This window comes from Quyinboa mangrovi (genome assembly GCF_042219825.1).
Taxonomy (GTDB): Bacteria; Bacteroidota; Bacteroidia; order Bacteroidales; family UBA5342; genus JBHJHP01.
Window position 1 is genome coordinate 115,344 of record NZ_JBHJHQ010000008.1, and the last position, 57,671, is coordinate 173,014.

Annotated in this window: 38 protein-coding genes and 1 pseudogene (2 of these 39 cut by a window edge); 18 read left to right on the forward strand and 21 right to left on the reverse strand. The window is 39.0% G+C overall.

Annotated elements, in window-relative coordinates:
* The 9 genes from ACE1ET_RS16990 to ACE1ET_RS17030 form a co-directional block, all read right to left on the reverse strand.
* On the reverse strand, window positions 1-607 hold the start of the coding sequence (locus tag ACE1ET_RS16990) for a glutamate-5-semialdehyde dehydrogenase (RefSeq protein WP_375729622.1). Its footprint begins 644 nt before the window's first position; the window shows 607 of its 1,251 coding nt (coding positions 1-607); its start codon is at window positions 605-607; the stop codon falls past the left edge of the window.
* A gap of 45 nt (window positions 608-652) precedes the next feature.
* Window positions 653-1,003, reverse strand: coding sequence for a four helix bundle protein (locus ACE1ET_RS16995; protein WP_375729623.1), 351 nt, complete (start codon window positions 1,001-1,003; stop codon window positions 653-655).
* A 73-nt stretch (window positions 1,004-1,076) separates the two neighbouring features.
* Window positions 1,077-2,150 (reverse strand): glutamate 5-kinase, encoded by a 1,074-nt coding sequence (gene proB / locus ACE1ET_RS17000; RefSeq protein ID WP_375729624.1) that lies wholly within the window; start codon window positions 2,148-2,150, stop codon window positions 1,077-1,079.
* A 1-nt stretch (window position 2,151) separates the two neighbouring features.
* A complete protein-coding gene (proC, locus tag ACE1ET_RS17005) occupies window positions 2,152-2,955 on the reverse strand; it encodes a pyrroline-5-carboxylate reductase (RefSeq protein ID WP_375729625.1) in 804 nt (267 codons plus the stop codon).
* On the reverse strand, window positions 2,952-4,088 hold the full coding sequence (locus tag ACE1ET_RS17010) for an aspartate aminotransferase family protein (RefSeq protein WP_375729626.1): 1,137 nt from the start codon (window positions 4,086-4,088) through the stop codon (window positions 2,952-2,954). The genes proC and ACE1ET_RS17010 overlap by 4 nt, the downstream gene beginning before the upstream one ends.
* 189 nt (window positions 4,089-4,277) lie before the next feature.
* On the reverse strand, window positions 4,278-5,243 hold the full coding sequence (argC, locus tag ACE1ET_RS17015) for an N-acetyl-gamma-glutamyl-phosphate reductase (RefSeq protein ID WP_375729627.1): 966 nt from the start codon (window positions 5,241-5,243) through the stop codon (window positions 4,278-4,280).
* Window positions 5,244-5,246: 3 nt separating this feature from the next.
* Window positions 5,247-6,443: an argininosuccinate synthase gene (locus ACE1ET_RS17020; RefSeq protein WP_375729628.1), complete on the reverse strand. Its 1,197-nt coding sequence runs from the start codon at window positions 6,441-6,443 to the stop codon at window positions 5,247-5,249.
* Between the two features lie 13 nt (window positions 6,444-6,456).
* Window positions 6,457-7,104, reverse strand: a complete 648-nt coding sequence (locus tag ACE1ET_RS17025) for a GNAT family N-acetyltransferase (protein ID WP_375729629.1) — start codon at window positions 7,102-7,104, stop codon at window positions 6,457-6,459.
* A 34-nt stretch (window positions 7,105-7,138) separates the two neighbouring features.
* Complete coding sequence (locus tag ACE1ET_RS17030) at window positions 7,139-7,600, reverse strand: arginine repressor (RefSeq protein WP_375729630.1); 462 nt, start codon at window positions 7,598-7,600, stop codon at window positions 7,139-7,141.
* A 174-nt stretch (window positions 7,601-7,774) separates the two neighbouring features.
* Between ACE1ET_RS17030 and carB the strand changes: the two genes are divergently transcribed.
* Both carB and ACE1ET_RS17040 read left to right on the forward strand, forming a co-directional pair.
* Complete coding sequence (gene carB, locus ACE1ET_RS17035; RefSeq protein ID WP_375729631.1) at window positions 7,775-11,011, forward strand: carbamoyl-phosphate synthase (glutamine-hydrolyzing) large subunit; 3,237 nt, start codon at window positions 7,775-7,777, stop codon at window positions 11,009-11,011.
* 165 nt (window positions 11,012-11,176) lie between these two features.
* Entirely contained in the window at window positions 11,177-12,793 is a 1,617-nt protein-coding gene (locus tag ACE1ET_RS17040; protein WP_375729632.1) for a M20/M25/M40 family metallo-hydrolase, read from the forward strand.
* 2 nt (window positions 12,794-12,795) lie between these two features.
* Here the strand turns inward: ACE1ET_RS17040 and ACE1ET_RS17045 are convergent, their stop codons facing one another.
* Window positions 12,796-15,063 carry a sensor histidine kinase gene (locus ACE1ET_RS17045; protein ID WP_375729633.1) on the reverse strand — a complete coding sequence of 756 codons (2,268 nt, stop codon included), beginning with the start codon at window positions 15,061-15,063 and terminating at the stop codon, window positions 12,796-12,798.
* Between the two features lie 159 nt (window positions 15,064-15,222).
* On the opposite strand from ACE1ET_RS17045, the gene ACE1ET_RS17050 reads away from it, so the two are divergent.
* Window positions 15,223-15,507, forward strand: coding sequence for a Dabb family protein (locus tag ACE1ET_RS17050; protein ID WP_375729634.1), 285 nt, complete (start codon window positions 15,223-15,225; stop codon window positions 15,505-15,507).
* A gap of 78 nt (window positions 15,508-15,585) precedes the next feature.
* Here ACE1ET_RS17050 and ACE1ET_RS17055 read toward each other — a convergent pair whose 3' ends face one another.
* Both ACE1ET_RS17055 and asnS read right to left on the reverse strand, forming a co-directional pair.
* Window positions 15,586-16,788, reverse strand: a complete 1,203-nt coding sequence (locus tag ACE1ET_RS17055; protein WP_375729635.1) for a uracil-xanthine permease family protein — start codon at window positions 16,786-16,788, stop codon at window positions 15,586-15,588.
* Window positions 16,789-16,913: 125 nt separating this feature from the next.
* On the reverse strand, window positions 16,914-18,353 hold the full coding sequence (gene asnS, locus ACE1ET_RS17060) for an asparagine--tRNA ligase (RefSeq protein WP_375729636.1): 1,440 nt from the start codon (window positions 18,351-18,353) through the stop codon (window positions 16,914-16,916).
* A gap of 160 nt (window positions 18,354-18,513) precedes the next feature.
* Between asnS and ACE1ET_RS17065 the strand changes: the two genes are divergently transcribed.
* Window positions 18,514-19,167 (forward strand): DUF2461 domain-containing protein, encoded by a 654-nt coding sequence (locus tag ACE1ET_RS17065; protein WP_375729637.1) that lies wholly within the window; start codon window positions 18,514-18,516, stop codon window positions 19,165-19,167.
* A 1-nt stretch (window position 19,168) separates the two neighbouring features.
* Here the strand turns inward: ACE1ET_RS17065 and ppk1 are convergent, their stop codons facing one another.
* On the reverse strand, window positions 19,169-21,256 hold the full coding sequence (gene ppk1 / locus ACE1ET_RS17070; RefSeq protein WP_375729638.1) for a polyphosphate kinase 1: 2,088 nt from the start codon (window positions 21,254-21,256) through the stop codon (window positions 19,169-19,171).
* 201 nt (window positions 21,257-21,457) lie between these two features.
* Between ppk1 and pyrE the strand changes: the two genes are divergently transcribed.
* From pyrE to ald, 3 genes are all read left to right on the forward strand, one after another.
* The gene (pyrE, locus tag ACE1ET_RS17075; protein ID WP_375729639.1) at window positions 21,458-22,093 is read left to right on the forward strand and encodes an orotate phosphoribosyltransferase; all 636 of its coding nucleotides are present in this window, start codon (window positions 21,458-21,460) and stop codon (window positions 22,091-22,093) included.
* A gap of 5 nt (window positions 22,094-22,098) precedes the next feature.
* On the forward strand, window positions 22,099-22,515 hold the full coding sequence (locus ACE1ET_RS17080) for an SRPBCC family protein (RefSeq protein ID WP_375729640.1): 417 nt from the start codon (window positions 22,099-22,101) through the stop codon (window positions 22,513-22,515).
* Between the two features lie 160 nt (window positions 22,516-22,675).
* Complete coding sequence (gene ald, locus ACE1ET_RS17085) at window positions 22,676-23,791, forward strand: alanine dehydrogenase (protein ID WP_375729641.1); 1,116 nt, start codon at window positions 22,676-22,678, stop codon at window positions 23,789-23,791.
* A gap of 53 nt (window positions 23,792-23,844) precedes the next feature.
* Here the strand turns inward: ald and ACE1ET_RS17090 are convergent, their stop codons facing one another.
* From ACE1ET_RS17090 to ACE1ET_RS17115, 6 genes are all read right to left on the reverse strand, one after another.
* Window positions 23,845-24,447, reverse strand: a complete 603-nt coding sequence (locus tag ACE1ET_RS17090; protein WP_375729642.1) for a thiamine phosphate synthase — start codon at window positions 24,445-24,447, stop codon at window positions 23,845-23,847.
* Window positions 24,448-24,533: 86 nt separating this feature from the next.
* Window positions 24,534-26,072 carry a hypothetical protein gene (locus ACE1ET_RS17095; RefSeq protein WP_375729643.1) on the reverse strand — a complete coding sequence of 513 codons (1,539 nt, stop codon included), beginning with the start codon at window positions 26,070-26,072 and terminating at the stop codon, window positions 24,534-24,536.
* A 27-nt stretch (window positions 26,073-26,099) separates the two neighbouring features.
* Window positions 26,100-27,725 carry a hypothetical protein gene (locus ACE1ET_RS17100; protein ID WP_375729644.1) on the reverse strand — a complete coding sequence of 542 codons (1,626 nt, stop codon included), beginning with the start codon at window positions 27,723-27,725 and terminating at the stop codon, window positions 26,100-26,102.
* Window positions 27,726-27,943: 218 nt separating this feature from the next.
* Window positions 27,944-29,656 (reverse strand): tetratricopeptide repeat protein, encoded by a 1,713-nt coding sequence (locus ACE1ET_RS17105; RefSeq protein WP_375729645.1) that lies wholly within the window; start codon window positions 29,654-29,656, stop codon window positions 27,944-27,946.
* A gap of 114 nt (window positions 29,657-29,770) precedes the next feature.
* Entirely contained in the window at window positions 29,771-30,424 is a 654-nt protein-coding gene (locus ACE1ET_RS17110; protein WP_375729646.1) for a deoxynucleoside kinase, read from the reverse strand.
* The gene (locus ACE1ET_RS17115) at window positions 30,421-32,529 is read right to left on the reverse strand and encodes a prolyl oligopeptidase family serine peptidase (protein WP_375729647.1); all 2,109 of its coding nucleotides are present in this window, start codon (window positions 32,527-32,529) and stop codon (window positions 30,421-30,423) included. The genes ACE1ET_RS17110 and ACE1ET_RS17115 overlap by 4 nt, the downstream gene beginning before the upstream one ends.
* A gap of 71 nt (window positions 32,530-32,600) precedes the next feature.
* On the opposite strand from ACE1ET_RS17115, the gene ACE1ET_RS17120 reads away from it, so the two are divergent.
* The 11 genes and pseudogenes from ACE1ET_RS17120 to ACE1ET_RS17170 form a co-directional block, all read left to right on the forward strand.
* Window positions 32,601-33,470 (forward strand): lipoate--protein ligase family protein, encoded by an 870-nt coding sequence (locus ACE1ET_RS17120; protein ID WP_375729648.1) that lies wholly within the window; start codon window positions 32,601-32,603, stop codon window positions 33,468-33,470.
* 867 nt (window positions 33,471-34,337) lie between these two features.
* Window positions 34,338-38,345, forward strand: coding sequence for an ATP-binding protein (locus ACE1ET_RS17125; protein ID WP_375729649.1), 4,008 nt, complete (start codon window positions 34,338-34,340; stop codon window positions 38,343-38,345).
* 471 nt (window positions 38,346-38,816) lie between these two features.
* Window positions 38,817-40,589 carry a T9SS type A sorting domain-containing protein gene (locus tag ACE1ET_RS17130; protein ID WP_375729650.1) on the forward strand — a complete coding sequence of 591 codons (1,773 nt, stop codon included), beginning with the start codon at window positions 38,817-38,819 and terminating at the stop codon, window positions 40,587-40,589.
* Between the two features lie 76 nt (window positions 40,590-40,665).
* On the forward strand, window positions 40,666-43,578 hold the full coding sequence (locus ACE1ET_RS17135) for a T9SS type A sorting domain-containing protein (RefSeq protein ID WP_375729651.1): 2,913 nt from the start codon (window positions 40,666-40,668) through the stop codon (window positions 43,576-43,578).
* Between the two features lie 302 nt (window positions 43,579-43,880).
* Window positions 43,881-47,339: a Kelch repeat-containing protein gene (locus ACE1ET_RS17140; RefSeq protein WP_375729652.1), complete on the forward strand. Its 3,459-nt coding sequence runs from the start codon at window positions 43,881-43,883 to the stop codon at window positions 47,337-47,339.
* 230 nt (window positions 47,340-47,569) lie between these two features.
* On the forward strand, window positions 47,570-47,950 hold the full coding sequence (locus tag ACE1ET_RS17145; protein ID WP_375729653.1) for an endonuclease domain-containing protein: 381 nt from the start codon (window positions 47,570-47,572) through the stop codon (window positions 47,948-47,950).
* A 371-nt stretch (window positions 47,951-48,321) separates the two neighbouring features.
* Window positions 48,322-52,500: an ATP-binding protein gene (locus tag ACE1ET_RS17150; protein ID WP_375729654.1), complete on the forward strand. Its 4,179-nt coding sequence runs from the start codon at window positions 48,322-48,324 to the stop codon at window positions 52,498-52,500.
* 189 nt (window positions 52,501-52,689) lie between these two features.
* Window positions 52,690-53,166 (forward strand): T9SS type A sorting domain-containing protein, encoded by a 477-nt coding sequence (locus ACE1ET_RS17155; RefSeq protein ID WP_375729655.1) that lies wholly within the window; start codon window positions 52,690-52,692, stop codon window positions 53,164-53,166.
* 13 nt (window positions 53,167-53,179) lie between these two features.
* The gene (locus ACE1ET_RS17160; protein ID WP_375729656.1) at window positions 53,180-54,463 is read left to right on the forward strand and encodes a hypothetical protein; all 1,284 of its coding nucleotides are present in this window, start codon (window positions 53,180-53,182) and stop codon (window positions 54,461-54,463) included.
* A 61-nt stretch (window positions 54,464-54,524) separates the two neighbouring features.
* A complete protein-coding gene (locus tag ACE1ET_RS17165; protein ID WP_375729657.1) occupies window positions 54,525-55,205 on the forward strand; it encodes a hypothetical protein in 681 nt (226 codons plus the stop codon).
* Window positions 55,206-55,374: 169 nt separating this feature from the next.
* Window positions 55,375-55,503: pseudogene (locus ACE1ET_RS17170) on the forward strand (T9SS type A sorting domain-containing protein); the annotation flags it as partial.
* A gap of 65 nt (window positions 55,504-55,568) precedes the next feature.
* Here the strand turns inward: ACE1ET_RS17170 and ACE1ET_RS17175 are convergent.
* Window positions 55,569-56,699, reverse strand: coding sequence for an AAA family ATPase (locus tag ACE1ET_RS17175; RefSeq protein ID WP_375729658.1), 1,131 nt, complete (start codon window positions 56,697-56,699; stop codon window positions 55,569-55,571).
* 158 nt (window positions 56,700-56,857) lie between these two features.
* Window positions 56,858-57,671, reverse strand: partial view of a hypothetical protein gene (locus ACE1ET_RS17180; protein ID WP_375729659.1) — the end only. It continues 959 nt past the right edge of the window; 814 of the gene's 1,773 nt are visible here — the last part of the coding sequence; its start codon lies beyond the right edge, outside the window; the stop codon is at window positions 56,858-56,860.

Here is a 57,671-nt window from a genome sequence, read left to right on the forward strand (position 1 = left end):
TTAAACCCGCGCTACCTCTTGGAATCAGCAGATCCACATAACCGTGTGCATTTAGCAGTTCGGCAGTCGCTTCGCGGTCCGGCGGCAGCAGCTGAAGAATGTCTGAATTTACACCTTCTGTGGTCAAAACATCTTTAATTACTTTAACAATGGCCTTATTTGAATCTGCCGCATCACTTCCACCTTTCAACACACAGGCATTTCCTGATTTAAAGCAGAGGGAAAACACATCGAACGACACATTTGGCCTTGCTTCGTATATAATTCCAATTACGCCAAAAGGCACTGTCACCTTGGATATTTTCATTCCATTGGGACGCTCAATCTCCATCAACTGCTTCCCCAACGGTGACTTAAGCCTTGACACATTGCGTATATCAGCTGCAATGCCATCGATTCTTTCAGCAGTTAATAACAACCGATCATACTTCGGATCTTCCGGATCCATCCGTGACAAATCCTTTTTATTTTCTTCTAAGATGAAATCTTTATTCACCTCAGCAGCATCAGCAACTTTCAGGAGTACCTGGTTAATTTCCGCCTCACTCATTAAAGGCAATGATCTGCTGGCTTTTAATACAGCTTCGAATATTTTTTTGTTTGTCATAATATTAGTTTTTAGTAGTAAGTTGTAAGTAATAAAGTTAACTCTCTACACCACAAGAGACTTTATTAATCCACGAATGATTTTTGAAATTTCATCACCGTTATCCATCAACTCACTTTTTAATTCATCATCTATATATGCAAGTCTGTATGCAAGATATAGCATTGATTTAACTTCGCTGCAGGAACTGATTGATATATACAAGAAACGGATAAATTCCTGGTTTGACTGTCTGTCGAATCCTTCAGCAATATTATTCGAAATAGATACAGAAGCCCTGAAAATTTGGTCTTTAAAACCATAATCCTTCAACGAACCAAAGATTTCATAGATTTTCACAGCATAATCCTGAGCTTTCTGCCAAGCGATAATATCTTCAAACTTCTGAATCTTCACTTCTAATTTCTTAACTCCTTTACTTACTACTTATCACTTACTACTTATTACTTATTACTTACAACTATTTAGCTTACGTCAATATCAGATAGTCATAATGAATAATAGGCTTCTCACCTTTCACACCAATTACATTCTGAGCTTTATCAGAACCGTACATGGCACGTCCCAATCCGACTTTTTGCCCGGTTTCATCAACAATATCTATCAGGTCGCCTTTTTTAAAGTTCCCTTCAATACCGGTCATGCCAACCGGAAGTACACTGGTGGCGTGATTGGATTTCAGGGCCTCCCTGGCACCGGAGTTAATCAGAATTCTACCTTTGGTAAATTCTCCCGAATGCGCAATCCACTTTTTAATTGGGCTGGACTTTGAAACACCCTTAAAATGTGTATATACCACATCAGGCTTTTCATCAATAATATCCAGTATAATATTCTCTTTCAGGCCATTTGCAATAAAAACTTCCATGCCATGACTGGCCGCTTTCTGCGCAATATTATACTTGGTTTTCATGCCACCACGGCCAAAACTTGATTTCTGAACCGTTATAAATTCCGACAGATCGGCATCCGAAGACTCCACCTCACGAATAACAATCGATGTCGGATTTTTCGGGTCACCATTAAATATGCCATCAATGTTACTCAGAATAAAAAGTGCTTCCACATCTGTCATGGAACCAATCAAGCCCGATAATTCATCGTTATCGGTAAACATCAGTTCTGTCACAGAAATCGCATCGTTTTCGTTGATTATTGGTATAATGCCATGATCCAAAAGGCTTGTCAGACAATTCCTGAGATTCAGATAATGCAGCCTGTCGCGAAAGTCCTCCTTGGTAACCAGTATCTGTGCACATTTTAACTGGTAAATATCCAGAAGCGATGAATAGCTGTTAATCAGGTTCACCTGCCCGACTGAAGACCAGATCTGACGCTGTGAAACAATATCGCCATTCGAGAAGTTACCTATAACACCCTTGCCGGCAGCCACAGCGCCCGAAGAAACCAGAATGAGATCAATGCCCCTTTTTCTAAGGTGGGCCATCTGATAAACAAGCTGGGCCATCACCTCTTTGTTGAGCGTTCCGTTCCCGCCTGCCAGCACATTCGATCCAACTTTTATGGCAACCCGCTTAAACATCTTATTTATTCACTTCAATTTTATTGTACGATGCCAGAATTCCCCTGATAATGGAGGAACTGAATCCTGCATGTTCCATCTCATTTAAGCCGGTAATGGTTACACCTTTAGGCGTGGTTACCTTATCAATTTCACTTTCAGGATGTGAATTGTTTTCCAGAATCAGCTCTGCAGCTCCTTTCACAATCTGTGCAGCCATCAACTTGGCATCATCGGCACCAAAACCAATTTCCACACCGCCCTGAATGGCAGCCCTGATAAACCGCAACGCAAAGGCTATTCCACAGCCCGCAATAGCTGTTGCAGCAGGCATCTGTTCTTCTGGAATAAAAATTACCTGTCCCAGTGTGCTGAATAACTTATCGATGGAACTGATCTGATCATTACTGGCATTGAACGAGGAGATACAGGTCATAGATTCCTTTACGGCGATTCCTGTATTTGGCATCACCCTGAAAAAAGGCATTGTCTGGCCCAACAATTTATAAATATGCCCCGAGGTTACTCCTGTTACACAGGATGCAATCACCTGTTTTTCAGGATCAATCGCATCACGTATTTCATCAATCAGTTCGTCAATTTGCCAGGGCTTTACCACAAGTATGATCAGATCACACCCGTTAACAGCTTCAGATGAATTATCTGTTATGTTATATCCCATTGCTTCTATCGAAGCCTTTCTGTGGGCATTTTTTTCTGCTAACGACATAGAATCTTTGGTGAATAAACCTGCAGATTCCAGTCCCTGAGCTATGGAAAACCCAAGATTTCCCGATCCTAATATGGCTACTTTGTTAAATATCATGATCCTAAATTTTTAAGCTGTGTTTTGAATGCATCCAGAAAATAATCCGCATCTTCCTTTTTCAATGTCAGGGGAGGCAAAAGCCTGATGATGTGTTTTCCTGAAACTCCTGTAAAGATATGATTTTCGAATAAAAGTTTCTGTCTGATTGGTTTGATTTCCTCCTCAAATTCAATCCCGATCATCAATCCTTTACCGCGCACTTCCTTAATTCCCTCTATGGATTTCAGTTCATTGATCAGGTAATTTCCAACTTCAAAACTATTCTCCACCAGCATCTCATCTTTTATCACATCCAATACTGCAATAGACGCGGCACATGCCAGATGATTCCCGCCAAACGTCGTACCCAATATACCGTATTTGGCTTCAAACTCCGGGCCGATTAAAACACCTCCCACCGGGAAACCATTTCCCATGCCTTTTGCTATAGTGATAACATCAGGCAGAACCGGACTGTACTGGTGCGCAAAAAATTTCCCGCTTCGTCCGTAACCAGACTGGATCTCATCTAAAATCAAAACAGCTCCGTTTTTATGACAGGCATTCTGAAGGTTGACCAGAAATTCGGGATACGGTTCATTAATCCCGCCAATGCCCTGAATACCCTCAATAATTACAGCTGCCACATCACCTTTTTCCAGTTCAGCAACCACCGAATCAATATCGTTGAGCTCAAACAACACCCGTTCATGTGCATCATTGATTGGCGCAATAATGCCAGGATTATCTGTAACGGCAACAGCCGCAGAAGTACGTCCATGAAACCCTTTTTTAAAGGCAATTACCTTCTTTCGTCCGGTATGAAAAGAAGCCAGTTTTAGTGCATTCTCGTTGGCTTCGGCACCTGAGTTACATAAAAAAAGTTTATAATCCTCATATCCTGACAGTTCCCCTAATTTTTGAGCCAGCTCAGTCTGCAAACTGTTTTGCACCGAATTGGAATAAAATCCTAGGTTGTTTAGTTGCTTAGTGATCAAACCTATATAATGCGGGTGTGAATGACCAATGGAAATAACTGCATGACCGCCATATAAATCGAGATACTGCGTTCCTTTTTTATCGAACACATAGACATCTTTGGCTTTTACAGGCTCAATATCAAACAGAGGATATACATCAAAAAGATTCATTGCTATAAGTTTAAAAAAACAAGTTGCTTCATATACATGAAACAACCTGTTGAGTATTATAAAAAAGATTGAAGAAGACCGCGCAGACTTTTAAGCATTTTTTGGGTATATAAACAACTAAAAACCCAATTTACAAGAAACACACTAAACAAACACAAGTCAAATGAAAAACTAACAACTAAAGATATGCTAGAAAGCCGTTGCTTTTAACCATAAACCGGTGGTCTCCTCCAATCCATACATTAAATTCATATTCTGAACTGCCTGTCCTGAAGCACCTTTCACAAGGTTATCAATAATGCTCACAACATGCAGTTTATCTCCGTATTTCTGCAAATACAACAAACACTTGTTGGTATTTACAACCTGTTTCACATCAGGGTTTTTGTCGGTTACGATTACAAACGGATGATCTTTGTAATACGCCTTATACAAAGTTACAACATCTTCAAGATCTGACTTAACCGTTGTATAAGCAGATGCTAAAATTCCACGTGTAAAGTTCCCGCGAACCGGAACAAAATTCAGGTCCTTGTTAAAACTGCTCTGCAACTGAACCAGTGACTGGTTTATTTCGCCCAAATGTTGGTGTTCAAATGCCTTATAAACAGAAATATTTCCGTTCCGCCAACTAAAATGGGAGGTTGCAGTTGGTTTCTGTCCTGCACCTGTCGATCCGGTTACAGCATGAACATGTACATCTGTGGTCAGCATTAAATTTGCTGCCAATGGCAACAAAGCCAGTTGAATAGCAGTAGCAAAACACCCCGGATTTGCAATGTGTTTTGCATTTACTATTTCCTCCTTTTGTAATTCCGGCAATCCATATACGAAGTCGTGATCGCCGTTAAGCCTGTAATCATGGCTTAAATCAATAATCTTTACATGCTCCGGAATCTCATGAGATTCCACAAATGTCTTTGACGCTCCATGCCCCATGCAAAGAAAAATTACATCGACTGAATCAAAGTTCAGCTCGTCTGTAAATGTTTGTTCCGTTTCCCCAAGAAGGTCTGTGTGAACATTAGTTACAGGATTTCCCGCATTACTGTTGCTATGAATAAATACGATTTCAGCATCAGGATGATGCATTAATATTCGTATTAATTCTCCGGCAGTATATCCGGCTCCACCTATAATTCCCGTTCTGATCATCAATTAACTGTTTTTCTTTACAACGCTCTGATAAATCTTCATCTGATTACCCAGAATCTTTGTAAATCCTTTAACATCATCAGCACTCCATGCCTTATTTACCTCGCCATACTCTCCAAACTCTGATTTCATCAGATCGAAATCGGACTTAACTCCAACCAACACATAATTGTAAGGACGTAATTTAATTGTTACATCACCGCTCACATGTTTTTGAGTGCTTTCGAGGAATGCTTCCATGTCGCGCATGGATGGTTCCAGGTACTGCGATTCGTGTAAAAACATACCATACCAGGTCCCAATCTGGTCCTTCCAGTATTGTTGCCACTTGGAAAGCGTATGTTTTTCAAGCATCTGATGTGCTTTTATAATTAATATCGGAGCGGCAGCTTCAAAACCTACCCTTCCTTTTATTCCAATAATTGTATCGCCAATGTGCATATCGCGGCCAACGCCCCAAGGCCCTGCCAGTTCCTCTATCTTACGGATTGCATCTACCGGGTTTTCAAATTTGGTTCCGTTTACACCTGTTACTTCACCTTTTTCAAAAGTGATCACCAATTTTTCCTCCCCGTTTTTTGTCATTTGGGTCGGATAAGCAGATTCCGGAAGCGTTTTTTCTGAGGTCAATGTTTCCTTTCCGCCAATGCTGGTTCCCCAAAGACCTTTATTAATGGAGTATTCCATTTTTGACCAGTCGGCCACAACACCGTGTTCCTTTAGGTAGTTAATTTCATATTCCCTTGTCAGGGTCATATCACGCGTAGGTGTCAGAATCTTTATTTCGGGGGCCAATACGTCAAACGTCAAATCGAATCTTACCTGATCGTTTCCTGCGCCGGTACTACCGTGGGCCACATAATCGGCCTTTATTTGTTTGGCGTATTCTATAATGGCGATGGCCTGGAAAACACGTTCAGAACTTACAGAAATGGGATAGGTTCCGTTACGCAACACGTTACCATACACCATATAGCGGATGCTGTTTTTGTAATACTGATCCGTTACATCCAGTGTCACATGTTTTACTGAACCCAGTTTATAAGCCTTTTCTTCTATAATTGCCAGTTCCTTGTCAGAAAATCCTCCCGTATTGGCTACTGCAGTATATACTTCCAGATCTTTATCAACCGAAAGATATTTTGCACAAAACGAGGTATCCAAACCTCCACTGAACGCTAATAAAACCTTTTCCTTCATCTTTTACTCCGGGTTAAAACAGGGAAAATATTCCTGTATTCTTTGCTTTCTTTTTTAGTTGTTCCTTAAACTTATGCCACCGCTCGCGTGATTTCTGAACAGTTTCCTCAACCTTTACCGGTTTCACGTCTTTTGTAGGATCGAATAACATTGCGGTACACAAACAATGCCGACGACCTGTTCTTAAAAGTATATCGTAATTTACGCAACTTTCACAACCTTTCCAAAACGAATCATCTTCAGTTAACTCAGAAAATGTTACCGGTTTGTACCCAAGTTCTGAATTTATTTTCATTACAGCCAATCCTGTGGTTAAACCAAATAATTTAGACTGCGGAAATTTCTCGCGCGACAGTTGAAATGCCTTTTGCTTAATTTTTGTTGCAATTCCCTGCCCTCTGAAATCATCAGCCACAATCAAACCGGAATTGGCCACAAACTTTTTACCCTGCCACGTTTCGATGTAGCAGAAACCTACAAATTTATTTTCATGAAGTGCAATTATCGCCTTCCCTTCCCTGATCTTATCTGCGATATAATCCGGAGACCGTTTGGCAATCCCTGTCCCTCTAACCTTTGCAGCTGCTGCTATTGTGGATAAAATATCGTCCACAAACACCAGATGCTCATCACTTGCCACTTTTACTTCAACGGGTTTCATATTTATAACTCCAAAAGCTAAGTAAAACCTCTAATTAACTAATCCCTGGAAACAGAAGCGAAAAAACAGTCATCACACTCGATTTGGAAAATCCCTCCTTCAATATAACCAATATGGTATCGTCTCCGGCAATAGTTCCTAAAATTTCAAATGCTCCACGCAAATCGATTATGGATGCTATTCCATTGGCAAATCCTGGTTTGGTTTTAATAACGGCCATATTTCCCGAAAACTCTATAGAGAGCCATCCCTGTGCCATAAACCGGTTTCCTGCCTCATCAGAAATGTTCTTAACCCCCGGAATAGTATATACATAATCCCCTTCCGGAAGCGGAACCTTGGCAACCTTCAGCTGTTTCAGGTCACGCGACAGGGTTGCCTGGGTCAAATCAAACCCCTTACCCTGAACGAGTTTTAGAAGTTCATCCTGATTACTCACCTTACTTTCCAGAATGACTTCCCTGATAGCTAACAACCGCTCTGTTTTCTGTTTCACAAAAATTGAATAAATATTCAAAATCGATGCAAAATTATTCATTTATTTTAAAACCAGCCAACAATTTTGCAAATATTTTTATATTTTTGCGGCAGGTTTTTTAAAGCGTTAAAAACTCAAAAAACAGTGGGCTCTGAACTCGCTATTTTATCATCCAAAAAACAAAATTCATTCATGGGAAATCAACTGTTAGAGGAAACCAAAAAAGTAGTTATTCTTGGATCCGGAGCGCTAAAAATCGGAGAAGCCGGAGAATTTGATTATTCCGGGTCTCAAGCGTTGAAAGCATTAAGGGAAGAGGGAATTTACACAGTTTTGGTCAACCCGAATATTGCTACAGTTCAAACCTCGGAACATATTGCCGATAAAGTCTATTTTCTACCTGTTACCCCATATTTTGTAGAACAAGTTATTAAAAAAGAAAATCCTGATGGGATCCTGCTCGCTTTCGGTGGTCAGACTGCACTTAATTGTGGTGTTAAACTATTTGAGGCAGGCACTCTTGAAAAATATAACGTCCGGGTTCTTGGAACTCCGGTTCAGGCCATTATTGATACAGAAGACCGCAAAATTTTTGCGGATAACCTTCGAAAAATTGACATTAAAACGCCTGTCAGTATTCCTTGTTATAATGTGGAAGAAGCGATGGAAGCGGCAAAAACAATCGGCTATCCGCTTATTGTAAGAGCTGCTTATGCATTAGGTGGTCTGGGTAGCGGATTCTGCAAAAACGATGATGAGCTTTACAAACTGACCCAGACAGCATTTGCATATTCACCTCAGGTTTTGGTGGAAGAATCACTGAAAGGATGGAAAGAGGTTGAATACGAGGTGGTACGCGACCAGTACGACAACTGTATCACAGTGTGTAACATGGAGAACTTTGACCCGCTTGGAATTCATACAGGCGAAAGTATTGTTGTTGCGCCTTCACAGACACTCACAAATAGTGAATATCATAAATTAAGAGAGATCGCCATAAAAATTATACGTGACATTGGAATTGTAGGTGAATGTAACGTACAATATGCATTGGATCCGAATTCTGAAGATTACCGTGTGATTGAGGTAAATGCCCGACTGAGCCGTTCTTCAGCTCTGGCATCCAAAGCAACCGGTTATCCGCTGGCATTTGTGGCTGCCAAACTTGGCTTGGGTTACGGTCTGCACGAACTTAAAAACTCGGTGACCAAAACAACAACTGCATGTTTTGAACCAGCACTGGACTACATTGTTTGTAAGATTCCGCGCTGGGACCTGAATAAATTTTCAGGCGTCTCAAAACAGATCGGTTCAAGCATGAAGAGTGTTGGTGAAATCATGGCCATTGGCCGTACCTTTGAGGAATCCATTCAGAAAGGTTTGCGTATGGTTGGCCAGGGCATGCACGGATTTGTTTCCAACCAGAAATTCTTTACAGATGATGTTGAAAAAGAGTTATCAGAACCTACTGATCAACGTATTTTTGCCATATCAGAAGCATTACAGGCAGGATACAGTCTCGAAAAAATTCATGCATTAACAAAAATTGATCACTGGTTCCTGCAGAAGCTTCAGAATATCACTGATCTGAAGGAAGAACTGAACGGGTTCAGAAAGATTGAAGATATTTCAGACGAACTTCTTCTCCGGGCTAAACAACTGGGATTTTCAGATTTCCAGCTGGCCAGAGAAGTTTTAAACAGCCCGGCAAACAAAATAGCAGAACAGCAAATTGATGTAAGAAATTACAGAAAATCGAGAGGCATTACACCGTTCGTAAAACAAATTGATACTCTGGCAGGTGAATACCCTGCACAGACCAATTACCTGTACCTTACCTACTCAGCAAGTGCACACGATATTGATTTCTACAAAGATGATCAGTCTGTCATCGTTTTGGGATCCGGGGCATACCGCATCGGTAGTTCGGTGGAATTCGACTGGTGTAGTGTTACGGCCATAAAGACCATTCATGATGAAGGTCACAGAAGCATCATGATTAACTACAATCCGGAAACAGTAAGTACCGACTACGACGTGTGTGACCGGCTCTATTTTGATGAACTGTCATTCGAACGCGTACTGGATGTTTACGACCTGGAAGTTCCGAAAGGAGTGATTGTTTCTGTGGGTGGACAGATCCCCAACAACCTGGCTATGAGGCTTCACAACCAAAATGTTCCGATAATGGGAACATCTGCGGTTAAGATTGATAATGCCGAAAACCGCCAGAAGTTCTCGGCCATGCTTGATGAACTGGGTATTGACCAGCCAAGATGGAAAGAGCTGACCAGCATTGACGATATATTCAAATTTGTGGACGAAGTTGGATTCCCGGTTCTGGTAAGACCTTCGTATGTATTATCAGGTGCGGCAATGAACGTTGTATCTAACCGGGACGAGCTGGCCGACTTCCTTACACTGGCAGCCAACGTATCCAAACAATACCCGGTTGTAGTTTCTGAATTTATAGAACAAGCCAAGGAGATTGAGATTGATGCAGTGGCTAAGAATGGTGAAGTCATCGCCTATGCCATTTCCGAACATGTGGAATTTGCTGGTGTCCACTCGGGTGATGCAACCATTGTTTTCCCTCCGCAGAAACTGTATATCGAAACCATTCGCAGGATTAAAAAAATATCGCGCAGCATTGCAAAAGCACTGGATATAACAGGGCCGTTCAATATGCAGTTGCTGGCAAAAGATAACGATATTAAAGTTATTGAATGTAACCTGAGGGCCTCACGAAGCTTCCCGTTCGTGTCCAAAGTATTAAAGGTGAACCTTGTTGAACTGGCAACCAAAGTAATGCTGGGACAGGAAGTTGAAAAACCATCAAAAAGCGCTTTCGACCTGGATTATGTGGGAATCAAAGCGCCTCAGTTCTCGTTTACGCGTCTGTTAAAGGCTGATCCGGTACTGGGAGTTGACATGTCCTCAACCGGGGAGGTTGGTTGTATCGGGGAAAACTATTACGAAGCCATCCTGCAGGCTATGTTGTCGGTAGGCTATAATATTCCTAAAAAGAATATCCTGATTTCTTCGGGACCGGCACGTTCAAAACTGGAACTTCTGGAAAGCGCACGTATGCTGAAACAAAAAGGGTACAACATTTTTGCAACAGCAGGAACACATCGTTTTTTTGAAGAAAACGGCGTAGAATCAACACACCTGCACTGGCCTGATGAACCGGACAAACATCCGAATACACTGGAATATCTGAAACAGAAAAAAATTGATCTGGTTGTTAATATTCCAAAGAACCTGACACAGGGTGAGCTTAATAACGGCTACTATATTCGCCGTAGTGCCATTGACTTCAACATACCGTTGATTACAAATGCCCGCCTGGCAAGTGCATTTATCTACGCATTCTGTAAAATGAGTGAGGCTGATATTGCCATAAAAAGCTGGAACGACTATAAATGAATTTGAAGCCCCTGAAATCGCAATATTAACTATTAGTTTTTAGGACTGAGGCCGGATTTATTCCGGTCTCTTTTTTATGCTAAGGTTTGGCGTATACTCCAGCCTATGTCAAACACAAATATCAATAGAATTGTGTATATTTAATACCTCATTTAACTTGGTATTATGAAAAAGATCTTTTCTCTCTTTCTGATTTTCATATCATTCAATTTATTTAGTCAGGAAGAAGTATTCGACAGAGGCTTCAACAGCATCACCCAACAAAAGATTCAGGCACAGCTGCAATTTTTGGCTTCTGACTGGACAAAAGGCAGGGAACCTGGCACGAGAGGAATTGAGTCCGCTGCAGAATACATCCGTTCCATGTTTATGTATGCCGGACTTGAACCAGGCGACGCATTGAATCCGGATCAGAATTTATGGTATCAGCAAGACAAGGATGTTGATTATTTCCAGACATTTGATCTGATCAAATCCCCCAAAACGTTTGAAGGATCCTTAACTGTAACAGATAAAACTACCAGTCTGACATTTCAGGCAAAAACTGATTTAAATCTGATATCCGGCTATGCATCGTCCTTTTCACTAAACAATTCCTTTGTTTTTGTGGGATACGGCCTTAAAAACGCCAGACTGAATTATGATGCTTACAAGGGATTAGACGTTAAAGGAAAAATTGTAGTTGTACTTCGTGGGTTTCCGGGTTACATGGATGAAGACTCAGAACTGGCAAAATATTTTACCAATGCAGGCAAAAATATAAATGTATCGGAACTGGAACAGGATAAAGTTGATGTGGCTAAGACAAACGGTGCTGTTGCCGTGATTTTTATAAATCCAACAATAGATTTCCCCGGAATCGTGGAAAGCAACATCTACAAGTACAGTTCCCGCAAATGGTACGAAGGGGACAAACCCTGGGGCGTGACCGCACACAGATACCGGATACCGGAGTCAACAGAAGATAAACTGGTTATACTTGAAGTGAGCAAACGTGCAGGGAGTGCACTGTTAGCCGGATCAGATTACTCACCGGACAAATTTTACAATTTCCGGATCAACAACCTTGAAGCCGGACTTAAAAACAAAAATCCTAAAACTTTGAATCTAATTGTAAACAAAGAAGAAGAACTTATCAAAGTAAAAAACGTACTGGCGGTTATCAAAGGGGAAGACACAACAAAGTCGGTTGTTGTTGGTGCGCATTACGACCACCTGGGAACTTACGATGGCAGAATATACAACGGGGCTGATGATAACGGATCAGGAACCATAGCAGTTATGATGCTGGCAGAGGCGTTTAAAGAAAGTGGGATCAAACCAAAATACAACATGATTTTTGCTGCATGGACAGCAGAAGAAAAAGGCTTGCTGGGATCTAAGTACTTTGCTGATCATCCTACCACCGATTCAGTGCTTTATTATATGAACTTTGATATGATAGGCAGGCTTGACGAAAGGGATACCATCAGACACAAAGCCAGAATGGTTTACACCGGGTCTGTTCCTGCACTGCAGTCCACCATTGAAGAAGGTCTGAAAACATATGATATTGGACTTAAGATCAACTTCTCTCCGCGTTCATTGCCTCGAGGCGGTAGTGATCACACATCGTTCTCAATGAAAGGAATACCGGTAAGTTATTTTCTCGCGGGCTGGCACAACGACTATCATCAACCCTGGGATGAAACCAGTGCAATTGCCTACGACAATATGGAACTTATCATAAAATCAGCCTATATTCAGCTTTGGGAAATTGCAAATGGAAATGTGTTTAAATAAGCTTAGTCAATTGGCCCTGTAACATTTTTGAGTCTGAACCGGAAGGTTGCACCCTCGTTTGCTTTTGATTCAACCCACATTTTTCCTTCAAGTGCTGTAACCAGGCGCTTACAAATGGATAGTCCCAATCCGGTACCACCATATTTACGCGTGCTGCTTTCATCCAGCTGACGGAATAATTCAAAAATGGAATCCTGTTTATCAGCCGGAATTCCGATACCTGTATCACGAACGAAGAACTCTACCTCGTTGGATTGTTCCAATACCTCATAACCGAATTCTATTTCACCCTCCGAAGTAAACTTTAGTGCATTGTCCAGCAGATGTTGAAAAATCTGTTTTATCCGGAATTCATCAGAGCTGAAAAGGAAACCTTCCTTCGTACCTTTACTGACCTTAAAGGGCAAGATCTTGCGTTTCCGGTACATATCCAGTTCAATTTCCTGCACCAATTCATTCATCAGGTGATTAATATCAAAGTTCCTGAAAATAAGCTTAATCTGCTCACTTTCAATCTTCGAAATTTCAATAATATCATTCACCAGCTTAAGTAACTGATTAGAGTTCTTTTCAATGATCCGGCACATATCCTGCCTTTCTTCCGGAGTCAGGTCTTCGTCCTGTATCAACTCACTGAATCCGGTTATGGAGTTTAATGGCGTCCGTATCTCATGACTCATATTTGCCAGAAAGGTTGATTTCAGCTTATCGGCTTCCAGGGCTTTTTCCTTGGCCATAATCAGATCATCCTGTGTTTGTTTTAATCCGGTAATATCGGTGGCAGAACCTATGATGCGATATACATTTCCCTTTTCGTCCAGCTTTGGCATTAAGGTTACCAGAAGATAAACCCTCTTTCTCGTCTCCTTGCTAATTAAAACTCTCTCATGGGTTTCCGGTTTTCTTGTTTTGATGCAGTTGTAATAATGAGAGATCACATTATCCACATAAGCCTTATCATAAAACTTTCGCTTTTCCTCAATCTCAAGTCCTTTCATGTTAATGGTATCAATTCCAAAAACTTCCTGGTACTGTGTATTCAGGTCCCTTATGATCAGTTTCTTGTTATTCAGCACATCAATCACCCAAAGCGGATATCCAACACCTTCCATAACCTCTGTCAAAAACCGGTTGTTTTCCAGTATTTCATTACGCCTTTTCTCAAGTTCCTTCTGGTCCTGGCGCATCCTTGTAATGTCCCTTACAATACATACCACCTTATCAATATTGTGAGGAACCATCCTAGCTTCAAAAAAGCGTAAACCGTCCGGGAATTCCAGCTCATACTGAAATTCTTCCAGCCGTTTATTTTCAATTACAGATGAAATATGCTTAAATGTGGTCTCAGCAAGTTCAGGGGACATAACTTCATAAATGGTTTTACCAATAAAGTCAATTTTTCCCTTGAAAAGTTTGCTAATATCAGAGGCATGACAATCTTTAAACACGCCTTCTTTATCAAAAACGAAAATTATATCCGGATTTACTTCTACCAGTGTTCGAATATATTCTTCTTCCTGCTGAAGACTTTTGTTGGCTAACACCAAATCTGTAATGTCATTATAAACACAGCCAACAATATCGTCCACCGGACTGTAAGCACTAATTTCAGAATAACGCTTCAAACCTTTTTCAAAGTCAATGAATTTTGTTGCACCTCTTTCCTGAGAAATACCTCCAAGCAGACTAACGAAATCCTCATCAATAGTACTGTATATATCACTGTACTTTGCACCTACCAATTCTTCTTCTGCCTTAGAAGACATTTCTATATAAGCCTGGTTTACAGATAAAAACCTTAAATCTACTGGTTTAAATTCTTCATCCCTGATGATATAAAATAAACTGAAAGGGATGCCTAAATTCTTAACATAATAATCAACGTTGACAGAACCCATAGTTTTAATTAAATGTTCGGGAACGCTGCCAGAATTTTTCTGTGAGTATTTTATGAAATTAATGGCAAAAACCTGATTATAATCTTTTACTTCACCCAGATTTTTTATGTTAATATAACAAGATGCATCATTTACTTTAACAGGCTTAGGATAAAGATATTGTTTCCCTTTTTTAAGTACATTTAATTGTGCCGTAAGATTGTCAAGATGATCTGTATCTGCAACAATTTCGGAAAGCTTCTCAGGCATTTTATCCGTAAGCTGTAGAATATTCTCCGTATCATTCAACCAAACAACTTCTCCGTCCTCCAATACACAGACACCGGAAGGTATGAATAAACCCAGTATATCAGATAGTGTATGATCTCCCATAGAAACAAGGTATTTTATCAGGCATTTTTGCTAATTTTGAGCCTTTAGAAACCAAAATTTATTGTGTTACAATTCAATTCACGTAAATTTAGATAATTTAATATTAATTCAGAAAATAAATCTCTTTATTTTTCAAATTACTTAATAAATAATTAAAGTATGATCAAGCATATCGTCCTTTTTAAATTCGCCGATATTAGCGGTGCTTTTATAGAAAATGTTATCATTAAACTGGAAAATCTAAAAAATGAAATTCCTGAGATACAAAGCATTGAAGCAGTACAAAATGAAAATGCAGATGAGAAATTCCACCTGGGACTGACGGTTATTTTAACGGATTTTGAAGCGCTGGAAAGATATGCCAACCATCCCAAACATCTGGAGGTAGCAAAAATAATCCGTGAAAATCTTGCAGACAGAGCTTGCGTGGATTATTACATATAAAAAGTAAATGTCCTGCATATATCAAAAACTGACCTTGCAGGACATTCTATTCTTTCATTACCTCTATTAGCTCTTTTCTTAATCTTCTTCCTTTTTATTGGGAAGGACAAGATTTAACAATACACCAACGACACTGGCAAGGCCTATGCCCGAGAGTGAAAATCTGCCCCAACTCATTACAGCACCCCCAATTCCTATTGTCAGAATAACTGAAACGATTACCTGATTCCTTGTCTTGTTCATATCTGTTTTGGAATCAATAAGAGATTTGATACCCACACTGGCAATCATACCAAACAACAGCACCATAATACCACCTAATACTGATTGTGGTATTGTTTTAAGAAAACCACTGATTTTACCTATCACAGAAAATACTATTCCTGTTACTGCGGCTATCTGCAACACTCTTGGATTTGTCACTTTAGTAAGGCTGATAGCTCCTGTTACTTCCGAATATGTTGTATTGGGCGGTCCGCCGAAGAACCCTGCAAAAGCCGTTGCAATACCATCACCCAGTAAAGTCCGGTTCAAACCGGGTTTTTCCACGAAATTCTTACCTGCAACATTGCTAATGGTGTACATATCTCCAATATGCTCGATAATAGGAGCTATGGCAACAGGTAGCATAAACAGGATTGCATGCCAGCTGAATTCAGGCTTTGTAAATTCAGGCAGCTGAAACCAGGACGCTGTTGAAAGTGCAGAAAAATCTACCTCTCCCAAAAAAACAGCAACAAGATAGCCAACAATAATACCAACAAATACAGGGATAAGCTTTAGTACGCCTTTGGCAAATGTTACTACAGCAATTGCAGATAATAGTGAAACTACAGCAAGAACCCAGTTTGTTTTGGCCATGTCCACACCGGCTGAAGCAAGAGACAGACCGATAACCATTATGACAGGACCGACAACAATTGGTGGAAACAATCGCTCCACAAACTTAATCCCCCGCCACTTAATCAGCAGGGACACAATACCATAAACTAAACCAACTGCAATAAGACCCGACAATGCTCCGGGTAATCCGTAAAGTTCTGTTGCTTTCAATATCGGCGCAATAAACGCGAAGCTACTCCCCAAAAACACCGGAACCATTCCTTTGGTAATCAGGTGAAAGATTAATGTACCAGCACCGGCCGTGAATAAGGCAACTGCCGGATCGATACCTACTAAGAGAGGGACAAGCACAGTAGCCCCAAACGCAACAAATAAAAATTGTACACCCACAATGGTCATCTTAGCGGGTGAAAGATTAGTGATTTGATTATTTTCCATCCTTAAAAGTTATTTTTCAAAGGCCTAATATAATCATATAAAGGTCTATTAACATTTATTAAAGGATGTAATTATTAACCAGTTTTTTACATTATTCAGATAAGATGATAATGTACTGCTACAATCTAAAACTCAGCTGTTTTTGGCGCGCGTGGGAACGGTATAACATCGCGAATATTACCCATGCCTGTAACGAACAACATGAGTCGCTCAAATCCCAGGCCAAAACCACTGTGAACTGCCGAACCATATCTGCGGGTATCAAGGTACCACCATAATTCTTTTACAGACATATTCAGTTCGTTAATTCGCTCATGTAATTTTTCAAGGTTTTCTTCTCTTTGTGAACCGCCAACAATTTCTCCGATTCCCGGGAACAGAATATCCATGGCACGAACTGTTTTGCCATCGTCGTTCTGTTTCATATAAAATGCCTTGATATCTTTTGGATAATCAGTCAAAATTACCGGTTTCTTAAAATGCTTTTCTACAAGGTAACGTTCGTGTTCACTCTGTAAATCAGTTCCAAAACCATTAACAGGATAATTAAACTGGCCCTTTTTCTGTGGCTTGGAATTCATCAGGATATCAATGGCTTCAGAATATGTTAAACGTTCAAAATCATTAGCCAGTACAAATTCGAGCTTTTCAATCAGTTCAATGCTACGCTCGTTCTGCGGTTTGTTTTTTTCTTCATCCAGCTGGCGGTTACTCAGGAACTCCAGATCTTCACGGCAATTATCCAGCGCATATTTTAACAGGTATTTCAAAAATTCTTCGGCCAGATCCATATTATCATGAATGTCATAGAATGCCATCTCTGGTTCTATCATCCAGAACTCAGACAAGTGGCGCGAAGTATTAGAGTTTTCAGCTCTGAATGTTGGGCCGAATGTATAAATTTCCCCCATTGCCATGGCGGCAAGCTCGCCTTCAAGCTGACCAGAAACAGTCAGACTTGTTTCACGCCCAAAAAAGTCCTTTTTCCAGTCTATATCACCTTCTTCGTTTAATGGAACATTTTTAGGATCAAATGTACTTACGCGAAACATTTCACCAGCTCCTTCCGCATCGGAAGCAGTTATAATAGGTGTATGCACGTTTACAAAACCTTTTTCAGTAAAGAAATTATGTACTGCAAAAATCATGGCATGACGCACACGGGTAATAGCACCAAAGGTATTTGTCCTGAACCTTAAATGTGCTATTTCGCGCAAAAACTCAAGAGAGTGCTTTTTGGGTTGTAGCGGGTATTTATCCGGATCAGCTCCACCTAAAACTTCCAGTTCGTTTGCCAGCAACTCCACCTTTTGACCACTACCCTGCGATTCGGTAACGGTTCCGTTTATAGAAACAGCTGCACCGGTAGTAACCTTTTTTAATACCTCTTCGGAAAAATTGGCAACATCCACAACCACCTGTAAATTATTAATGGAAGAACCATCATTCAGGGCAATAAAATTAACCTGTTTATTACCTCTTTTGGTTCTTACCCAACCTTTTACATTTACTTCTCCTCCTAACGTATCAAATTTAAGCAGATCTTTAATTTTTGTGCGTCTCATCTTCTCTGTTTTCCGAAATTAGTTCTTAATTTATAGTGCTAAAAATGAAGCCACAAAGATAGTAAAATGAACCAAAAAAATACAGTCTGGTTTATTATTTTAGGCTCTTGCTTCACTTTGCTAAACGATTCACGAATAACACTAATTAAAAGGCACCAAAATGAAACAAATTCTTGAATTTCTGTCAGATCTGAAACAAAATAACAACAGGGAATGGTTTAACGGCAACCGTAAAAGATATGACGAGGCTAAAAAAACCTTTATTGCATTTACTGAACTTCTTATAAATGAGTTGAGAACAATTGATCCGGAGATTCCGCTACTGGATCCCAAATCATGTGTATTCAGAATTTTCAGAGATGTCAGATTCAGTGCTGATAAATCGCCCTATAAAACCAATTTTGGGACCTATATGTCCCCGGGAGGAAGAAAAAGCATCTATGCAGGCTACTATTTTCATATGGAACCTGATAATTGTTTTATAGGTGGTGGATGTTACATGCCGCAGGCACCGGAGCTGAAAGCAATCCGGGAAGCCATTTATCAATCACCGGAGGATTACCTGGATATCACGAATAATAAAGCTTTTAAAGATATGTTTGGTGAAGTTTGGGGTGACGAACTAAAGACTGCGCCTAAAGGTTTCGACAAGGAATGGGAACATATTGATCTGATCCGGAAAAAATCGTACGTCGGAATGCGTCAGCTTGATCCTGCAATTCTTGAAAGCCCTGATTTACTCGACGAATGCAGAAAAACTTATACCACACTTTATCCGTTGAACCGATTTCTTAACGATGTACTAAAGTCCTGACCTACTCTTTATCAAGCTTTTTAGCGTCCTCTTTTTGTTTCAGGTAATTATATATTTCAACCTGAGAACGGATTGCCTGGCCACTACGCTTGATGCGTTTATTTAGCATGTCATCGCCAATTAAACGGGCTTTAACATTGTCATTAAGCTCAATATTCAAAAGATCGATAAGTTCTTTTTTGATTTTTTTGTTGGTAACAGGAAAAACGCATTCGATACGTCGGTAAAGGTTACGCCGCATCCAGTCTGCCGAACCGGTATATACAATTTCCTTCCCGTTATTTCCGAACACAAACACACGATCGTGCTCAAGAAACCTGTCTATGATCCGGATCAACCTTATATTTTTACTGTACTTCTGATTCGGAACCAAAATACAAATTCCACGAACTATGATATCTATCTTTACACCATGCTCGCTGGCCCTGTACAGCATATCCACCATCGCCGGGTCTTCCAGGCCGTTCATCTTAAGACAGATATAACCCTCTCCACCGTTTTTCACATGCTCAATCTCCTGGTCTATCAGCTCAGAGAAACGTTCTACCATATTAAAATTTGGAACCAGAATATGTTTAAAATGTGGTCTTAACCGCTGATCTTCCAAATATATAAACATCGATTTCAGCTCATCAATTATTTTCTTCTCCGATGTAAAGAATCCATGATCGCAATATAGACGGGCCGTTCTTTCATTAAAATTCCCTGTGGCCATGTACGCAACACTTTGATCGGTCCCGTCACTTTTCTGTCGGATAACCAGTGCAACCTTTGCATGAACCTTTAAGCCAGGAATGCTGTAAATAATTTTTATTCCGGCCTGTTTCATATCCCGGGCATGCCGAAGGTTCGCCTCCTCATCAAAACGTGCCTTAAGCTCAACAAAAACAGTTACTTTTTTGCCGTTTTCTGCTGCAGTTATCAACGCATCAACCACCGCTGAATTGGCAGCAACACGGTATTGCGTGGCCTTTATCTCAGACACATTCGGATCATTCGCGGCTTCCTGCAGATAACGGATAAAATAGTTATACGTTTGATATGGAAAATGCAGCATGTATTCTTTTTTAGTGAACTCATTAATCAGTGAATCCACATCATCAAGCTCCTTCACCCTTAGAGGAATAATTTTTTCATTTTCCAGACGTGGAGCCATCGGGTTAGGAAAATTAAAAAAGTCCCTGAAATTGTGAATGGCGCCCCCTTTGACCAGATCTCTGTCTTCCAGATTAAAAGTTGCCTTCAGAAATTCAATCATTCCTGCCGGCATTTTATAATCAAACTGAAACCTGTTTGGATGTCCCAGTTCCCGTGCACTGCCAATGCGTTCAATTACATCAATCAGGTCCTCTCCAACATAATCGTCATATTCCAGATCTGCATCGCGTGTAACCTTAATATTATACCAGTCGCTAACCGTATAACCAGGGAAAATGGACTTTATATTACGCATAACCAGATCTTCCAGGAACATGATGTAGTAATTCCCCTTTTCCTCCGGCAATTCAATGAACCGGGCCACATCATGATCTGTTGGAATCTTAACAATGCCATAAACCGCACGTTGTAACCATGTAGGAATACCTGTTCTGTAAAATTTAATACATACATATACCTGACCGGTCTTCAGAAAAGGTTTAACCCGGCGTTTTTTAAGCAAAACAGGCTGTAATGACGGGAGAACGTTACTAACAAAAACCTGTTTGCAAAAGGCCTGTTGTGACTTATTGAGTTTATCTTTTCTTCTAAGCAGAAAAATTCTGTTGTTGCGAAGTTCCGGAAGAATTTCATTATTGAAAATCTCGCTAAACTCAGCCTGATGCTGACTAACAAGTCCGTTTATTTCATCGATTAATTTTATTGGTTGTACCCGCTGAAATTTATCATCATCTTCGGGCAATTCCCTTATCAGATTTCTGTAATAGCTTAACCTTACACGATAAAACTCCTCCAGATTATTGGAATAGATCGCAAGGAATTTTATCCGCTCATACAAAGGCAAAGATTTATCCCTGGCTTCATTCAGAACCCTGTGATTAAAATGCAACCAACTCAGATCCCTGTTAAAATAGCTGTAACTTGTTTCCATATACATCAGGATAAAACTTTCTGCGGTTAATTAATACATCCGATATCCAAATATAAAAATTTATGACGGTATAACCGGGATTTTACCGCTTTTACTTAAACCAATTACCAATAAATCAAATTCGGTTGAATATTATATAACTTCAATTTTTCATGCTTACAATTTTACATTAAATTTGCGGCTTAAATAAATAAGTCAATAATGGATAAGTTAAAACGTCAGGTAGCTGAGAAGCTCCTCGAAATTAAAGCGATCAAATTACAGCCCACCAACCCGTTTATCTGGGCATCCGGGTGGGAATCCCCAATATACTGTGACAACAGAAAAACATTGTCATATCCTGATATAAGAAACTACATAAAAATACAGCTGGCACGCCTGATACTTGAAAAATATCATCATGTAGATGCGATCGCAGGTGTTGCTACCGGAGCTATTGCTCAGGGCGCAATGGTTGCTGAAGAACTGGGACTGCCTTTTGTTTATATCCGTTCATCAAGAAAGGATCACGGCCTTGAAAACCTGATTGAAGGGGATCTTAAACCAGGCATGAAAGTAGTTGTTATTGAAGATCTTATTTCTACAGGAGGCAGTAGTCTGGCTGCTGTAAAAGCTGTGGAAAATGATAATTGCGAAGTAGTTGGCATGATGGCCATATTCACTTATGGTTTTCAGGTTGCCGTTGAGGCATTTAAAGAAGCCGGTGTGGAGCTGACTACCTTAAGTGATTATGACACATTGATAGAGGTAGCTTTAGCAACAAAATATATTTCGAAAAACAATATTAACACCTTGAAGGAATGGCGTAAAGATCCTTCAAACTGGAACCCGGCCTAACCAACATGGTAAAATTCGAAAGTGAAATTAAAACAATATCAGCACCCCAAGAACAAGCCTTCGGGGTGCTTTCTGATTTAACCAACATAAAAAAACATCTTGACCGGTTGCCTGAAGATCAGGTTCAGCTTGACCATATTGAAGAGGATGCCGTATTTTTTAAAGTTGAAAACGCAGGTGTACTTGGACTAAGGATTATAGATAAAGAACCATTTAAAACCATCAAGTTTGAATCAGTTTCCTCCCCTATCACATTTAATCTCTGGATTCAGCTTAAAGAAGTAAAAGAGAACGACACCAAAGTAAAGCTTACCCTGAAAGCAGAAATGAGTGCCGTTGTAAAAATGATGATCGGCAAGCATATAAAAACATTTCTTGACAGATTAGCGGATGCCATCGCTACGTATGATTTCAGTGCATAGGTTCAGATTTGGATAACCTGTGTACTTTACATCCAAATCACGACGGTTTTATTCAAGCCCTAAACCTGCGAATAATCATTACTTTACGATGATAAATTTCATATTTTACACTCAAGCTCTTTTGTTATTTTGATTTGAAATTTACTAAAACACAGAAGAAATGATTGTAGGTGTTCCAAAAGAAATAAAAACGAATGAGAACAGGGTTGCCCTTACGCCGGGTGGAGTTTTGGATCTTGTGAAAGCAGGACATACTGTCTATGTACAGACATCTGCAGGAGAAGGCAGTGGGTTTATGGACAGCGATTACCAGGAAGCCGGAGCCAATTTACTTCCGACTATTGAAGAAGTATATGGTATTGCCGACATGATCATAAAGGTAAAAGAACCAATAGCCCTGGAGTACCCTTTAATAAAAGAAAACCAGTTACTATTTACATATTTCCATTTTGCATCGAGCGAAGAACTCACCCGGGCAATGATCGAAAGAAAGGCTATATGTCTTGCTTACGAAACCGTGGAAACTAAAGATCGTAAACTCCCCTTACTCATTCCAATGTCTGAAGTAGCAGGTAGAATGGCTACGCAGGAAGGAGCTAAATACATGGAAAAAACCTTTAACGGCAGAGGACTGCTGCTTGGTGGTGTTCCTGGAGTTCCACCTGCCAGAGTACTTGTAATTGGTGGCGGTGTGGTTGGGACACAGGCGGCAAAAATGGCAGCAGGACTGGGGGCTGACGTGACCATTATGGATGTTAGTCTGGATCGTCTGAGATATCTGGCCGATGTTATGCCTGCCAACGTTAAAACTGTTGCTGCCAATGCTATCCGTGTTCGCGATGCGGTAAAAGTTAATGACTTAATTATTGGAGCCGTGCTGATTCCTGGTGCGAAAGCACCACGGCTTATCACAAAAGATATGCTGAAAGAAATGCGACCTGGCACAGTAATGGTGGATGTAGCAGTGGATCAGGGTGGATGTTTTGAAACCACAAAGCCAACCACACACGAAAATCCGGTATTTGTTATTGATGATGTGGTTCATTATTGTGTAGCCAATATGCCGGGAGCAGTTCCTGTAACTTCAACGATGGCGCTTACCAATGCTACCTTGCCTTATGCTTTGCAGCTGGCAAACAAAGGCTGGATAGAAGCCTGCAAAGAGAATTCGGAACTTAAAAAAGGATTAAACATTGTAAAGGGAGATATTGTATACCAGGGAGTTTCTGAGGCTTTTAATCTTCCCCTCAAGTCCACTGATGAAATTTTAGGATGACTCTAATATTGTTCTGATCTATTTATACAAAAAGGTTGAACCGGATTAAAGGTTCAGCCTTTTTTATTATACTCCCGGGCTTTCACATCAATTTCATCTTCTGTAAGTATATAAGACGATACCGAAACACCACGTATTCCCATCTTCTCAAGCCTTTCAATATCTTCCGGCAAAATACCTCCAAAAACCCATAAAGGGATGTTCATATTATTATCTTTCAGCATTCCCAAGATTGTTTCAAGTCTGTCGAATCCAATTTCACGTTTATCCGAAACTGATTTAACGGGACCCAGCATCATGAAATCGACACCCTCTATCATGAAATTAACTGCGTCTTCAAAGTTCCCGGCCATGCCACCAATCCTTTTTTCTGTCCCTATTTTTGAACGTACCAACTCAGGCGGCAAATCATTCCTCTTCAATATTATTCCATCAGCATTTATAAGTTTTGCCAGTTCAAAATTACTTTGCACATAAAGAGAAGCATTCAACATGTTAGTCGCCCATCGGCACTTCCATGCCTCAAGCTCAATATGTTCTTCCGAAAAGTCCGGTTCAACAAAGCAGAATGAATTAAACACAGCACCTTCAAGCTCCTCAATCTGTTCAGAAGGCATCAGAAAACTGTGTTGTCCTGTTGCGAACATGTATTCCATGCGACATTGTTTTTCACAAAAATACAACCCATTTAAAATAAAAAAGCCCCTTCCGGGGCTTTTTATCGATTATTATTTATTATTAATTAAAACCTGAATCCTACCGTCATCATGACATTGTTTGAGTTGTATGTTGTCATAGCCGTAGGCTGTGAATTATCAAGAATAAAAAGACTGGATTCAACATTCTGACTTTTAAGAACATATGCAAAGTCAATAAAGAAGTCATTGTCCCTGTAGCCAAATCCTGCAGAGAACTGATTCAGTGCACCAGGTTTGTTAAAGGAATAATCATTAGCTTTAGTATTGAATGGCGACGAATAATGAGCAAGCCCTCCTCTCACGCTGAAGTTTGGTGATGCTTTTAACTCTATACCTGCCCTGAGCGAAGAACCGGTACTCATTACATCCGATATCATTTGATTCGTTGCTAAAAACGTCCCGGTGCTTGAACCTCTTTCATTGATTGTCATACCATTGTAACTGGAGATTCCATAATCCAGACTGAATACACCAAATTTACCGAAGACATACGCCATTGATAATTCCATATTCAAAGGGGAGGAATAAACCGCATATTTATATTGCAAATCACCTGAAGACTGTACATCCGGCCTAACATCGTTTGAGCCTTGCGGATAAAGAATATCCGGATCCAGGGAATACGAATAATTATCCTCCAGCAAATAATAAGTTGGTGTATGAATAGAAAGGCCTAAACGAAGTGCATCAACCGGCTTTACGATGATCCCTAACTTTGCATTAAAACCGTAACCCGTGGTAGTTAAATAATCATTGCTGACATATCCGCCATTATCGTAGAAAATATAACTCTGTGTTGTCTCGTCCCATTGAGAATATGAACCGCCAGGAGTTACTCCAAATAATTCTTTATACATCAATTCTTTTCTGTAATACACATCTCTCACTCCCAGTGAAGCTCCAATATAAATTTTGTGGTCCAGATTCAAAGCCATGGCAAACGTCCATTCATCAAGTTTACCCTTTTCAAAAATACTTTGTGTCTGATCTACTTTCGTATCACTTAAGAGTATTGGCTCATATACTGTCTGATTAGTGTTATCAGTATATTTATCGACTAACCATCCCTGATAGGCCAAATAGCTAGGCCATAATGAGTTATCCTCGCCATAATCTGCGAGATCCTGAGCATAGTATTTTAACTGGCTCACATCTGAATTGTTCCCCTGAGTATAAGTCACACGGTGAAAGTCCTTCAACCTGTTATAACCTATACCAAAATTAACTGAAAGAACACCCTGATCTTTTAATGTTGGAGTGGCAAACACCAATCCCAGATTACTAAAATTCAGCCCTACCTTTTTATCCTGTGAAACTGTTCCGAGATAATCAGAACTGGATGAATTAAGATATAGATTAGGTGTAAATGTAAACTCTCCTCCCCGATATACTCCCAGCCCGGCCGGGTTTATAGAAATAGATGAGAAATCAGCTCCCAGAGCGCCGAACGCACCACCCATAGCTGCCGATCTAGCCGTACTTCCATACGTAACTGATGATAAATTGTATGCATCGTTCAGGGTCTGAGCTATGCCTGTTGCAGACATAATGACTGCAATACTTGCTACTATTAATTTTTTCATGATCGATTACTTTAATGCGTGAATAATTTATCGTCTTGAAGAAGAACTGCTTCTACCTGAAGATCCACCTGAAGATGATCTGGATGAGGAAGAGGATCCTGATGACCTGCTTCCTGAATAGGAACTTCCGGAAGAACTACTTCCCGAGGATCTGTAGCTACCAGAAGAAGAACTACCTGAATAGCTTGGGGTATAACTTCTTGATGAAGACGACCTGTAACCTGAAGAGCTGCTCTTTGACGAAGGGCTATAACTCCGTACACTTCCTGACGAACTACTACTTGATTTGTAAGTAGTGGAAGGTCTTGAGTAAGAAGATCCTGACCTTGAGGTTGTATTATATGTAGATCGCGAACTACTGGTCTGCGGTTTACTGTATGTAGGCCTGTAAGTTCTTACAGTTGCATTATTATTAGCAGCTGCCGACCTTGTAGTTGTTGTCACCCTTGCATTTGAGGATCTGGTGCTGGTAGTAGCAGGTCGTGTCGTCACTGCACTTCTGGTAGTTGTTGAAGAACTTCTTACTGTTGGTGTAACATTTCTTGCAGCAGTACCCGATGTTCTTGCAGATGAACTTGTTGTTGTTCGGCCTGAACCGGTAGTTATAGTCGGACGCGTATTCACTGTTTTAGCAGTTGTTGAAGTTGACCTGGCTGACGAAGCCCTTCCTGAAGAACTTACGCGAGCATTAATATCAGATCTGGTAGCCGTATTTGCTGTACGTGATTCAACAATCCTGTCACTTGTTCTGCTTGAACTGCTTATGGTTCTGCCTGAAGTAACTGCTGAAGAACCTGCGGTTGTTCTTACCGGAGTTCTGCCGTAACCTGACCGTCTTGGCTCATAACGTTTGTCTTTTGAGGCATAGTAATGATCATTATACCAGTGATGATGTCCATAATACCCTCCGTAACCATACCAGCTTCCGTAATAATACGGATTGTAGTATCCTCCGTAATATCCTCCATAATGCCATGGGCTGTAATATCCCCAGGAATAATATGGACTGTAATAACCACCGTATCCCCAATTCCAGGGACTATAATAACCATAATTCCAGTAATTATATCCGTAAGGGCTGTATCCGTAATAGTAATTGTTATATATCGGATTTGTCCATGTTGGAGTTACCCATGCATAATTACCGTCCATGTAGACATTCCAGTTAAATGGATCAAGGAAATAAATATCGGAATAATACGGATCCCATGTAGCTATGGCTGCCCGTGGACCATGAAATTGGTGTATTCTCTGGGCATAGTAATAATCTGACCTGTTTCCGTTAAACCCATTCAGATAATATCCGGTTTCGTCATTGTAATATACGATGGTATCAATATCTGTGATGTTATCATCATTGATAATGTTCATGTAATCATTTTCTACCCGGGCGAAATCAACACCTTCGGTAGCCCGCTCATACTCATCAATCGTTTTTGCTTTTTGAGCTGTCATTTGATTGTATTCTTTTCGTTCCTCTTTCATCTGCTCTTTGCTTGCAGCAGGAGCATCGGAAAGTTTTGCACTAATTGCCGGAGTATTGTCGGAAGGGGTATAATATATATCGTCATAATAACCAGATGACATATAACCAACTCCGCAAGAAGAAAGCAACATTAAAAGTGCGCCGTATAAAAAAGTCCTGGTTTTCATAGTAACCTCCATTAATTTTTATAAACTTAAGCAATTAGTGTGCCATAAACTGTTAAAATGCATGGCATAACTAAATAATGTAATAACGGTAAGTTCATTTCCCAAATTGAATCCTAAATTATAGATATGCTTTGTTAAATCAAAATGACATTAATTAAACTTCACAAAAAAGGCTGACCCTGCAGGATCAGCCTTGTATATAGAAAATCTATAATCTGTTATTCTACGATTGATTTGAATTCAGGATCTTCGAAGTATTCCGCAAAAGTCAGTTCTGTTACAGCCATTTTTTTCAAAGCTTCATTCTTTTCAACACCTGCTTTCAGCGATGACATTACAAGCGTTTTATCATTAGTTTTTGCACCAACGATTGCTTTCAGATAATCTGTCATACAAATTGGATTTTCAACTGAATTCAGTGTTGCTAAAGCACCTTTATAGTCTTCAGTTAAAATTTTTGCTAAAGCAGCATTGTTTGTTGCACTGTTACCAAGGTTTTTAACAGCAGCAGCATAGTTACCTTCATGTATGTTTACCAAACCAAGGTTATAAGTCAACTCATCTCCTGCGCCGGCAGCTTTACCAAAATATTCTTTGGCTTTAGCAACATCACCGTTAACCAATGCGATAGCACCTAAGTTGTTCTGTACTTCCGGAGAAGTAGCATCAGCCTCAGCAGCTTTAGAGAACGCTTTTTCTGCTTCATCAAATTTCATAGTTTCGAATAATACACAACCCATATCGTTGTAACCTCTCCAGTCTTTAGGATATACAGAAGTTACTTTTTTGTAGATATCAAGTTTTTTAGCATTGTCATCAGTTAAAGTGGCCGCGTAAAGCAGTTCTTCCACATTAAGTTCTGAAGGATTACTTGCTGCAAGCTCAGCAATTTCTTCATCAGATTTACCGATAACATTTACGTTAACTGTAAACCTGGAACGACGAAGTTGTGGAAGAATATCTTCAGCAAGTTCTTTATAGGCAGCAGAAAGATTTTTAATTTCCTTCTCTCTTACTTCAGGATCAGAATACATAGAAAGAACACGCAGGATAAGATCTTTATCATCTACACTTGAAGCTTCAAGCAATTCTTTGAATCCTTCCCAGTCTTCAGGCGTAAATTTAGAATCAATGAAACCGTCTTTGCTTGCATCAACTTTATCGCGTTTTAGAACACCTTTAATATACTTATCAGCATTCGATTCGCGTCTTTCGGCTAATCTCTTATTCAGATCTTCCGGACCGTCAGGAGAAGCGTATGAAGAAACATCAACACCGGCAAATTCTTTATTTTCAGCAGCCTGAGCTTCTTTAATAAACTCCTTCAATGCCTTAATATCTTCGTCTCTTAACTGAGAATTTCTGATATTGGCCTGCTGGATGATATAATGAATATCTGCTTTTGCCATATCCGGAATTACCCTCTGGAAAGCATCTTCACCTAAAGCAGGTTCAGCCTGTCTGTCATTTACAAGCGTTTCAATGGCATTAACACCGTCAGCAACCTTATATGCAGGTGTAGTGTATTCTTTTGAACCGATAGTAATTTTTGCTTTTACCTGTAATTCTGACAATCTCATTTCTTTCTGAAAATCAAAACTTACCGGAATAGCAATACCACCACCATTTGCATAACTTATTGAAGTATTGTTATCTTCAACTTTTTCTCCCTGCACGGTAACAGATTTACCTTCAACCTCGCCACCGCCGTACGATAGTACCGGGATTAACTCAACAACAGCTTTTTTCGGAATAAACTTAGCCGGGAATGTAAGGTTGATCTGGGCATTAATTTTGCCGGCTTTTACTACAAGGGGTGACGGATTAACATCCGATTTTACATCTGTAAGGTCCTGAGGTGGTTTTGAACAACTCGCTAAAACCATTATTACAGCTAAAAGTGCAGAATAAAGATTAATTCTTTTTTTCATTGTGATTATTTATTTACGTTATCAATATCAAATAGCAATTTCTTAACGCTAGTTCGCACAAAAATAAAAAATATTTTAAAATAAACCCATTTAAACGCATTGTTTTAGCTGACTTTAGCTAAGAGAATCACTTTTTAATTCTTTAATTGTTACTCCGTTACTATAGGTTATTCCAAACATCAATTCTACTAATGTATTAAAATTATTTTTATTTTCAACAAAATCAAACTCAGATACGTCAATATACAATACAGGGAAATCAACTTTATCCAGATGTTTTTTGTACGCTTCGCTTATGCTAGACAAGTATTCCTTCGAAATCCCTGACTCATAGGAACGCCCTCTTTTACGAATATTTTCCAGTAAGACCTCTGGTCTGGAATAAAGATAGACAAAAAGATCCGGCCTTTTCAGTTCAAACCTGGCTATATCAAAAAGCTTCTCAAATAAATTCAACTCTTCATCTTTAAGCGTCACACTGGCAAATATCAATGATTTGGTAAAGTAATAATCTGCTATGGTAAGTTGTTTTTTTTGACGCACCTGATCTGCAATATTCCGGATCTGATTATAACGGTCAGCCATAAACGATAATTCCAGTTGAAACGCGTAGCGGTCAGGATTTTCATAAAAAAGTGGCAAAAACGGATTTTCGGCGAACCGTTCCAATAACAGTTCACCTCCAAACCTTTCTTTTAGTAAATTAGCCAGCGTGGTTTTACCCACGCCTATATTTCCTTCTATGACCAGAAAATCAGGTATTATCATTTGTATATTGGTGTAACATCCATATTGTAAAAAGCAAAAGACCACAAATCGGCATATTCCTGAATCACCATATCTGTTGGTTTTCCGGCTCCATGTCCGGCTTTGGTATCAATCCGAATTAATGCCGGATTTTTATCAGACACTTTATCCTGCAGTGTGGCTGCAAATTTAAAAGAATGAGCCGGAACCACGCGGTCGTCATGATCTGCGGTAGTGACAAGAACAGCAGGATAATCAACACCCTCCTTTACATTATGAACCGGACTGTAGCTGTAGAGATAATTAAACATCTCCTGGCTGTCTTCGCTTGTTCCATAATCCGTTGCCCAAAACCGCCCGATAGTGAATTTATGGTAACGGAGCATATCCATCACACCAACTGCCGGTAAAGCAACGGCAAAAAGGTCAGGCCTTTGGTTAATACAGGCACCTATCAACAGACCACCATTAGAACCACCCTGGATTGTCAGTTTTTCCTTTGAGGTATACCCATCTTTTATCAGGTATTCTGCTGCCGCAATAAAATCATCAAATACATTCTGTTTATGCATCAGCGTTCCGGCTTCATGCCATTTCTCACCATATTCTCCGCCGCCACGCAAATCAGAAATCGCCACAACACCATTATTTTCGAGCCATATCAACCGGGTCACACTAAAAACAGGTGTCAGACTGACATTAAATCCACCATAACCGTACAGCAGTGTAGGATGGTTACCGTCAAGTTTTATCCCCTTTTTATATGTAATAAACATCGGAATCTTTGTGCCGTCTTTTGAAGTGTAAAACACCTGTTTGGTTTCATAATCATCTGAATCAAATTTAATTTTTGATTCTCTGAATTTAGTCAGGTCATCATTCGCAATATCATACTTATATACGGTTGAGGGCGTTGTAAACGACGTGAAAGTAAAGTATGTTTCGGTATCTTTCGGTTCACCCGTAAAACCACCGACAGAACCCACCGGTAAATCCAGCATCTTCTCCACTTTTCCATCTGAATTGCAAACAGCTACCTGAGATTTGGCATCTTCCATATATTCCAGCATCAGTTTACCTCCAATATACTTCACGGCTGTCAACACATTATCATTTTCAGGCACAATATCTTTCCAGTTTTCCTTTTGCGGTTTTTTCAGATCAATCTGTATCAACTGATATTTGGGTGCCTGGTAGTTGGTATAAACCCAAAGTTTTTGATCTGCGGCATAAATGACTACGTAGTCGTTATCAAATCCGGGAATGATCTTCTCTACAGCTCTTTCACCTGGATCCATAACATATAATGCGTTCCCTGTTGTGGATTCTGTTACCGATATAATAACGACTTTCTTATCGTCTGAAATGCCGGCACCAAACATCCAGTCGGGGTGCTCCGGATCTTCATACCATACCACATCCTGTGACTGAGGAGTTCCCAGCTTATGATAATATATTTTACTATCCTTGTTTTCCCCCTTTAGCTGCTCCCCTTTTTTAGGTTCAGGATACCTGGAATATAAAAATCCGTCTTTATACCACGAGATGCCTGAAAATTTAACCCATTGAATATGATCCGGCAAATCTTTCCCTGTTGCTATATCCCTCACATAAATTTCATTCCAGTCCGAACCGCCTGACGCAGTCAGATATGCGATATATTTATAATCATCAGAAACTTCAGTACCGGCCAGCGCTACAGTTCCATCGTCGCTTAAAGTATTCGGGTCAATCAATATTCTGCCCGAATCCGTAGGTGAATCCATGATGTAAAGGACACTCTGATTCTGCAACCCGTTATTCCGCGATTCCAGGTAAAAACTGCCATGTTTTGAAGGAGCCGAACTTTTAGGATAGTCCCAAAGTTCTTTTAAACGATTAAAAATTTTATCTCTGAACGGGATCTGGCTCAGATAGTCATTCGTTACCTTATTTTCTGCTTTAACCCATTCTTTGGTGGCATCGGACTGGTCATCCTCAAGCCACCGAAACGGATCGGCTACCTCCGTTCCAAAATAATTATCAACCACATCTCCCTTTTTCGTTTCGGGATATTCAATTTTTTTATGCTGAGCATTACAAGCCATAAATAAAGGAATTAAGAGTACGTAAGTGAGTTTTTGCATGACTTTAAATTTGTGTTTTAACAAATATAACAGTAATAATAATTGTATGTTTGTACAAACTGTAAAATTCCATGCGACTAATTGTTTCCCCGTTTTACGATGCGGCAGTTAACCTGGCGCTTGAAGAGGTTTATTTTAAGCATTCAGAAGACGATCTTTGTTTCATTTACAGGAACAATGCATCAGTCATCGTGGGAAAACATCAGAATATTTTTAAAGAAGTAAACCTTCCATACTGTATTAATAACAATATTGCTTATCATCGCCGTATTTCCGGTGGCGGCACGGTTTTTCATGACCTGGGGAACCTGAATATCAGTCTGCACAACACACGCAGAGAGGAGTTTAAAGTCAATTACCAGCCTTTACTGGATCTGATAATTGAGGCCGTTAAACATTTTGATATTGATCTGATCCAGGGTGAGAGAAACGATTTATATATTCAGGATCATAAAGTAACCGGAACAGCCTGTCATGTCGTCCGGGACAGGACCATACATCATGGCACCTTGCTGTATAATGCCAATAAAGAACTATTGCATGAATGTCTGCATCAACCATTAAAAATATCCGGACGTGGCGTTGACAGTGTGCGCAGCAATATCACCAACCTGAAAGAACATGTAAGCCAACCGCTTTCTGAAGAGGAATTTTTCTCTCAGTTCATTGTTCATCTCTCAGACATTCTGGACGCCTATATTGATTATCCAACTGACCAGGAACTGGAAACTGCAATTCAGCTCCGCGACAATAAATACACCCTCGATTCATGGAACCTTGATTATTCACCACCATTTAAGGCTGAAATGAAAATTGAAGGTAGAGATTGTATCGTGGAGGTTGAAAAAGGGAAGATAATGCATGTAGATGATGAAGACATTTCAAAAAAGTTTTCCGGAACAGGATTTAAGGAACTGCTTCTTCATACAAAAGAAACATAAAACCTTCAGGAAACCGGAAAATCAGCTTGATGTATCCAACTTAAAAGCAGTATTGTAATTGATCAGGTTAAGTTCTAAAGATACGATCATTACAGAGGGATTCATCAGGCTCTGATTCGCTCAATTTGGTTAATACTAAAAGTACAGGCCATGGTCTGTGCTTTTCTGATAACCACTGAATTTTATTGAAGATTAACTACATGACCCACCCTGGATTACAATGAATCTGCACATTTCATAGTAACTGCCCTCCTTATCCTGATACTTCGATCAGGACAAGGAGGGTATTCCAGACAAAAAAATGATCTAAACAGAACCCCTTCTCTAGTAAGCGGGATCTCCCCCTGATTCAGGGGGAGAACACAAGAGAGGGTCAGATGACCAGCCTTAAAAACATTAAAAAGCCGCCAAACTTTAACCAGTTTTTTTTCATGAAATTAAACGCAGCAGCGCTGTTTAGAACAATAGAGGTCGGTACACACCCTTTATGCAATCTGCAATTTAATCCTTCTCAAAATCCAGGGCATAGGCGATCCCTTCATCCAGGGACATTTTACGACCTTCTTACTGGTATTTTCGGGTAAGTTCTAGACCCGGTTTTTCGTGAACTCCTACCATTTATTTTTTACACAAAATATCCTTAAATTTGAATATTAAGCTCAATAAATACCTGCTTATATGCTTAGTGCAATAACATGCTTTATTGTTTTTAAAATAAATATAATCTTCGGTTTTAAGTTCCTGTTACAAATAAGATTTGTGTTGCTGTTTTTTTGTTTGTTTTCTATTACTTATTCTCAGGAATATTATTATGAAGTTAACAGGATCCCTTTAAGGGGAGAACTGGCTAATTTCAAGGGGCGTTGTATGTTACAGGACTCTGAAGGATTTATATGGTTCGGCTCAGAAGAAGGGCTGTACAGGTATGATGGATCGCGGTTCAGAATATTCCGTAACGATCCCTTCGATTCAAACTCCATTTCTCATTATGTCATCAACTGCCTTTTTGAAGACAGCAAAGGGAACATTTGGATCGGCACAAATTGGGGTTTAAACAGGTATAATAAATTTACTGAATCATTTGAAAGGTTTATTACAAGTAAAATTACACCTTTTGTCTTAGAGAGCAATAATATTAATGATATTACAGAAGACGAAGCCGGCAATTTATGGATTGCACATAGAAATGGTTTTAGTACATATAATCGCATTAAGAATATCTTTAAAAATTACAGCATTGAACCTGAAGACAAAAATCGACTCGACAACTTCTATACAATACGATCTATTGCCTATGATAAAAGAGGTTATATTTGGCTGGATGCCGAAAGACGGGTGTATCGTTTGAATTTAGTCAGTGACTCTGTTGAATACATCGGAGAAACATGGGATTCTCCCTTAAATAAAGATTCATCGGGGCATTACATTCTTCCTCCATGGTATATCTATCCGGAACATTTTAAGAATGGGACCTACCCCCATATACCGATCGGATCAAAAAGTCCACCAATCCTGAATAACGTATATATTAGAGCAGGGATCCGCGATAATCAGAATAATACCTGGGTGAGAACCAGCTCCGGAATTTATGGTTTTAATACCGATAGTAAAGAAATCTATTACAAGCCTCACGAATCTGAATATCCGGTGACAGAGGAATACTATTTTTCAAGTGTATTATTAGTGGATAATGCCGGATCAATCTGGTATTATACCGATAAATCCATAAACCAGATTATAAAAAGAACGAAATATTTTAAAGCATATAAACCTGATCCTCATTCCGAAAATTATGTAAATCTATATCCGGAAATGAATGCAAATAAAATTCGTATAGGAGGTGAGGCAGGTATATATATCTTCAATCCGGAATCTGGACAATTTGAAGCATGGTGTAAAGATACCTGCAAAAATAATACGCATGATGTTGGTCCTGTGTTGTTAGACAGTAAGAAATCTTTGTGGATTGGAATAACTAATCTGGGAGTCCTACGATTTAGAAACATTGAACAAGCCGAACCTGAATTTGAAATAATAGATGGATCTTCAAACCGGACATCTTTTAGAAATCCATTTTTATGTGTAAGATATTTGTTTGAGGATAATAATAAAAGAATTTGGTTTGGCTTTGATCAGGCCAGACCTTGGTATTATTACGATTTAAACCAGGAATGTTTGTATAAATTAGCAGACAATCCAAATGCCAATTCAAAAATCCCTCATAATCTGCAAATATTTACTGAACTTGATTCAGGTACATTATTAGCCCTGGGCAAAAATGGTCTTTATAAAATCATTCCGCCCATAGAGAATATTTCAAAAACAATGGCAACGCCATCTGATGTTAAAGAATGTAAAGCTATTGATGGGAATGGAACTATTTGGTCAATACCGGGCGTCAGAAATTTTTACCGAAATGAAGAGGGAATATTATGGCTTGGAACCAGCAGTTATGGTCTTATAAAATTAATTCCAAATCACGTTTCTGATCCGATTGATTTCAAAATTACATTTTTTACGACAAAAAATGGCTTGCCCAGCAATGATGTTGTTACAATTGTTGACGATGATAAAGGCAACCTTTGGCTTGGGACGCGTGTAGGATTGTCAAGATTTAATATTGCAACTGAATCCTTTACGAATTTTACTGTCAAAGATGGGCTTCCAAGCAATAGTATATGGAGAACTGCATTCAAAATGAAATCCGGCGAAATATTCATGACTTCAAGAAATGGACTATTTTTGTTTTTACCAGACAGTATTAATCATATTACAAATGAATCATCCCCATTGGTTTTAACACAGCTAAGTGTAAATAATATTGTTATCAAACCCGGTAAAGATTCCATTCTGAGCCGTTCTGTAACATATACAGATTTTATAGAACTTAACTATAACCAAAATAATCTGTCTTTATCTTATGCCTTACTTAAATTTCAAAATATTGGCATGAACCAATATAAATACAAACTTGAAGGATTTAATGATGACTGGGTATATGCAGGAAACAGAACCGATGTGGATTTTAACAATCTTAAACCAGGTAAATATACTTTTCATGTAATAGCCACCAGTGACCTGGGTGTTTGGAATGAAGGCGATGCATCCATAAGCATTTTAATCCATCAACCTCCATGGCTAACATGGTATGCATATCTTCTATATGCTGTTTTATTAACAGCCATTGGTATATGGTTTTGGCGATTCCAAAACAACCGGATGAAGTTAAAAAGAGCTGTTGAACTGGAACGCATGGAAAAAGAGAAAGTCAGTGAGATAGACCGGATAAAATCTCGTTTCTTTGCCAACGTTTCCCACGAATTTCGAACACCGTTAACTTTAATTAGAGGACCTCTGGATGACCTGAAGAAACAGAATAAAAAGACGGTTTCATTGAGGAAAGATTTACTGGATATCATGCACCGGAACACATTACGCTTACAAACACTGATCAACCAGTTGCTTGATATCTCTAAAATGGAAACCGGAAAGATCAGCATGCAGGTTTCTGAGGGTAATATTGAAGTTTTGATACGAACCATCATTCAATCATTTGTGTCCCTCGCAGAAAGCAAAAAAATAACTTACAAATATGATCTTACAGGACTGAACCAAAATGTTTGGTTTGACAGGGACAAAGTGGAAAAAATACTGGTCAACCTCATCTCTAATGCATTTAAATTCACACCTGATAAAGGACAAATCACAATTAATAATCGCTTTGATTATAAACAGGGAACTGGTAAACCTGAATACTTGATTTTGTCAGTTTCTGATAGCGGAATTGGCATTCCTCAGGATAAACTTGACAGGATATTTGATCGCTTTTTCCAGGTAAATGACTCTAACGAAAGAATTGCAGAAGGTACCGGCATCGGACTTGCGCTGACCAAAGAGCTTGTGGAGTTGTACCATGGTAAAATTAGTGTGGAAAGTACAGAAGGTAAGGGAACCATTTTTAGCCTTCGGCTTCCGGTGGCAAAAGAAAAGTTCCGGGACGATGAAAAAGTTAGTCATTCTCTTGAAATAATAGAAGCCCCAATAGGAGATCACATGATACTAGGTGATAAACCTAAAACCGGTAAAATAACAAAACCAAGAATCAGGGATAAAAAACCTCTTGTACTTATTGTTGAGGACAATGCAGATCTTACAAATTATATTACAGGTATTCTTTCAGAAAATTTCGTGGTGCTAAGTGCTGAAAATGGTCAGAAAGGGCTAACAGTTGCTATAGACACCATCCCTGACCTAGTTATTAGTGATTTAATGATGCCTGTAATGGATGGTATGAAAATGTGCCATATTCTGAAGAATGATGAAAGGACCACTCACATACCATTAATTATGCTCACAGCTAAAGCCGGTAAGTGTAGCAAAATAGAGGGATTGCAGGCAGGTGCTGATGATTATTTAATAAAACCTTTTGATGCAGAAGAACTGCTGATAAGGATAAAAAATCTTATTGATCAGCGCAAACGGCTCCGGGAAAAATTCAGCAGGGATCTTTTAGTGCGTAAAACATCAGGCTTCTCGTCACTGGACAACGATCCATTGATCAAAAAATTATTTGAACATTTCGAAAGAAATTATGCCAGTTCAGATTTCAAAGTTGATGAGATTGGAAAGGAACTAAACATGAGCAGGTCACAGTTTTTCAGAAAAATACATGCACTTACCGGTGAAACTCCCAATGCCCTGTTAAGAATTTACCGGATTAAAAAAGCAGCTTCAATGATAGAATCCGGAGAAAATAATATTATTGGAATAATGTATGAAGTCGGATTCAACAGCACATCTCATTTTGCCAGCAACTTCAGAAAATACTTCGGAATGAATCCATCCGATTACCGGGATTCACTTTTAAAAGATTAAAGTTCCCGATATATTCCCCCCTTTGTATTTCCCCCAACGGGGGAAAATTAATTCACAACCCGATAGTTGCAATACTCACTCGCAAGTTGCAGATTTGAGGCTGTCCCAAAAAGGCAAATAAGAATATAAGGAACTTATAAATTGATAGTGATCCTTCTATTACCCCTCCAAACCTCCCCTAAAGTGGGAGGCTTTAAGTCCCCTTTAGGGGATTTAGGGGTAGTTTTTAAAAAGCTACTAACAATCCGTAAGTAAAACTTATACAGATTTTACTTTTTGGACAGCTTCTTAAGGATAGCGTAAAACTTTCCTCATTTTGATACAATACCGTCCAAGAATGAGACAATACCGATCGACGACCGTATTTTAAACCAGTAATTTTATATGTTTTTTGATCCCATTATCTCTCATTCTGCAGAAAAAGATCTGCTTGATATTATAAAAATATGATGTGTTTAAAATCAAATCCCTATGAAGACACGAATTTTTATATTAAGTCTATTGCTCATTGGCTTTTCAATGACACAATTTGCTACGGTCATAAGCGTACCATCTGATTATGAAACCATCCAGGCAGCTATTAATGCTGCCAGCGAAGGCGACACCGTTCTGGTTGCCGAAGGAACCTACTACGAAAACCTTGTTATTACAGGGAAAGCTATTACACTTGCCAGTGAATTTATTCTTGATGGGAAGTCAACTCACATTTCAAAAACAATTATTGATGGAAGTCAACCTGTAAATCCGGCAGTGGGCTCTGTTGTCTTTTTGACCAGTATTCCAAACAGCAATACCACTTTAAAGGGATTTACTTTAACAGGAGGTTCTGGCTCATATGTAGATCTTTTAGGGGCTTATATTGGTGGAGCGGTCCTGCTTTTTAACAATGGTGCCGTTATTGAGAATAATATTGTAGCTGATAACAGTATTGTACAAAATAATGCAACTTTTCCTGGCATTGGTGGCGCCTTTTTAAGTAACAATACAATAATAATCAGGCATAATAAAATTTTAAGAAATTCTACTATTGCCTCTGATATAACTTCGGGAGGAGGCATAGGACTTCTAATTGCGTCCCAAGGTGTTACCGTTCGAATTAATCATAATATCATCTCGGACAACTCGCTTACATGTACCGAAGGCTACAGCACTTTGGGAGGAGGTATAGAAATTGAAACCGCACACGGTTTCGGACCGGATATCCAGATAAACAATAACACCATTACAGGAAACGCATTGCATAGTGAAACGAGCATGGGAGGAGGCATGTATATTGAGTTTTGGGAGAACGTGCCACCAGATAACAGCACCTTAAACGTCCAGATTTTCAATAACATCATAACCAATAATTATGCGCAGGATAAAGGTGGAGGCCTTGCCTTTTTCAGCATGGGAGGAATTACTCAACCTGCTTTTACCTATCCCATTGTTCCCTTGGTAATGAATAACACGCTACTTGATAATAAGGCTTCCGATGGAGCGGGTGTCTTCAGTTATGATTTAAACTTATTATTACTGAATAATATTTTATGGGATGAAACAGATGGTGAGAACTGTCGTGAAATTTTCCAGGATTATTTGCCTGACGTTCATTTCAGATCCGATTTAACATGGTTTGCCGATAATAATGATGGTAACCTTTATGCATTCAATAACTGTATAAAAGGAGGCGAGGCTGAACTGCAAGGAGCATGGTTTGGTGAAAATAATATTGAAGCTTATCCAAAGGTAAATCCTGCACTCTTCAAACTCCTGCCTAAAAGTCCGTGTTTAGGAACTGGCGCAGAATCTGTCCAGATTGATGATGAGTGGTACACGGCACCTGACTTCGATTTTTATGATAATCCGCGACCGGATGCAGAAACGGGCCTTGTTGATATGGGGGCAGTTATGTCTGATGATCTGAGACGGACTGGCCAACGGAACCAGTATGGATGGCAAGCCACAAAACACAGCAAATTAAAAACAGCATTCATGGAAAACGGAACTGCAGATGCTAAGAAAACGCAAGGAGTATTACACATCTATCCAAATCCAATCGCTGAAATTGCAACGGTAAGTGTAACAAATCAGGCCTTAATTACGGGACTGGAGTTAATTGATGTGAGTGGCAAGGTTGTGCGACACACAGAAAACCTACAGAACAATACCGTAATTCTTAACCGACAAGGATTAAGTAACGGGATGTACCTGTTACGTATCCATGCCGACAGAATTTATCTGAAAAAAGTCATTCTTCAATAACAAAGGCTTTGTACGCATTTCCCGGCTCATACTACCCGGGAAATGCTTTTTTATGCTCACTTAAAATCTGTAAATTATGAAACGATATTACACCATTTTTTCATGCATCATTTTCTTATGCACCTTTTCTTATGGTACAGTGATAAACGTGCCTGCCGACTCATCTACAATACAAGCTGCTATCAATGGCGCCAATGAAGGCGATACCATCCTTGTAGCCGAAGGAACTTATTACGAAAACATCAATTACAACGGAAAAGCCATTACCGTAACCAGCCATTTTATTATGGATGGCGATACCTCGCATATTTCTAAAACCATTATTGATGGTAGCCAGCCATCCCATCCTGATTCTGCCTCTGTAGTCAGACTCATGGCCGATCAGGATACGACTTCAGTGCTATGTGGTTTTACCCTTACAGGAGGGAAAGGAATGAGATATAATAACCAGGGAACCTATGTTATGGCCGGTGGTGGAATTGTAATATTCCAAGGAGCTAAAATTGAAAATAACATTATTCACGGGAATGAAGTTATTTCGGATAATTTATTGTCCTTAGGTGGTGGAATAGTTGCAAAATCTGAAGGGAATGATGTTGTAATAAGAAATAATATTATAAGGGATAATGTTTGTACAACCGGCGGACAAGCCCAGGGAGGTGGTATTAATTTAATTGGAGACAATAATAAATTTATAGTTGAAAACAATACGATTAAAAATAACAAAACTCAGTGTACTGATCCGAGCACAAATAATTATTTATCGGCGGGAGCCGGACTGCTTTATGTGAGTAGTGATCCCAAAAATTGTACCTTAATTTTTAAAGGCAACAAAATATTAGGAAATACAAGCACCGGAAATCTGTCCCGGGGTGGTGGGGTCTATATAGAATTACTCAAATTTACTGCCTCACAAAATGGATTATTACCTTATATCGACATATCCAATAATATTATTTCAAATAACAGCGCGGGGCAATATGGTGGTGGTTTGTACTTTGATGAAGATAACAATTACTATTACAGTAGAAACCCTATGCCTTTAGTTATTAACAATACGATTATGGGAAATTCTGCTTCTGTAGGAAGGGAAATTTATAACAGTGGATTGAAACTATTATTGATGAATAACATTATCTGGAATGATTACACACCAATGTTTGCTACCAATAATGGTAAGTATGAAGCCAGGTACAATGTTATAAAAAAAGGATATACTGGTGAAGGAAACATAGATTCTGATCCTATGCTTGATCCTGAAACCTTTGCATTAACAGAAACCAGTCCTTGTATTGGCAAAGGCGCTTATTCCGTTAAAATTGATACTAAATGGTATCCTGTACCCATTTTGGATTATTTAGATCTTCCCAGGCCAAATGCTGTGGACCAATGGACCGATATGGGTGCCATAGAATCTGAATTTGCCCGGCCGGATGATCCTACATTAATTAAAGTACCAACCGAAATTACCACCATTCAGGCCGCCATCAATGCCTCGAATGAAGGTGATACCGTTCTGGTTGCCGAAGGCACCTACTTCGAAAACATAGATTATAAAGGCAAAGCCATTACGGTGGCCAGTCAGTTTATCGAAGATGGTGACACCTCGCATATTTCTAAAACCATTATTGACGGGAGTCAACCGTCACATCCTGATACAGCATCGGTTGTCAGGTTTTTAGCTGATGAGGATACGACCTCTGTCTTAAACGGATTTACAATAACAGGAGGAAAGGGAATACGATATTACGCCAACGGTTCTTATTTCAGGACTGGTGGCGGTATCTTCAGTATACACGGTGCAAAGATTATAAACAATATTATCTCCAACAACGAATTGACCGTTGGATCCATTTCCACATTTGGTGCCGGAATTGCATGTAATTCAAACTATGGGAACCTGATTATAAGAAACAATCTTATAAAAGAAAATAAGTCAAATACTGGCTTATATAGTCAGGGAGGTGGAATAGGCGTTCATGGAACCGGTTATTTCTATTTGATTGAAAACAATTCCATCATCAATAATTCAGCAATGTCTACTGCAAACAGCACAACAGCAGGTGGTGGTATTTTTTGTTCTTCAGAAAATCCTAAGAACGCCATTCTGATTCTTAGAAACAACAGAATTATTGATAATGAAACAACCGGTACAAATTCTTCCGGGGGAGGACTGTTTTATTTAATTAATCCATTTACAGAAGCACAAAATGGACTGGTTCCAAACGCTGAAATCTACAATAATATCGTTTCAGGAAACAAAGCATTGCGGCGTGGTGGAGGTTTTCTGTTTATTGATACAAATAGTGCATATTCCGATCTCGCTGAACCAGCAATAAAAGTCATCAACAACACTATAGTCAATAATACTGCACCGGCAGGAAGAGAAATTTACAACGAGGCGTTTAAAATACTGTTAGTAAATAATATCATCTGGAATGATCTCACACCTTTATTTGCTACAAACAAGGGTACTTACCAGGCCTGGAATAATTGCATTAAAGGTGGTTACCAAAGTGAATTTGGAAATATAGATACTGAGCCGTTGCTTGATTCATTAACTTTCGAATTGGGAACAGGAAGCCCCTGTATTGATGCAGGCATTGATTCTGTAGAAGTTGGTGGACTATGGTATTATGCCCCAATACGCGATTTCAGAGATTCAATTCGTCCAAAACCGGTAAATACCAATCCTGACATTGGCGCCATAGAGTCTTCAAGGCCCTGGGATGGCATCCGGCAAACAAGGCTTCTTGATGTGTTTGTTTTGATCTATCCAAATCCTGCGTCAGATATATTACAAATTGAAGTTTTAAAAGCAGAACAATTCAACATTCAAATCATTTCTCTCAAGGGCCAATCCGTCTTTGAAACCAAAATGGATAAACCAGAAAAAGAGATTGACGTATCGAATCTGAAAGCCGGAATGTATTTAATAAGGATCAGTTCAAAAGATAAGATCGTTACAGAGAAATTAATCAAGCTCTAAGGATTAAGAATAGTTAGAATGGGATAGCACAAACAAGCGTTTGTACTTTATTACCCCTTCTCCCGCGAAAGAGATCTCCCCCTGAATCAGGGGGAGAATACAAGAGGGGTCATTATCCCAGGTGAAAAGATTTTCTCCCTAAACCAAACCTTTAAACCTAAGTTTTATATCATTTTGAGACGATATCGTTCAACTTTGAGACGATACCGTTCGACGCGTCTTAATACCTGCAGTAATTTTATGTTTGAATTATGAAAAAGTAATGATTATGCAAGTAATTATGAACGCCAAAATCAATCATTATGAAACGTATTTACAATTCTGTCAGTTTACAACTAATGCTGACAACATTATTATGCTTCACTTTTATTTCCACAGTCAACGGACAGTGGAAAAGAGAAACGATTAACGCAAATGCAGCTAACCAATGTGCAGTGTTCCATGCTGATCTGGATACGGATGGAGACATGGATATCATTGCATCGAGCGGTTTCAGCACCGGTGAACTTATATGGTACGAAAATGATGGTAATGCAAACTGGACCATGCATAAAATAGCTACGAACAGAGGCGGCGTAGGTATTTCTGTTTACGACATCAATGCCGACGACAAACCGGATATCATTTATTGTTCCTATATGAATAATAAAGTATACTGGTATCAGAACAACGGCGGTTCACCCCTTACCTGGACGGAGCATGTTGCTAAGAGTTGCACCGGCCCTGAAATTTCCTGTATCGGAGATATGGATAATGATGGTGATATGGATATTGTAGTAGCTCTGTATACAGGCAATTCCGTAATATGGCTTGAAAATGAAGGCAACGGTTCAACCTGGACATCACACACCATCGATAATTCGATGACTGGTGCTGCCGGGTGCCAGGCAAAAGACCTTAATAGTGACGGTATGCCGGATGTGGCTTGCGTATCATCATCAAATGGGGTACTGGCCTTTTATTTAAATGAAAATAACGGACAGAACTGGACAAAGTCTGTTATTGACAACACATTATCAGGATGGAGTAATCTTGATGCCGGAGATTACGATAAGGATGGCGATCCGGATATTGTTGCTACTGGAAGTTCTGTAAGTGATGTTGTCGTATATGAAAACGTCAGTGGAAATACAATCAGCTGGAACAAACATGTAGTGGATGGGTCTCTGACAGGAGCCTTCGGGACTAAATTCAAAGATATTAACAGCGATGGTCTGTTGGATGTTTTAGCAACAGCAACTAACGCCGGAGATGTAGTCTGGTACAAAAATAACGGTGGTTCGCCCGATGAATGGACCAAAATTACAATAGATGCCAACCTCCCAAGTGCATGGGACTGCGATGCTGCTGATTTTAACGGCAACGGATACCCCGAAGTTGTTGCGAACCAGGAATACACCATCGCAAACGGGATACTTGTCATGTACACGAATCCTTACGGCCCTGCCTGGCAACAGATGGCTTCGATGGATGTAAAAAGAAATGGGACAACGTCATGTGTTTTAAATAATTTGATTTATGTTTTTGGAGGGAGATCAAATAGTGGATTTACCTTAGATTCAGCAGATGTTTACAATACAGAAACCAATGAATGGCATAATCTTGCACCTGTACCTGTAGATCTTCAGTCCAGTTCTGCAGAAGTTATTAATAATAAAATTTATTTAACAGGTGGATGGCGTCAAACAACATCCTTTTTTACAATTGATTCAACATTCGAATATGATCCGTCGAATAATGAATGGACGAGTAAAAAGCCCTGTCCGAAAAAGACCGGTTTAAATTCTTCTTGTGTCTATAACGACACTCTTTATCTATTTGGCGGATTTAATAGTACAGATCAAACCGGACAACAAGATGCATTGACATACGATCCTGTCAACAACTCCTGGGATAATGTAGCGGAAATGATTTACAAACGGGGAAGCGCAGGAATTGCTTGTGTTTATGATGAGCAAATATATGTAATTGGGGGTCTCGGTAACTATAATGGTTCAGGTGTTATGGCTAAAAAACCTGAAAAATATTCTCCTGGGAATGGCACCTGGACTGAACTGGCAGAAATGCCGGTACCAGTTATCTATCATGGAGGTCTGATTTATAAAAATAAAGTATACATATTTGGCGGCGCCAGATATTATGGAGGAGATGCGATTAATACAATTCAGGAATATGATCCTGAAACTGACTCCTGGCGGTTAATGGAAGGAATGCCATTTAATCGCATCGGGAGTTTAAACAAAGTAAATAATTATGCATATATTATAGGAGGAGATGACGGACATAATGTATCAACCGCTGAAGTATGGCGCTTCAACCTTGATTCCCTGAAGGAAGGTTGCGAAGATATAAATATCGTACAGATAGACCAGACACCGGTACCTGATAATATTAAGGTTGGTGAATCAGTCAGATTATTTACCAACATTTTACCATCAGATTTTGCAAACAAAACCCTGGAATGGACTTCGGATAATGAATCGGTAGCCATCTTTGAGAATGGTTATATTAAGGGTATCAGCGAAGGAACTGCCACCATAACTGCAAAACTTAAATATGGTAGTTGTTCTGATTCTCACACAGTTCAGGTTAATGGCCCGGCCTGGCAACAAGTGAACAATACAGTGCCGGGAGATTTGACATGTATTTCAGAAAACAAAATTTACGTATTCGGATGTGGGACATCGGCAACAGCTATTGGGAACAAGGCATGGTCCTATAACACAGGAACAGATACCTGGACACAGTTAAATGATATGCCGGTCGGGATAACGGAAGGTGGCATAGGTTGTATCGGGGACAAAATTTACCTTGCAGGAGGATGGCAGGGCAATTGGGCAGCAACAGATTCAGTATTGATGTATGATACCTCCAATGGCACATACGCCTTTAATAGTAAAATCCCATTAAAGTTAGGTTCCAGCGGATCATGCCTGATGGATAACAAAATGTATCTGTTTGGTGGCTGGGGGTTCCCTTTCCCGAACGTTTATCATCCATATGTTGTGTTAAGTTATGACCCTGAAAGTGGTTCAGGAGATATAACCTCTGTTCCAAATATGAATTATCCCCACGTTATGCACGCTACTGCTGAAGTCATTGACGGTGAAATATACGTTATAGGCGGAGTTGACTTGCCTTCCAGTTATAATGTGCAACGATCTGAGAAATTTGATGGCGAAAAATGGAGCCCTATTGCTGAAATGCCCGTTCCGGTAACAGCACACAGAAGCATTGTACATGATAACAAGATTCTGGTATTTGGTGGCGACAGTTTATGGACCCAAAATAAAAGCTATAGCGTTAACTGTATCCAGGAATACGACCCTGTAATGGACACATGGAGATTATTGAAACAAACCATGCCATTTAACCGGTCTGCCCTGGGAGGTGGTAAAATAGGAAACTTCGTGTATCTAACAGGTGGATATTCTGATGATCGTAACCCGAATACATTTGCAAATGACATCTGGCGTTTCAATCTCGATTCCTTATATACAGGATTCCAGGAAGTTCGGAAAACAAATGACAGGATCGTGTCAGTTTATCCCAATCCAACATCTTCTTCAGTCATCATTAAAGCATTGAATTCAGAACTATACCATATAGAGATTATTGCGTTGAACGGACAGACACTTTATGAAACCTCAATGACTGAATTGGAAAAACAGGTTGATGTGTCCGGGTTAAATACCGGGTTATACCTATTGAGGATTTCTTCCGGAAATATAGTAATCACAGAAAAACTGATCAAACTTTGATTTTGAATTAATAAGCTTAGGTACTTTGAGAAGCACAGGTTCAGGCCTGTGCTTTTTTTCCCCTTGTATTTTCCCCAATGGGAGAAAGTAGATCAGATAAACTTAAGATTTCAACATTCCAGCCAAATCATAAAACTTTAAAGTTGTTAGTTTCCTTCCACCCTTGGGGGATCCCGATGTTTCGGGATAAGGATGGGGGATATTTGGAATAAAAGAGTTAACTTTAGCAAATGACCTACCCAAAACTAAACATAGAATCTACCCAAAACTTTGGAGCGACAAAAAGTACCTTTGAAAAGGCCCGAATCCTTCGAAAGCATATGACCAAAACTGAAAAACTACTGTGGGAAAGGATTAGAAAAAAGCAAATTAATGGTTATCATTTCAGACGACAGCATCCGATTGATTGTTATATAGTAGATTTTTATTGCCATGAATTAAAACTTGTTATTGAGCTTGATGGGGAGATCCATCAGTTTCAAAAAGAATATGACAAGGAACGACAATCTGAACTGGAAGCAATTGGCTTGAAAGTATTAAGATTTCGAAATGAAGATGTTGAATACAGCATGGAAAGCGTTATTAGAACGATTAAAGAACATATTATATAATTTCCTGCTTTTCTCCCCCCTTGTATTTTCCCCAATGGGAGAAAGTAGATCAGATAAACTTAAGATTTCAACATTCCAGCCAAATCACAAAATTTTGAAGCTGTCAGTTTCCTTCCACCCTTGGGGGATCCCGATGTTTAGGGATAAGGATGGGGGAATAATTGCGTTTAGCAACCTGGAGAAAGCTTGTCCCGCTATGCGGGAGTCAGGACGGGGAACTTTCAGAGCATAAATACAAATGATCCAGGCAGTTTTGTTCCTCATTTGCAGCATTACCCCTAACCTAATATTTTTCAATTTTACTTTATCTTGAACATAAGCTAAAATATTCATAAATTTGATAGTTAAGTCTTAAGGATAAACTCTCGCATATGCTTCAGAATCAAAAATATCTGAAGATCATTTGTACAGTATCTATCTGTCATTATTTTCATCCGTTCAGAATAGTACTGATCTTATTTTTTTTTGCCTTCCTGCATACCACCTTCCCCCAGGACTACTATTATGAAGTAAGTACAGTCCCACTGAAAGGCGAATTATCAAATTTCAGCGGTCAGTGGTTCCTGCAGGATTCTGAAGGATTTATCTGGTTTGGGTCAAGGGACGGCCTGTACCGTTACGATGGCTCAGGATTCAGGATCTTCAGAAATGATCCTTTTGATACTACAACCATATCCAATAATGTAATCGAGTCCATGGTTGAGGATGATTCCGGTAATATTTGGATCGGCACTAAACGAGGCCTGAACCGGTACAGTAAACACGCCGAATCGTTTGAACGGTTTATGGCCCAACCCAACAAATCTAACAGCCTGTTTTCTAATAATATAAAACAAGTATTACTTGACAGGAACGGGATACTTTGGATTGCACATTATGACGGACTGAGCAGATTTGACTACAGCACCAAACAATTCAGAAATTACCTGATAGAAAGAAACGAAGCTGATGTAAGAAAACGATACCATACCGTGCAATCCATAGCATATGATACTGCCGGTTATATATGGATGGATGTGGAGCGAATAATATACAGGCTAAACCTGTCATCCGATTCCATAGAATTTATTGGTGACAAATGGAACGAACCTATAATCAGAGATGTATCAAATAACTACAAACTGGCACCCTGGGGAATTTATCCCGAACATTTCCAGAAAGAAGAATACCCTGAATTATATATTAATTCAAAAATCCTTGATTTTCCTGATAATACTTTTATAAGGACTGTTATGAAGGATAGTCAGGATAACACCTGGATAAGGACCGATAAAGGGATCTATGGATTTAACAGGAATCGCGAAAATATTTTTTTAAAAGTACATGACCATGATTATTGCACAACGCCTGAATATTATTTCTCATATTTTTTCATGGAAGATCATCACGGAGCTATCTGGTATTACACTAATACAGGCATACATAGTATAAGCAGAAAATTGAAATATTTTAAAGTGGCTGATCCGGACCCTACAACTCAAAGCTATATCCATGATATATGCGAGGAAAATAAAAATGTATTCTGGGTGGCTTCACTGAACGGTATTTACAGGTTTAATCCCGAACAGGAGAGTTTTGATCTCCTCTATGGTGATCCGGGGGATGAACCCTCACATCAGTATGCCGCCGAATGTATTTTAAAGGATAGCAGAGGAACTTTATGGATTGGGATGGCCCACCAGGGTTTGTTCAGGATAACGAACTCCAGCGGTTCAACATTGGATTATACGATAATTGGAGGGAAGAATGACGCATACAGCATCACCCGAACAAGGAATTTATTTGAAGACAGTAATCACAGAATATGGGTTTCTTTTGATAAACCAGGACCATGCCTTTATTATGATCTGTCAGCCCAAAAATTTATCAAACTTGAAAAACCCCCATATTCACAGGGCGAATTACCTCAGTATTTACGAATTACGCACGAACTGGATTCAGGTATTTTAATGGCAACGTCCCGGTCGGGTATCTATTTAATTTATCCTCCTTTCCGACAGATATCAGATAAAAATGCTTCACCTGAGAAAATGATAAGATGTGTATTCCTGGATGAAAACGACGACAGATGTGAAATTCCAAATCCCCGTATAACACATATCGACAAACAAGGGTCCATTTGGCTGACCAGTGCACTTGGGATGGTCAGGTTAAACAGAATTAATCCGGCAAATCTTGCAGAATACAGGATCCGGTTTTATACAACAAAAGATGGTTTGCTCAGTAATAATATTAATGATATAGATGAGGATAACAACGGGAATTTATGGATTACAACTGACCTGGGACTGTCCCGGTTCAACAACCAAAACAGTACGTTTAAGAATTTTAATACAAACAGCGGATTACCTGTAAAAGATGCACGTAAATTATTTAAGGCAAGCAATGGTAAACTATACTTCGGAACCTATGATGGGATTGTTTCTTTTAATCCTGATGATATTAACCATTCCCTTGACAGTTCTGACTGTCCCGTGTATATAACCGATTTCATGATAAACGGAGTAAGTGTAAAACCTGGTGCTAATTCTGTTTTAGACCGATCAATAATTTATACAGACAATATAGAGCTCAAACACCATCAACACGACCTGTCTTTTTCTTTTGCTCTTCTGAACTATCAGAACCAGGGATTTAATCAGTACAGGTACAGGATGAAAGGGATAAGTGATGACTGGATTTATGCCAAAGACCGGAGATTTGTGAACTACACCCATTTACAGCCCGGAAGGTATACCTTTTCAGTTACAGGGACCAATAACGAAGGTAAATGGAGCAAAAATCTGGCCTTATTGAATATTTACATCAAACCACCTCCATGGTTTACCTGGTATGCATTTTTGGTGTACGCTCTCATCCTGTTTTTCATAACTATCTGGATCAGGAGGTTCCGGATGAACCGGTTTAGACTTAATAAAACGATTGAAAGGGAACATCTTGAAAATGAAAAAGCACATGAAATCGACAAGCTCAAATCCCGCTTTTTCACCAATATCTCCCACGAATTCCGAACACCACTGACTCTGATCCGGGGGCCACTGGAAGATCTGTCAACGCAAAAGACCAGTACCATTTCAATGAACAGAGAATTGCTTGATATCATGCGAAGGAGCAGTTCCAGGCTACAAAACCTTATCAACCAGCTGCTTGACATTTCAAAACTGGAGACCGGAAATGTAAAATTGTGCGTAACAGAAGGTGATCTGGATACATTCATTCGTACCATCATTCTTTCATTTATCTCACTGGCAGACAGCAAAAACATAAAATACAAATACGACCTGTCGGGATCGAACCTGCACCTTTGGTATGATGAAGATAAACTTGAAAAGATACTTTTAAACCTGGTATCCAATGCGTTCAAGTTTACACCTGCAAATGGATTAATAAAAATCAGATCTTCCTACATATATAAAGAAAATTCAGAAGATCCTGAATTCCTCGAATTTTCTGTCTCTGATACCGGGATAGGTATTCCTTCACAGAACATTGACAGAATTTTTGACCGTTTCTACCAGGTAAACAGTTCAAGTAAACGGGAAACTGAAGGTACAGGTATCGGACTTGCACTAACAAAAGAACTGGTTGATCTTTACCGTGGACACATTGCGGTAAAAAGCAAAGAAGGAAAAGGAACTACATTTACACTTCATATTCCGGTTAGTAAAACTCAATTCAGTCAGGATGAACTGGCTGATCAAAGGCCGCTTAAGGAAGTAAGCCCTGATCCGGACTTATTGCATACGGATGTAAATCCATTGTACACTGCTATCCCGGATCTGGTTTTACCGAAAAACAAACCGGTCATTCTTATCGTGGAAGATAATCCGGATCTTGTAAGGTATATATCAGGCAATTTAAATAACGCCTACAATATCCTTAAAGCTAAAAACGGAAAAGAAGGAATGGGGAAGGCCATTCAAACCATACCTGATCTGATCATCAGTGATCTGATGATGCCGGTAATGAATGGTCTGGAAATGTGCAGAGCATTAAAAAATAATGATAAGACCAGCCACATCCCTATCATCATGCTTACAGCCAGGGCGGACAAGAAAAGTAAACTGGAAGGACTGAATACAGGCGCAGACGACTACATCGTTAAACCCTTTGATGCAAAGGAATTAAACATCAGGATTAAAAACCTTATTGAACAACGGCAAAGGCTGTGGCAAAAATTTAAAGACGACATTAAAGCCAGGGATAAAAATTCAGCCTTTATTAAGACCGAAGATCCCTTAATGAAAAAACTGATGGACATATTTGAGCAGCATTATACAGATCCTGATTTTAATATTGACGATATGAGCAATATTCTTAATTTAAGCAGAGCCCAGTTATTCCGTAAAATAAATGCTTTGGCCGGTGTGTCTCCAAATGAATTACGGCGGATTTACAGGATAAAAAAAGCAGCAGCATTAATTGAATCAGGGGATAGCAATATAAGCAGAATTGCGTTGGAGGTTGGTTTTAAAAGTGCCTCCCATTTTGCCAGTTCTTTTAAAAAATATTACGGATTAAATCCTTCCGAATACAAAGATTCCTTCTAAAAGGAATAAAATCATAATTTCATGCCATTTTGAGACGATACCGTTCTATTTTGAGACGATACCGTTCGACAAAGGAATTGTATTGCCTTAAATTTATTTCTGATTAGGTCCCGATTATATCTCTTGAAGTATATAAAATAAAAATACTTGATTAAAACTGATTCCTTCAACGTATTAAAAATTTTCTCCATGAAAAAACTTACAATACTCATCATCTGCCTTGGACTATTTTTCATTTCGAATGCACAGAAATTAATTACAACAACAGGTGGCACTGCTTCTGGCACCAGTGGAACAGTAAGTTATACTGTGGGACAGATTAATTACCATACTCAAAGTGGAACAAATGGTTCAGTTGCTGAAGGCGTACAACAACCATTTGAAATCTCCGTATTTTCTTCGATTAAAGAAACCGATGGAATAACTCTGAATATCATGGCTTATCCAAATCCAACCTCGGCATGTCTAACATTGGACATAATAGATTTTGATATGAAGAATTTAAGTATTGAACTTTTTGACATAAACGGAAAACTATTAAAAACTGAAAATATTACAAATGCCAAAACAAACATTGATATCAGCAAGCTTAACTCAGCAAGCTATTTGATTAAGGTAATTCGGGATAATAAAGAAGTAAAAACATTTAAAATCATAAAGAAATAAGGAGGACTAAACAATGAGAAAGTTTTATACAGTTATAACAGGATTGTTGTTAACCACATTACTTTGGGCACAAAGTCCTGAAAAAATGAGCTACCAGGCAGTTGTTAGAAATTCAGCAAGCCAACTTTTAAGTAATTCATCCATTGGAATTCAAATTAGCATTATTCAGGGTTCAATATCTGGAACTACCGTATATATTGAAAGACATTTTCCAACTACAAATGAAAATGGTTTGGTTAGCCTTGAAATAGGAACCGGTACTGTAATAAGTGGTTCGTTCACTGATATTAACTGGTCAACAGGTCCTTATTTTATTAAATCCGAAACAGATTTAAATGGCGGGGCAAATTACACCATTGAGGGGATAAACCAGATATTAAGTGTCCCATATGCTCTATACGCAAAAACAGCCGAAACATTTAATGAGGTTGATCCTGTTTTTAATGCCTGGGATAAATCCTACAATGATTTGACCGAAAAACCGGATATTGGTGCTCAAATAGAATCCCGGGCTGTACTTTTAACAGGTAATCAGCATATAAACGGGAATAAACATTTTTATGATGAAACATATTTTAATGGTATAGGAATACCATATACTTTTGGTTTTGATTCAACCTATGTTGCTGACTCAGCAGCTTATATCGGATTTGGACACGGAGGACAAAGCGAAGATTACATAGGATACAAAAAAAACAGATTTTACTTTAAAGATTCTCCAGGCGGAGCAGATATTACTGACCCGGATGTGATTATTGGCGGTAATTTGGGAATAGGTATTAATGAACCAACTGATAAACTTGATGTGAAGGGGAATATAAATATCTCCGGAGATTATAAATACTCTGCTCCTAAAACCGGATATTATCATGTTGGATGTTCAGAATTTATCGCAAGAAACAACGATATTGGGAGCTGGTCATTACATGGTGATCAGGAATATGGCTCTTTTTCAGGAATTACAGGATCATGGAGAGCATTTGCTACCGTTCATCTACCCAATGGATCAAAAGTGAGTGAGGTCAGGGTATATTATGTAGATTGTAGTACCAATAATATGACTGTCTATTTCAGAAAAACCAGCTCAAGTGGAATTTCCCGTATTGATTTAGGATCTGTTACCTCAACGGAAACTGATTCACCAAATGCTCCGATTGCAAGACAAATGGCTATCCCGTTAAATGAAACTATTAATAACCAAAATTACAGATATACTGTAATTTTTGAAAGTGCTCAAAATAATAATAATCACCGATTGTATAATGTTAGAATTAAATATACCATTAGTGAATTATAACTAAAATTTACTGATTAACATGAAAATGTTGAATCATTAACCAGAATCAAAATTTATCAGCATGAAAAATTTTCTAAGTATCATTATTTTGCTGACATTTTCATTCCATGTCAGTAGTCAGTCAACTGCATTTTCAGATCAGTCTACAGGCGCATTGTCTGTTTATCAATCAACCTTGCTACAAAGTGTAAATGACGGATACCCTATTTCTAATTTTTCCATTTCTTTTAATCCACTGGGATTCATTCAATTTGGGCCACTGATTAACGCTGAATTTGGAATAACAGATAATCTGGTTTTTAATACACATATTAGATTATCTTCTCTGGGTGTACTTACCTATGTAATAAAAGCCCATGACGATGGATTAGATGAATTGAGTGGTTTTGGTTATGGTGCAGGTTTGATTTACTTTATAGGGGAAAACAGAAGTAAACCGTATGCCGGCATAATGCTGGATTACAATAAACTTGATTGTCTTTATGCGCGGAATGAAAGTTGGGAATGGTCAGAAACAACAAAATCAATTGTTTTTCTCTTTAACATCGGTTACCGGTTCAGATTTGAACAGGGATTTTTTATAAATACAGGTGCATTTTTCGGTGCAGCAAGTAATAAAAATGAATGGGACTATACAGATACTTCTCCCGGAAGCTGGGGAAGTTCAGATTATTCCAGCAGGAGTAGTAAGAGTATTAACCCTTTTGGCATGCTTGAACTGACTTTCGGAATTGAATTTTAGGTTTGAATAAGAAATAAATGTCAGAGGTCATTGTATCGAAAAAATACTCCTTTTTTAATTCCTTACATTTTCTGGAGTTTGGTTTTCATTAACGAACCGGAAGTAACAAATGGGAAAAAATGTCTTTAAATGAATTAGTATCGATTTAATCTGACGGTTAGATGGTCGAACCGTTTTGGAAACCGTAATACATGAACCGGAAAAAGAGATTGATGTATCGGATCTGAAAGCGGGTTTATATCTGATACGAATTCGTTCAGAAGATATGGTTGTTACAGAGAAATTAATCAAGCTTTGATGATTATGATTAGTTGGAATGGAAAGGCACTGGCTATGGTCAGTGCTTTTCTCTTGCATTTTCAATCAGTTAAAATAATATTTTTTAAGCCAGTTTCTGTATAATGGATCCAAAAATTCAATTTTTCTTCCAACAATATCAATTATTTCTTTGTCGTTTAGAATTTTCTTTATTTTGACTACATTAGCTGATGTGCCCAGATTATATTTCTTTAATACTTTTTGCGAAGAGACCTGATCTTCATTATTAACCAAAGCGTTTAAAAAATTAACCTGTTTTACACTTAATTCATCTGTTAGCTGCTGAAAAAGCATGCTAAGTTGGAGAATCAAATCTTCAAATGCATCCTTTATAATTTCAGATCCACAATGTTTAGCAGTTCTTAACCAGGCCTGCTGTGCTAACTGTTGGACATAATAAGAATGATTCTCACAATATCGGGCTATTTCAGCTGCATTTTCGGTATTTATGCTTTTCCCTGTATCTTTAAACCTTTTAGTGATAAATTCCACCCATTCTTTTTCTTTGATCTTCTCCATAAATATTAAATCTCCAAATTTATAAAAGGGCATAGAAGGAGAACTAAACACTTCCATCAACATGTGTCGTTTGCTACCATATAAACAATATGATACGTTGTGATGCAATTGCCAGTGAGCCCTGAGCTTTTTCTGGAAACTAAGGGGATCATCGAATGCCGCTATATTTTGAAACTCATCCACACAGATAACTATTGATTTCTTAATTTTTTTCGCAACATTTTCAGCCAGGTCCAAAATATCATCCGGTTCTTTCTTTACTTCATCCCAGTTTAATGACAATTTCAAATCTGCACCCGGGTCCGGGCTAAAACTTAAATTTGGAATAAATCTTCCCAGAAAATGTCCTGCATTTTCCAGAATTGTATCAAGCTTTGTGGCTGACACCTGTAAAACTTTTGTTGCCAGCAGCTTATAGAACTCCTCTTCAGTACGGATATTAAACAAATCTATCATGCAAACAACGATATCGTCTGACTGCTTCTGTACCTGTCCGGCAGCTTTATATACCAAGGATGACTTTCCCCATCTTCTTGGAGAAATCAGAATTGTGTTAATTGAAGATTTAAAATTAGAAATCAATCTTTTAGATTCAACTACCCTGTTAGTATAATCGTCTTCATCGACTAATTTTCCAAATGTAAAAGGGACCCTCATTTGTGTAATTTTTAACAAATATAGAAAAATGATAGCATCTTACCAAACAGTAAGTTACCAAAAAGTAAGTTTCTTAAAAGTAAGTTGATTAATGGGATCTAATTCTAAGACAGGATATCCGGCAATTCCTTCTTGTTTCTGATATGAGAATTTACATCTTACGGTATATACAGTATCCTTTGTTTATCGTTTATCTGATCTGTCAGCCCATTAACTTTCAACAATTTATCGAGCGACACATTGTAATCTTTAGCGGTTTCTTTCAGATCATTCCCTTTCCACACCATCGTGATGTCTTTAACCGGCAGGAAGATAATATCATCCGGAACCTCAAGAAAGGGTTTAATCATTAACTCGGCATACGTCATTGTTGAAGTGGATATACTAAACCTCTGTGCTACAATGTCGCGATCTTCAGTAGGCTGTAGCTTATACGCTGCCAGAAATTCAGGAACCTTGCGGTTTTTATACAAATAAACCACACCTACATTATTTTTTCCTTTCACACCCAGATCAGATTTTACCGACTGGATATAATCACCGGCAGCGATAACATGTACGTTCTCTTCCGGGATGCCATTGTATTCGGTAAGTTGCATCTTAAATGTATTTGCCTGAAAATAGGAACGCATCATATTCAGGTCTGACCCTCCGGGTGCAGAGGCAAATCCAATAACCATGGAACTGGAACCTTCAATATCTTTCATCAGCTGGGCAATCTTTTTAACACCAATGGCCATTACTTCGTCCGGATTGTACTGATCGGATTTGAATTCAGGATCATCCAACTCAACCGGTATAAGAAAAGAAAGATCCACAATATTTTCCCTGCTCATTACCTTATTAATGGTTCTAACAATAAGTTTATTCAGTTTAAGCGAATCATTAAAAATATCTTCCGGTTTTTCAACAATCAGACGTTCGCCATAATTCACAAAGAACATTTCCTTAGCCCTTCTCCCCAATTCCCTG

What these genes read in the sequence shown, in the direction of transcription:
- proB (WP_375729624.1), bottom strand. Translation starts at nt 2,150, where the DNA reads ATGTTTAAGCGGGTTGCCATAAAAGTTGGATCGAATGTGCTGGCAGGC.
- proC (WP_375729625.1), bottom strand. Translation starts at nt 2,955, where the DNA reads ATGATATTTAACAAAGTAGCCATATTAGGATCGGGAAATCTTGGGTTT.
- ACE1ET_RS17010 (WP_375729626.1), bottom strand. Translation starts at nt 4,088, where the DNA reads ATGAATCTTTTTGATGTATATCCTCTGTTTGATATTGAGCCTGTAAAA.
- argC (WP_375729627.1), bottom strand. Translation starts at nt 5,243, where the DNA reads ATGATCAGAACGGGAATTATAGGTGGAGCCGGATATACTGCCGGAGAA.
- ACE1ET_RS17020 (WP_375729628.1), bottom strand. Translation starts at nt 6,443, where the DNA reads ATGAAGGAAAAGGTTTTATTAGCGTTCAGTGGAGGTTTGGATACCTCG.
- ACE1ET_RS17025 (WP_375729629.1), bottom strand. Translation starts at nt 7,104, where the DNA reads ATGAAACCCGTTGAAGTAAAAGTGGCAAGTGATGAGCATCTGGTGTTT.
- carB (WP_375729631.1), top strand. Translation starts at nt 7,775, where the DNA reads ATGGGAAATCAACTGTTAGAGGAAACCAAAAAAGTAGTTATTCTTGGA.
- ACE1ET_RS17040 (WP_375729632.1), top strand. Translation starts at nt 11,177, where the DNA reads ATGAAAAAGATCTTTTCTCTCTTTCTGATTTTCATATCATTCAATTTA.
- ACE1ET_RS17045 (WP_375729633.1), bottom strand. Translation starts at nt 15,063, where the DNA reads ATGGGAGATCATACACTATCTGATATACTGGGTTTATTCATACCTTCC.
- ACE1ET_RS17050 (WP_375729634.1), top strand. Translation starts at nt 15,223, where the DNA reads ATGATCAAGCATATCGTCCTTTTTAAATTCGCCGATATTAGCGGTGCT.
- ACE1ET_RS17055 (WP_375729635.1), bottom strand. Translation starts at nt 16,788, where the DNA reads ATGGAAAATAATCAAATCACTAATCTTTCACCCGCTAAGATGACCATT.
- asnS (WP_375729636.1), bottom strand. Translation starts at nt 18,353, where the DNA reads ATGAGACGCACAAAAATTAAAGATCTGCTTAAATTTGATACGTTAGGA.
- ACE1ET_RS17065 (WP_375729637.1), top strand. Translation starts at nt 18,514, where the DNA reads ATGAAACAAATTCTTGAATTTCTGTCAGATCTGAAACAAAATAACAAC.
- ppk1 (WP_375729638.1), bottom strand. Translation starts at nt 21,256, where the DNA reads ATGGAAACAAGTTACAGCTATTTTAACAGGGATCTGAGTTGGTTGCAT.
- pyrE (WP_375729639.1), top strand. Translation starts at nt 21,458, where the DNA reads ATGGATAAGTTAAAACGTCAGGTAGCTGAGAAGCTCCTCGAAATTAAA.
- ACE1ET_RS17080 (WP_375729640.1), top strand. Translation starts at nt 22,099, where the DNA reads ATGGTAAAATTCGAAAGTGAAATTAAAACAATATCAGCACCCCAAGAA.
- ald (WP_375729641.1), top strand. Translation starts at nt 22,676, where the DNA reads ATGATTGTAGGTGTTCCAAAAGAAATAAAAACGAATGAGAACAGGGTT.
- ACE1ET_RS17090 (WP_375729642.1), bottom strand. Translation starts at nt 24,447, where the DNA reads ATGGAATACATGTTCGCAACAGGACAACACAGTTTTCTGATGCCTTCT.
- ACE1ET_RS17095 (WP_375729643.1), bottom strand. Translation starts at nt 26,072, where the DNA reads ATGAAAAAATTAATAGTAGCAAGTATTGCAGTCATTATGTCTGCAACA.
- ACE1ET_RS17100 (WP_375729644.1), bottom strand. Translation starts at nt 27,725, where the DNA reads ATGAAAACCAGGACTTTTTTATACGGCGCACTTTTAATGTTGCTTTCT.
- ACE1ET_RS17105 (WP_375729645.1), bottom strand. Translation starts at nt 29,656, where the DNA reads ATGAAAAAAAGAATTAATCTTTATTCTGCACTTTTAGCTGTAATAATG.
- ACE1ET_RS17110 (WP_375729646.1), bottom strand. Translation starts at nt 30,424, where the DNA reads ATGATAATACCTGATTTTCTGGTCATAGAAGGAAATATAGGCGTGGGT.
- ACE1ET_RS17115 (WP_375729647.1), bottom strand. Translation starts at nt 32,529, where the DNA reads ATGCAAAAACTCACTTACGTACTCTTAATTCCTTTATTTATGGCTTGT.
- ACE1ET_RS17120 (WP_375729648.1), top strand. Translation starts at nt 32,601, where the DNA reads ATGCGACTAATTGTTTCCCCGTTTTACGATGCGGCAGTTAACCTGGCG.
- ACE1ET_RS17125 (WP_375729649.1), top strand. Translation starts at nt 34,338, where the DNA reads ATGTTACAGGACTCTGAAGGATTTATATGGTTCGGCTCAGAAGAAGGG.
- ACE1ET_RS17130 (WP_375729650.1), top strand. Translation starts at nt 38,817, where the DNA reads ATGAAGACACGAATTTTTATATTAAGTCTATTGCTCATTGGCTTTTCA.
- ACE1ET_RS17135 (WP_375729651.1), top strand. Translation starts at nt 40,666, where the DNA reads ATGAAACGATATTACACCATTTTTTCATGCATCATTTTCTTATGCACC.
- ACE1ET_RS17140 (WP_375729652.1), top strand. Translation starts at nt 43,881, where the DNA reads ATGAAACGTATTTACAATTCTGTCAGTTTACAACTAATGCTGACAACA.
- ACE1ET_RS17145 (WP_375729653.1), top strand. Translation starts at nt 47,570, where the DNA reads ATGACCTACCCAAAACTAAACATAGAATCTACCCAAAACTTTGGAGCG.
- ACE1ET_RS17150 (WP_375729654.1), top strand. Translation starts at nt 48,322, where the DNA reads ATGCTTCAGAATCAAAAATATCTGAAGATCATTTGTACAGTATCTATC.
- ACE1ET_RS17155 (WP_375729655.1), top strand. Translation starts at nt 52,690, where the DNA reads ATGAAAAAACTTACAATACTCATCATCTGCCTTGGACTATTTTTCATT.
- ACE1ET_RS17160 (WP_375729656.1), top strand. Translation starts at nt 53,180, where the DNA reads ATGAGAAAGTTTTATACAGTTATAACAGGATTGTTGTTAACCACATTA.
- ACE1ET_RS17165 (WP_375729657.1), top strand. Translation starts at nt 54,525, where the DNA reads ATGAAAAATTTTCTAAGTATCATTATTTTGCTGACATTTTCATTCCAT.
- ACE1ET_RS17175 (WP_375729658.1), bottom strand. Translation starts at nt 56,699, where the DNA reads ATGAGGGTCCCTTTTACATTTGGAAAATTAGTCGATGAAGACGATTAT.